We start from the raw sequence: 55192 nt of genomic DNA, 5'->3' as shown, positions 1-55192 counted from the left end.
GGCAACCGCTGGGCCAACCGCCACACCGGTTCGGTCGAGGTCTACACCAAGGGCCGCAAGTTCGTGCATGTCGACATCGAGCCGACCCAGATCGGCCGCGTCTTCATGCCCGACCTCGGCATCGTCTCGGATGCCGGCGCCGCGCTCGACCTGTTCATCGAGGTGGCGAAGGAGTGGAAGGCGGAAGGGCGCTTCAAGGATCTCGGCGGCTGGGTCAAGGACTGCCAGGGCCGCAAGCGGTCGATGCACCGCCGCAGCGACTTCGACCAGGTGCCGATGAAGCCGCAGCGCGTCTATCAGGAGATGAACAGCGCCTTCGGCCAGGACACCACCTACGTCACCACCATCGGCCTGTCGCAGATCGCCGGCGCGCAGTTCCTGCACGTCTACAAGCCGCGCCACTGGATCAACTGCGGTCAAGCCGGCCCGTTGGGCTGGACCCTGCCGGCGGCGCTCGGCGTCCGGGTGGCCGATCCGAAGCGGCGCATCGTCGCGCTGTCCGGCGACTACGACTTCCAGTTCATGATCGAGGAGCTGGCGGTCGGCGCCCAGCACAAGCTGCCCTACATCCATGTGCTGGTGAACAACGCCTATCTCGGCCTGATCCGGCAGGCGCAGCGCGCCTTCCAGATGGACTTCCAGGTGCAGCTGTCCTTCGAGAACATCAACGCCCCCGAGATCGGCGTCTATGGCGTCGACCATGTCGCGGTGGCCGAGGGGCTGGGCTGCAAGGCGATCCGCGTCACCGAGCCGGACCGCATCCAGGAGGCGTTCACCCAGGCCCAGGCCTGGATGGACCAGTATCAGGTGCCGGTCGTCGTCGAGCTGGTGCTGGAGCGGGTGACCAACATCTCCATGGGCGCCGACATCGACAGCGTCACCGAGTTCGAGGAGACGCTGGACCTGCCGGTGGAGGAGAGCGAGACCGTTCTGGTCTGACGGCCCCATCCCGTCCGGCCGCAGTCCGATCCAGCCTGAAGCCGCCGGGGCGCCAATGCGCCCCGGCGGCTTTCGTTTGGGCGGGCTTGTTGCATCGCGGAATTCCCCTCCCCTCGACACCCGTGCTAGCGTCCGTCTCCACCCGTAACCAACCGGTCCGGCAGGGAGTCCGCGCAAGCATGGCGTTGCTTGAGAACATGCGCATCTTCGTCCGTGTCGTCGAGCTGGGCAGCCTGTCGGCCGCCGGACGGAACCTGCGCATGTCGCCGGCCATGGTCAGCCACCGCATCCAGCAGTTGGAAGCCCATCTCGGCGTCCGGCTGCTGAACCGCACGACCCGGCAGCTCCAGGCCACTGAAACCGGCATGGATTTCTACCAGAGCTGCCTGGAGGTGCTGGAGGCGGTGGAGCGTGCCCACAGCAGCATCGCCGCCGGATCCGGCGTGCCGTCGGGCAGCGTGCGGGTGACGGCGCCGCTGGGCTTCGGCCGCCGCATCCTGTCGCCGCTGGTGCCGGACTTCTGCGCCGCCCACCCGCTGGTGGAGGTGCGGCTGCGGCTGTCCGACCATCTGCTGGATCTGCTGCGCGAGGCGGTGGACGTGGCGGTGCGGATGGCGACGCTGAAGGATTCCAGTTTCGTCGTCCGCAAGATTGCCGATGTCCGCCGCGTTCTGGTCGCCGCCCCCTCCTACCTGTCGGAGCGCGGGCAGCCCGGGAAGCCGGCCGACCTGTCGGGCCACAACTGTCTGCTTCTGCGTTTTCCCGGCACCCAGCAATATCAATGGAGCGTGCTGGAGAACGGTGAGCCGGTGAAGCTGCCGGTGTCGGGCCGCTTCGACGCCGACGACGGCGACGTGCTGACCGGCTGGGCGCTCGACGGCCGCGGCATCGCCATGAAGCCGCTGTGGGAGGTGGCGGAGCATCTGGCCAGCGGCGCGCTGCTCCCGGTCTTGCCGGACTGTCCGCCGGAGCCGGTGACGCTGGCCGTGCTCTATCCCCACCGTGCGCTGGTCCCGGCCAAGGTGCGGGCTTTCGCCGACCATATGGTGCCGAAGATCAAGTCGGCGCTGACGGCGATCTCGCCGGATACGATCCTGTAAGGAGAGAGAAAGGAGCCCATGCGCAGGATGGGAGGAGAGGGCGCATGATTGCCCGCCTTTACAATCCCCGTGAGCGCACCAGCAGCACCCGGGCCTCTTGCGCGGCACGCTGCAACTGCGGAAGGAACTGCTGCTCCATCTCCGGACAGGTGACGCGCGCTGCCTGGGCGCTGACATTCATCGCCGCGATCACGCCGCCGGCCGCGGTGCTGATCGGCACGGCGATGGAGCGCAATCCCAGTTCCAGCTCCTGGTCGACCAGCGAGAAGCCACGGTCGCGCACCCGTTCCAGTTCGCGTTTCAGGGCGTCGGTCGCGGTGATGGTCCGTTCGGTGAAGGGCTTCAACGGTACCCGCGCCAGATAGCTGTCCAGCTCCGCCTCCGGCAAGGCCGCCAGCAGGACGCGGCCCATCGAGGTGCAGTAGGCCGGCAGCCGGCTGCCGACATTCAGCCCGACCGACATGATCCGCTTGGTCGCCGCACGCGCGATATAGACGACGTCGTCCTCGTCCAGAACCGCGGCGGAGCAGGATTCCTGCACCGCCCCGCTGACCTGCTCGATCAGCGGGTCGAGGATCGTCGCCAGCGGAGCCGATGATAGGAAGGAATAGCCCAGCGCCAGGATCTTCGGCCTCAGATGGAAGGTCCGTCCGTCCGATCCGGCATAGCCGAGCTGCATCAGCGTCAAGAGGCAGCGCCGCGCCGCCGCCCGCGGCAGTCCGGTGATCTTGGCGATGTCGGCGATCGTCAGGTTCGGCTCGCGCTCCGTGAAGGCGCGGATCACCGACAGGCCGCGGGCCAGCGAGGTCATGAAGTTCGGATCGGATGCCTCTTCGGCAGCGTCGGACGGTTTCATGTCTGCGGCCTTAGGCGAATGGTGGGTGTCGGCCATGTGCGGACCTTCTCTCCGGGGAACGCGCGATCGACAGCCAAGTTAGGGCGATTATCGCGCACGTTCCAGGAAAATCGAACAAAACCGGCCGCAACTCCGTCTGCGGCAGAAATAGTTCGAGGTGCCCGCAATTGGTCTTGCGGGTGTCTGGCATCTGGTATACCGTATCGATAATTCAAAACGACGCGCCACTCAGGACGAAGGGCACGGGGCGATCATTCGAACGCTCGCACAGGAACGCTCACGACAACAAGCGGCGCCGAAGGCGTCGGCGCGCAAAGGGTCGGAAACGTGATGAACCGAGAAAGATTCAGTGTCGAACCCCTCGAACAGGGGATGAGCTTCAAGGCGAAGGCCTACCAAGCGCTGCGACAGGCCATCACGCAGATGAACATCTACGGCCAGAGCAGCGAGATCAGGTTGGACGAACGCCGGCTGTGCGAGGCGTTGGGTGTCAGCCGCACCCCGGTGCGCGAGGCGATGGCGCTGCTGGAACAGGAGGGGTTCATCCGCTCCCAGCCGCGGCGCGGGATCTTCGTGGTGCGCAAGACGAAGGCCGAACTGGTGGAGATGATCACGGTATGTGCCGCCCTGGAAGGCATGGCGGCACGCCTGTTCGTCGAGAACGCCACCACGGACAAGCTGGAGCTCCTGCACGCCGCGTTCGACAAATACACGAAGGCCGAACTGGCGGAACATGTCGCCGAGTATTCGGACGCCAACATCGTCTTCCATCAAAGCATCGTCCAGGCCTCGGGCTCCACGTTGATCTCGGACCTGACCGATCGCTTCTTCATCCATATGCGTGCGATCCGCCGCGCGACGATGGGCCTCGGCGACCGTGCCGACCAGTCCATCCACGAGCATCGGGACATCATCGAGGCGCTGGCCGCCCGCGATGCCGATCTCGCGGAACGTCGCGTCCGCGAACACACGCTCGGTCTCGCACAGTACGTGGAACGGCATTGCGCCTTCCTCGACTAGCCGATCTTGAACCTTTTTTTGGAGCTCGGGGAGGAGTTACCCTTATGTCTACTGCGGCTGCAACGATCACTAAGAACCAGGCCACGGAAGCATCTGTTGTCGAGGACGCGCCGGCGCTGACCGACGGCTTCCAGCTCGTCATCGACGCGCTCAAGCTCAACGACATCACCAACCTGTATGTCGTCCCCGGTATTCCGATCTCCGACCTGCTGCGCATGGCGCAGGCCGAGGGCATGCGCGTCGTCTCGTTCCGCCATGAACAGAATGCCGGCAACGCCGCCGCCATCGCTGGCTTCATGACGAAGAAGCCGGGCGTCTGCATGACGGTGTCGGCTCCGGGCTTCCTGAACGGCCTGACCGCGCTGGCGAACGCCACCACCAACTGCTTCCCGATGATCCTCATCAGCGGCTCGTCCGAGCGTGAGGTCGTCGACCTGCAGCAGGGCGATTACGAGGAGATGGACCAGCTCGCCATCGCCAAGCCGCTGTGCAAGGCCGCCTTCCGCATCCTGCACGCCCAGGACATCGGCATCGGCGTGGCGCGTGCCATCCGCGCCGCCGTGTCGGGCCGTCCGGGCGGCGTCTATCTCGACCTGCCGGCCAAGCTGTTCTCGCAGGTGATGGACGCCGCGGAAGGCGCCAAGTCGCTGGTCAAGGTCGTCGATCCGACCCCGGCGCAGTACCCGTCGACCGAGGCGGTCAACCGCGCGCTCGACCTGCTGAAGGGCGCCAAGCGTCCGCTGGTCATCTTCGGCAAGGGTGCGGCTTACGCCCAGGCCGACGACACCATCCGCGCCTTCGTCGAGAAGAGCGGCATCCCCTTCCTGCAGATGAGCATGGCCAAGGGCCTGCTGCCCGACACCCACCCGCAGTCGGCCGGTGCCGCCCGCTCGCTGGTGCTGCAGGACGCCGATGTCGTCATGCTGGTCGGCGCCCGGCTGAACTGGCTGCTGTCGCACGGCAAGGGCAAGACCTGGGGCAAGCCCGGCTCCAAGAAGTTCATCCAGGTCGACATCGAGCCGCGGGAGATGGACAGCAACGTTGAAATCCATGCTCCGCTGGTCGGCGACATCGCGTCCGTCATGGAAGTGCTGCTGAAGGGCATCGACGGCGGGCTGACCCCGCCGACCGACTGGATGGCCACCGTCGCGGCCAAGCGTGAGCAGAACGTCGCCAAGATGGCGCCGAAGCTGATGAGCAACGCCTCGCCGATGAACTTCCACGGTGCGCTGGGCGCTCTGCGCCGGGTCATCAAGGAGCGTCCCGACGCCATGCTGGTCAACGAGGGCGCCAACACCCTCGACCTCGCCCGCGGCATCATCGACATGTACGAGCCGCGCAAGCGCCTCGACGTCGGCACCTGGGGCGTGATGGGCGTCGGCATGGGCTACGCCGTCGCCGCGGCGGTGGAGAGCGGCAAGCCGGTGCTGGCCGTCGAGGGCGACAGCGCCTTCGGCTTCTCCGGCATGGAGGTGGAGACGATCTGCCGCTACAACCTGCCGGTCTGCATCGTCATCTTCAACAACAACGGCATCTATCGCGGGACCGACGTCAACCCGACCGGCGGCAACGACCCGTCGCCGATGGTCTTCGTCCCCGGCTCGCGTTACGACAAGATGATGGAAGCCTTCGGCGGCGTCGGCGTCCATGTCACCAACCCGGACGAGCTGTACCGTGCGGTCAACGAGGCGATGGACAGCGGCCGTCCGACCCTGGTCAACGCCGTCATCGATCCGGCGGCGGGCACCGAAAGCGGCAACATCGGCAGCCTGAACCCGACCAGCTCGGTCCGCAAGATGCCGTCCTAAAAGAAACGCCGACCACACGACTCTAAGAAGCAGGGGGAGAAATACATGGGCAAGGCACTTCAGGGCGTTCGGGTCCTCGACTTCACGCACGTTCAGTCGGGACCGACCTGCACCCAGTTGCTCGCCTGGTTCGGCGCCGACGTCATCAAGGTGGAGCGGCCGGGCGAGGGTGACATCACCCGCAGCCAGCTGCGCGACCTGCCGGACGCCGACAGCCTGTATTTCACCATGCTGAACCACAACAAGCGGTCCATCACCCTCGACACCAAGACGCCCAAGGGCAAGGAGGTGCTGGAGGCGCTGATCAAGTCCTGCGACGTGATGGTCGAAAACTTTGCCCCCGGCGTGCTCGATCGCATGGGGTTCACCTGGGAACGCATCCAGGAACTGAACCCCGCGATGATCGTCGCGTCGGTCAAGGGCTTCGGGCCCGGGCCGTTCGAGAATTGCAAGGTGTACGAGAACGTCGCCCAATGCGCGGGCGGCGCCGCCTCGACGACCGGCTTCGACGACGGCCCGCCCATGGTCACCGGCGCCCAGATCGGCGACAGCGGCACCGGCCTGCATCTGGCGCTCGGCATCGTCACCGCGCTCTACCAGCGCAAGACCACCGGCAAGGGCCAGAAGGTGCTGGCCGCCATGCAGGACGCCGTGCTGAACCTGTGCCGCGTCAAGCTGCGCGACCAGCAGCGCCTGGCCAACGGGCCGATGAAGGAATACCCGCAATACCCGAACGGTGAGTTCGGCGACACCGTGCCGCGCGCCGGCAACGCGTCGGGCGGCGGCCAACCCGGCTGGATCCTGAAGTGCAAGGGCTGGGAGACCGATCCCAACGCCTACATCTACTTCATCGCCCAGGCTCCGGTCTGGAAGTCGATCTGCAAGGTCATCGGCAAGGAGGAGTGGATCACCGATCCCGACTACGCCACCCCGGTGGCCCGCCTGCCGCGCCTGATGCAGATCTTCGGCACCGTCGAGGAGTGGACCAAGACCCTGACCAAGTTCGAGGTCATGGATCTTCTCAACAAGTACGACATTCCCTGCGGCCCGATCCTGTCGATGAAGGAGATCGCCGAGGACAAGTCGCTCTACGAGACCGGCACGCTGGTCGAGGTCGAGCACCCGACCCGCGGCAGCTACCTGACGGTGGGCAATCCGATCAAGCTGTCCGACAGCCCGACGGAGGTCACCCGCTCCCCCCTGCTGGGCGAGCACACCGACGAAATCCTGCGCGAGGTGCTGGGCTTCAGCGAGCGCGATATCGTCGACATCCGCGACAGCGGCGCCATCGGCGTCGTGGAGCGTCTGGCGGCGGAGTAAGGTTCAAGCTTTGATACCCCCACCCCAACCCTCCCCCGCTGGGCGGGGGAGGGGGCAAGTCCTGAAGCGGGAGAGTGGCGGCAGTCCCTCCCCCGCCCAGCGGGGGAGGTTAGGTGGGGGCCTAACGCCCCAAAATTTGAACGCCTACCATATTCATATCGCCGTGCCTCCCTCTCCCCGGCCGTCCCCTTCCCGGCCGCCCGAGAGCCGAAGCCGGCAGTTTTTAAAATCCGCCGCCCGTCAGCCGATGAATTTCCGGCTCCCCGCGGTCTCCAAAAGACAATTCCCGAACAGGGTCAGAGACGCAAACCATGAACATTCACGAATATCAGGCCAAGGATCTGCTGCGGGGGTACGGCGTCGCCGTTCCGCGCGGCGGCGTGGCCTTCACCCCGGAAGAGGCTGCATCGGTCGCCCGCGAGTTGGGCGGTCCGGTCTGGGTGGTGAAGTCGCAGATCCATGCCGGCGGCCGCGGTGCCGGCCGCTTCCAGGACAATCCGGGCGGCAAGGGCGGCGTCCGCGTCGTCAAGTCGGTCGAGGAGGTTTCCTCCAACGCCGCCGAGATGCTGAACCACGTGCTGGTGACCAAGCAGACCGGCCCGTCAGGCAAGGAGGTGAAGCGCCTCTATGTCGAGGAAGGCGCCGACATCAAGCGCGAGCTGTATCTCGGCCTGCTGATCGACCGCGCCACCGGCCGCGTCACCATCATCGCCTCGACCGAAGGCGGCATGGAGATCGAGGAGGTCGCCCACAACACGCCGGAGAAGATCGTCAAGGTCGCCGTCGACCCGGCCACCGGCATCCAGGGCTACCACACCCGCAAGGTCGCCTTCGCGCTCGGCCTGGAAGGCAAGCAGGTCGGTGCCGCCGCCAAGTTCATCCAGGCCGCCTACAAGGCCTTCGTCGAGCTGGACTGCGCCATCGTCGAGATCAACCCGCTGATCGTCACCGGCTCGGGCGACATCCTGGCGCTCGACGCCAAGATGAGCTTCGACGACAACGCCCTGTTCCGCCACAAGGATGTCGCCGCCTTGCGCGACGAGGCGGAGGAGGACCCGGCGGAGATCGAAGCGGCCAAGCACGAGCTGAACTACGTCAAGCTCGACGGCAACATCGGCTGCATGGTCAACGGCGCCGGCCTGGCGATGGCCACCATGGACATCATCAAGCTGTACGGTGCCGAGCCGGCCAACTTCCTCGACGTCGGTGGCGGCGCCACCAAGGAGCGCGTCACCGCGGCCTTCAAGCTGATCCTCTCCGACAGCGCGGTCGAAGGCATCCTGGTCAACATCTTCGGCGGCATCATGCGCTGCGACGTGATCGCCGAGGGCGTGGTCGCCGCGGCCCGCGACGTGAAGCTGCATGTCCCGCTGGTGGTGCGCCTGGAAGGCACCAACGTCGCATTGGGCAAGAAGATCCTGGCCGAATCCGGCCTGCCGATCCTGTCCGCCGACAATCTGGACGACGCAGCCAAGAAGATCGTCGCCGCCGTGAAGAAGGAGGCCGCGTGAAATGGCTGTTCTCGTCGACAAGAACACGAAGGTGATCTGCCAGGGCTTCACCGGAGCCCAGGGCACCTTCCACTCCGAGCAGGCCATCGCCTACGGCACCAAGATGGTCGGCGGCGTGACGCCCGGCAAGGGCGGGGCCAAGCACCTCGACCTGCCGATCTTCGACACCGTCGCCGAGGCGGTCGAGAAGACCGGCGCCAACGCCTCCGTGATCTACGTGCCGCCGCCGTTCGCGGCCGACGCGATCCTGGAAGCGATCGACGCCCAGATCCCGCTGGTGGTCTGCATCACCGAAGGCATCCCGGTGCTGGACATGGTCCGCGTCAAGCGCGCGCTCAATGGTTCGGCCACCCGCCTGATCGGCCCGAACTGCCCCGGCATCATCACGCCGGACGAGTGCAAGATCGGCATCATGCCGGGCCACATCCACAAGCGCGGCAAGATCGGCATCGTCTCGCGGTCCGGCACGCTGACCTATGAGGCGGTGGCGCAGACCACGGCGGCCGGGCTGGGCCAGACCACCTGCATCGGCATCGGCGGCGACCCGGTCAACGGCACCAACTTCGTCGACAGCCTGGAGCTGTTCGTGAAGGACCCGGAGACCGAGGGCATCATCATGATCGGCGAGATCGGCGGCGACGCCGAAGTCCGCGGCGCCGAGTTCATCAAGGCGTCGGGCACCAAGAAGCCGGTCGTCGGCTTCATCGCCGGCCGCACCGCCCCTCCGGGCCGCCGCATGGGCCATGCCGGCGCGGTGATCTCCGGCGGCAACGACACCGCCGACTTCAAGATCGACTTCATGAAGTCGGTCGGCATCGCCGTCGCCGACAGCCCCGCCAGCCTGGGCTCCACCATGCAGTCGATCTTCAAAAATTGACCGTTCCCCCGCGGGACCGCCGTCCGCGACGGTCCCGCGATTCCAGCGAAGCTTCTGTCACTCACGCCATCAGCCGCAACAGACAGGCGCAACCAACGCGCCGGACCCCGAGGGAGATGGGACATGAAAGCGCAAGCCCAAAACAGCATCCTGGCCCGCCGGATCATCCACGACGACCCCAGCGAGGGCGCCGCGGCGATCATCAAGACCGCCATCATCGAAACGCCGCGGGTCAAGAACGACAACGGCAAGGATGCCAAGGCCGAGCGTGGCCAAGTGGTGCAGTCCCTGTGCCGGGCGTTGAACATTTTGACGATCCTCGGTGGCAATGACGGTCCGATGACGCTGACCGAATTGTCGGAAGCCGCGAACCTGTCGCCCTCCACCACCCATCGCCTGCTGACGACCCTGCAGTACGAGCGCTACGTCCGCTTCGACCAGAGCGCGCGCGGCTGGGTGGTCGGCGTCCAGGCCTACATGACCGGCGCCAATTTCCTGAAGACCCGCAATCTGGTCGACGTCGCCCGTCCGCGCATGCGCCGCCTGATGGAGGAAAGCAGCGAGATCGTGAACCTCGCGGTCGAGGAGAATGGCGAAGCGCTCTATCTGGCCCGTGTCGGCGGTCCGCGTGCCGCCCAGGTCGCCGTGCCGCAGGCCGACCGCACGCTGCTGCACTGTTCCGCCGTCGGCAAGGCGCTGCTGGCCGGCATGCCGGAAACCAAGGTGCAGACCATCGTCACCCAGCGCGGCATGCGCCAGTTCACCCGCAGCACCCTGTCGTCACTGCCGGCACTGTACCGCGACCTGACGCTGGTCCGCACCCGCGGCTATGCCCTGGACCAGGAGGAGCGGGTGTCCGGCCTGCGCTGTGTCGCCGCCCCGATCTTCGACGAGAATTCCCGTGTGATGGGCGCCCTGTCGCTGTCCGGCTCGAGCCGGCGCATCGAGGACGCGCGGCTGCGCGCGCTCGGCGAGATGGTCAAGCGCGCCGCCGCCGCGGTGACGCAGGAACTGGGCGGCCGCGTGCCGGTTCCGAACTGATCCATCCCTGACACGGATAAAAGAACGCCCAAGGCAAAAGAACGCCAAGAGCTGACGGCAGGTGGTGCACGTTGGCATTCCTCCCTGGCGCACTCAGGGCCGCATTCCTCACGGGATGCGGCCCTTTTTCTTGAGAAATCGACCGTTTCCACGGAATGGAAAAGCGGCGTTTTTCTCGGGAAATCCCCCGTCGGCCGTGCGATTGTCTGTCTCGGGAAAGGCGTTCCTTTCTCATCGGGCGGATGTGTTGTTTTGCATGTTCGCGCTTCTCTCGGAGACTGGCCGTGCTGTGTGCAGCACGGCCATTTTTTTGCCTTTTCCGCAGAGCGAAATCGGATCCATCGCCGCGTGGACTGGCCGTCCGTCGCGACGACACAGTGCCCCCCATACCGATCACGAAAACAGGGCAGGGGAGTGTTGCGAATGGCGGAATCCAGAAGCATGACGGCGATCGCGGTGAGCCAGCCCGGCAAGCCGGAGGTGCTGGTCCCGGCGCGCCGCCCGGTTCCCGATCCCGCACCCGGCGAGATCCGCATCGCCATCCAGGCCGCCGGCGTCAACCGGCCCGATGTGCTGCAGCGGCTCGGCAAATACAATCCGCCGCCGGGCGTCACCGACATCCCCGGGCTGGAGGTTGCCGGCACAATCGACGCGCTGGGCGAGGGGGTGGAGGGCTGGCAGGTCGGTGACCCGGTCTGTGCCCTGCTGGCCGGCGGCGGCTATGCCGAGTTCTGCGTGGTGCCGGCGGCGCAATGCCTGCCGATCCCGGCCGGCCTGTCGATGGCAGAGGCGGCGGCCCTGCCGGAGACATTCTTCACCGTCTGGTCCAACGTGTTCGAGCGCGGCGCGCTCCAGCCCGGCGAGGCGCTGCTGGTCCATGGCGGCACGTCCGGCATCGGTACAACGGCCATCCAGCTCGCGGCTGCCTTCGGCGCGCGCGTCTTCGCCACCGCCCGCGGTTCGGAGAAATGCGGCGCCTGTGTCCGGCTGGGCGCCGAGCGCGCCATCGACTATGCCGAGGAGGATTTCGTCGCGGTGGTCAAGGAGGCAACCGGCGGCGCCGGCGTCAATGTGGTGCTGGACATCGTCGGCGGCGATTACGTCGCCCGCAGCATCGACGCGCTGGCGGTCGAGGGCCGCTATGTCTGCATCGGCTTCGTCCGCGGCGCGACGGCCAACGTGAACTTCTTCCCGGTGATGACCAAGCGGCTGGTGCTGACCGGCTCCACCCTGCGGGCGCGCCCCGTCGCCTACAAGCAGGCGCTGGCCGAACAGCTGAAGGCGCGCGTCTGGCCGCTGATCGCGCAAGGCAAGGTCCGGCCGGTCGTCCACGAGGTCTTCCCGCTCGATAAGGCCGCCGACGCCCACCGGCTGATGGAGAGCAACCAGCATGTCGGCAAGCTGGTGCTGGCGGTGGGGTGAACTGAAGCCCTCTCAGATCCAGTAATCCCCTCTCCCCCCTGGGGAGAGGGTTAGGGTGAGGGGGGCGCGTGACGAGGATTTTCAAGCATCACGTAGTCCCCGTTCCCCGCCAAATCTACCCTGTGCATCCCCCTCACCCCGACCCTCTCCCCGGGGGGGGAGAGGGGGAACCCCAAGGGATCTCACCCCCCTCAGTCCAGCATCGGCAGGCCGCTCTCGATCCGGACCAATGCAGCCAGCAGCGGGGCGCCGATGTCGCGGCGGACGAAGTTGCTGGCCTTTTCCGCCGCGTTGATCGCCAGCTGGAAGGTCCGGCGCCAGCGGTCGTCGTTGTAGAAGGCCTTTTCCGCCTTGGCCCGCTGCGCCAGCAGGCCCGGCCGGCGGCCGGCGGCGTCATCCGCCAGCTTGTTCAGGCGGTTCATCAGGTCGTTGGCGACGGCCGGCTCGCCACGCTTCATCACCGCTTCGACCAGTTCGGCATAGGCTTCGCCACGGGTGTCGATGTCCGCCACCTGCTCGGCATAGGCGACGGCCTGGCCGGCCTCGCCACGCTTCGCCAAGCGGCCCAGCACCGCCGGGATCGTCCAGGGATTCTCGTCCTGCACCGTGCTGAGCAGGCCCAGCGCCAGCTTCGGCTCGCCGATGTCGGCCGCCGCCACCGCCAGCTCCGGCGGGCAGCAGTCGCCACGGGATTCCTTGAACTTCGAGAACTGGGTCTCGACCGTGTTCAGAAACAGCGTGCGGGCCTGCGCCTCCTTGCCGGCGCGCAGCAGGGTCTGGGCGACCAGCCCGAGTTCCCAGGCGCAACCGTGGCTGGAGGCATAGCTCTTGGCCTCGTCGGCCAGCGCGTTGGTCAGGCCGCTGTCGCCGCGCCACGCCGCCGCCTTGGCGATGTCGGCGAGGTTGTAGATGCGGGTCGAGCAGTCGTTGATCTGCCGGGTGATGTCGAGCGCCAGGGGAGTCTGCCCCATCAGCGACAGGGCGCGGGCGACGAACAGATCCTGGCCGGAGCTGTCGGCGACGCCGCCGCGGCGGACCACGCTGACGAAGGGCGCCATGATCTCCTTGGCGCGGCCGGTATCGCCCAGCTGCTGGTAGGCGACGGCCAGCGACAGCCAGTCCCAGCGCGCCGCGGTGATGGGCGTTTCCACCGGCGGCAGCATCTCGCCGATGCGGTGGAGGAAGCAGAGGCTGTTCAGGGCGTCGTTGCAGACCAGCGCACGGATGCGCGAGCGGAATTCGTAGAAATCGAAGTCGCCGACGAACTGGTTGGTGACGAGCTGCACCGCCAGCGGGCTGTCGGGATACTTGGTCACGATGTCGTTGAACAGCTTGTCCGCCTCCTTCAGAAGGCGGCCCTCCTCGGCGACGTCATAGGTGTTGTCGGCCTGCCGGATCAGCTGCAGCGCCTGGACGAACAGGCGGTTGGCCGGACCCGGCGTGCCGGCGGCCGGGTTGTCCGCCCCGCCGCCATCCTGGTCCTGCGCAGCCATGGTCGGTGCCGCCCCCTCCTGCGCCACCGCATCCTGCGCCGGAACGGGACCGGCCGCGACCGCCGCCGGCAGGAACAGGGCGGCGACGGCGGCGGTGCGGAGAACGGCGAGGACGCGGGATAGGGCGGAGGCCATGGCGGTCGGGTTTCAACCCTGGAGGTTTGAGAGCAGGCGGACGTAGCTGACGACGCGTTGAACGTTGGCGACCGAACGGGCATCCTGGAGCACGCGGTCCAACTCTTCCTGTGAACTGGCGACACCCATCAGATAGACAACGCCGTCGACGGTATCGATGCTGTAGTTCTGGCTATGAATATCCGCATCGAAGGTGATCTTGCTGCGGATCTGGGTCGAAATCCAGGTGTCGCGCGCGGTGTCGACGATGCTGGACCCGTTGTCGATCTGGATTTCGTTGATGACTTCCTTGACGCCCTGCGCCTGCCAGACCAGGCGCACCGCGTCGAGGCGCATCTGCGCATCGGCGGCGCGGCCGGTCAGCAGCACGCGGCCCTGGTCGACGGTCAGGCCGATCCGGTTGGTCAGGTCGATCGAATGCTGCAGCCAGAGCGAATTGATGCGGGCGCGAATCTCGGTGTCGCTGACGAAGCCGCCGAAGCCACGCTCCTGCGTCGCCACGACAGCGGTCCCACCGGCGGCGCCCAGCACCAGCGGCCCGCAGCCGGCCAGCGAAATCCCGGCGGTGCAGGCGAGTGCGATCGATCTCCAAAGGCGGCTCAAACCCGTCACAGCGTGCCTCCCTTCGCCCGCGTGGCCAGCGCCGGGCAAACACGGCGCGCGGCCGGAAAAAGTCACGGCGGAACGGCCTTTGCAATGGGGAAATTCGGAGTTTTCACCAGTCATCGTCACTTTGTCCCGAGGTGATGCGCGGATGTTGCAGTCGCTGCGGCTGCGAAGGAAGTCTCGCCGCAGCGCCTCCGGCAGTCTTGGGGCAAAATCAGGCGAAAGCTGGGCTGGAGAGGACTTTGGCGATTTCGCGCGCCAGCACGCGGGAGACCACCCGACGCGCGGTGGCGTCGCGCAGGATCTCCTCGTCCCTCGGGTTGGACAGGAAGCCGGTCTCCACCAGCACCGACGGCACGTCCGTCGCCTTCAGCACCGCGAAATTGGCCGCGCGCATCGGGTTGTCGAGCAGGTGCAATTCCTTCCCCGCACCCTCCACCAAAAGCTGGCGGGCGGCCAGAGAGGCATGGCGGGTATGGCGCGCCGTCAGGTCGAGCAGGATGTCCTTGACGATGCGGCCGCCGCCGACCGATCCCGCCTTGCCGAAGCGGTCGGCCTGGTTCTCCTGCTGGGCGAGGCGGGAGGCGAAGGAGTCCGAGGCCTTTTCCGACAGGATATAGGCGGACAGGCCGCGGGCGTCGGCATTGGGGGCGCTGTCGGCGTGGATCGATACGAACAGGTCGGCGCCTGCCTCGCGGGTCAGCGCCACCCGTTCGTCCAGCGCCAGGAAACGGTCGTCGCCGCGCGTCAGCTTGACGCCGATGCGGTGGCGGTCGGCCAGGATGCGCGCGACGTCGCGGGCGATGTCCAGCGTTACCTCCTTCTCGAAGGTGCCGCGAGTGCCGATGGCGCCGGGATCGTTGCCGCCATGGCCGGGATCGAGCATCACCAGCCGGGATCGCGTCGGAGTGCCCGCGGTGGGTTTGCGGTCCGGCCGCCGTTCCATCGCCGAGGCGCAGGCTTGGCCCGGCGACTGCGCCAGCGCCGCCCCTGCCGCGCCGACGGCGGTTAACCAAAGTTTGCTCAGCCCGAGCCCAAGCAGCTGCCGTCGATCCATCACCAAAAATACCGTGCTGCAAAGGAGGGAAGGGGCTCGGCACCCGACTGCGCCGCCCGTTGATCTATCCCGAATCATTAACCAATGCGGCTACGAAAAAGTATTGTCAAGGCCGTGCAGGTTACCATTCCTGAATATTTGTGACCATCCGGTCATCCCGGCAGACTTGACATGCCGATGATTCGACAAAGGTGAATGGTTGCTTGATGGAAGTCTGGAAAAGCGCTAAAATTTTAGCGATCAGCTCGGGAGGTGTCGATGTTGAGGAAAGCACTGTTCAACATCATCCGGCAAGAGCAGCGCGAAATCGAGGATAAGCTCGAACGCGAGGAGCAGCAGCAGAGTCCCGACGTCCGCCGGATCGTCGGCCTGCGGCAGGAGGCCACCAGCCTGCGTCGTGAGTTGGAACATTTCCACGACGTGTGACCCCGGCCGCCGCATCGGCCGCCGGGTGTCGTCATGAAAGGTCGCCACTGAATTCGACGTGACCGGATCGGTCGCACCCCTTCTCCGCAAGAGCGCGGGGGAGGGGGTTTTTGTTTCCGGGATGACTGTTCGGCCCTCGCTGCCGATTGCCGCACCTCACCCCAGCTTTGCGTATCCTCGCTCGATCACCCGTTCGGCGGCCTCATAGACGGATTGCATCTCCTCGTAGGCGGCCCGCAGGCGGGCGAGGTCGGCGACCGCCGATTGGTTCGGGCGCCGGGATTCGGACAGCGTCAGACCGGCGCGGATATAGTCGGCGCGCAGTTCCGCCACCCGTACCGCCATGCGCAGGAAAGTCTCCCGGTTCAGGTTGGGCAGCTCGCGCCCGATGACCTCGCAATTGGCCTCCAGGATGGCGGCGTCCATGTTTTCGAGGAAATGGCGGATGCGCTGGCTGCGGCTGCTGTCGGCGGCGTCCGCCGTCATCAGCTTGTCGACTTTGCCCTTGGCGTATTCGCCGATGACCTTGCCGCCGGATGCCATGGAGCCCCCGCCCTGCTTTGCCGGCCAGTCCGGCCCTTTTCGATTGTCGCACCAGGGGCTTGGCAATGCCAGAGCGGCGTGGGCCGCAGCGGCTGCGATCGGCGCTAGTCCCTGTCCGCAATGCAGCCGTCGGTACAGCCATGTGCCGAAGCGCTCATGAAGCGGGTGCAACATCGCGGCGTTCGTGCTAGGGAAGCCTCCCCCTTTTCTTGCTGTACGTCATGGTGGACGCGCGATGTCTGAGACCGGCTCCGACTATATCCTTACCGTTTCCTGCCCCGACACCGTCGGCATCGTCTTCGCCGTGTCAGGCTTCCTGGCGGAGCGGAGCTGCAACATCATCGACAGCGCGCAGTTCGGCGACCGCATTTCGGGCCTGTTCTTCATGCGCGTCAGCTTCAACGGCAATTCCGGCGGCAATCCCGGCGGGGCGACGAAGGAACAGCTGGAGGCGGAATTCGCCGCCCAGGTGGCCGAGCGTTTCGCCATGACCTGGAAGATCCACGATGCCCGCCGCCGTCCGCGCGTGCTGATCATGGTGTCGAAGTTCGGCCACTGCCTGAACGACCTGCTGTACCGCTACCGCACCGGCTATCTGCCGATCGAAATTCCGGCCATCGTCTCCAACCACCGGGATTTCTACCAGCTGGCGGCTTGGCACAACATCCCGTTCCACCATCTGCCGGTCGGCTCCGACAACAAGGCGCAGCAGGAATCCCGCCTGCTGGAGATCGTCGAGGAGGAGAAGGTCGACCTGGTGGTGCTCGCCCGCTACATGCAGGTGCTGTCGGGCACGCTGTGCGAGCGGATGGCGGGCCGGGTCATCAACATCCACCACAGCTTCCTGCCAAGCTTCAAGGGCGCCAAGCCCTACCATCAGGCCCATGCCCGCGGCGTGAAGCTGATCGGCGCCACCGCGCACTACGTCACGTCCAATCTCGACGAGGGCCCGATCATCGAGCAGGAGGCCGAACGGGTCGACCACACGATGACGCCCGACGACCTGGTGGCCATCGGGCGTGACATCGAGAACATCGTGCTGGCCCGTGCCGTCCGCTACCATGTGGAGCATCGCGTTCTGCTCAACGGCAACAAGACGGTGGTCTTCCGCTAAGCCCGCCCTCCGGCCGGTCGAGCCGGCCCGACGCCGCTGCGGCGCCGCCCCTCACTCAATGGGGCTGCGCCGTCTCGCGGGCGTCTTCCGGCTGCGGCATGAACACCGCGCGGGTGATCGCCTGTTCGATCTGGTCGCGCGTGAAGGGCTTCGGGATCACCGGACCCAGATGCTCCAGCCCGTGCTTCGCCAGATCGTCCGGGAAGGCGGTGACGAAGATCACCGGCAGGAACCGGCGCGCCCGCAACTCGCGCGCCACCTCCAGCCCGTTGTCGCCGTCGGCCAGCCGGATGTCCATCAGGGCCAGCGTCGGACGGTGCTCGGCCGCCAGTGCCAGCGCCTCGTCCATCGTCGCCGCGTTGCCGCAGACGATGTGACCCATGCCACGCACCGTTTCCGCCAGATCGTAGGCGATGATGGCATCATCCTCGACGATCAGGATCGTGGCGGTCAGGCGGGCGCGGACACGCTCGCGCGCATGGGTCAGGCGCTCCACCGCATCTTCCGGTGCGAGGCCCAGGACGGCCGCGGCATCGCCGACCGGCAAATCCTCCAGGTTGACCAGAAGGTAGAGACGGCGGTCGATTTCCTCCAGCGTCATCAGCGCCGATTCGACCGGATGATACGGCGCCGCCGCCGGGGGTGAGCCTTCCTCGTCCTGCAACTGGTTCAGGTGGCGATAGAAGATGCCGCGGGACAGCTCGCCGCCCCGGCCGGTCTCAGCCTCGTCCGCCTCCAGATACCATTCAAGGGTGCGGGTCACCAAGGCGTCCCCCCGCCCGTTCGTCCCGGTCAATGCGCGGGCATAGCGGCGCAGGTAGGGCAAATGCTGCATGAAGTGACCGGTGTACTGCTCCATCTCTCTCCCCGTGCCTTTCTGCGGCGCGTGTTCCTGGCATCCACCCATCGGCCGTCCCGGGAAGCCGGGTACCGCCGGTGCAATTCGATCTCTTCCCGGGCCGCCTCTTCCCGGTCCGCCTGCCCAGCGGCGAAACCCGGCGGCGAATCCGGGCGGCTGACTGGGCGGGCGGTCCCGCCGAAGACCGCGACGCCATCGACGCTGCTTCGACCAGCAGACTGACGCATCCCGACCCGCAACGGTTAAATTCATATGGCGCAGTTCACGGCCTAACGGGAGTGAACTCGAAAGATTTATTCGAGATACCAGGAAAGGATTACTCACTATGCATGGTATGAAGCATGGCATGGTCCGGTTCTGCGTCTCCAACCGGCGGCCTATGACGCCCGTTGCATAGGGGGTGCCGGAGGGAGAGGCTTAACCGTTCTGAAAGACTTACAAGCATACTCTGACTTTGCCCTCCGGCCATGGCCGTGAGAGGGCGAGGCGAGTGTTCCCGATCCTCGAACGCGCCGGCCATCCCCCAGGCCGGCGCGTTTTTCTTTTTCCCGCCGGGAGTCCCGGATCTCCCGGTCCGGCGGCTGGAAAGACCGAGCGGAGCGGTCCGGGAACCAACCAGCGGGGGAGGTGTTTGAAGAGGCATGGTGTGATTCCTCCCTGAACCGCCAATCCTCTCGCCGTCAGGCGCGGCCGCGACGTCACGCGGACCGGCGCCGGCGGCGAATCTTTGTCTGGACAGATAATGGCCCCGTCATCGCTTCCATTCTGTCAATCGGGGACTTTCACAAGCCCGCGCTTGCAACGCGAGTAATCCAACGTTAAGGACATCGGCGCACGGTTGGATTACGGCGTCTGGAGGCGCATCGTCCGTGTGACGGGCCGGCCATATCGCGCCGGCCGCGGTGTATCGCGTGGGCTGCCGCATCGGGTCCGGGTTTGTGCATGGAAGACCAAGAGTTGGATCGGTCCCTGATGGATGGCATTCCGCCGGATGAGCTGGCCGACTTCGCTCGGTGGCGGGAGTGCGTGCGCGGAACGAACATTTCCGAGAAGACGCTGCTGGCGACCGATTATCTCAATCACTTCAACGAAATCGTGATGCTGATCGAGATGATCCCCGACATGCCGGACATGCTGGAGGAATGCCGCATCTGGCAGCCCAAGAGCTATGCCGAGCATTTCCGCGACAGCGGCTTCTCCGACAAGGATCTGGCGATCGAGGCCTACGGCCATGTGCCGTCGAAGTTCCTCCGTCCTTTCGAGGACACCATCGCCCAGGCCCATCAGGTGATCGCCCATACGCTGGAGCGGATCGGAACCGATATCGACAGCGGCGACCCCGACAAGCTGCGGATGGACTGCCAGACCTCCGTCGCGATGATCCACCGCATCATCCAGGTCGCCAATGGCATCATCCATGGCACCGCCCATGTGATGGAGCAGGGCGAGATCGACCTCTATCTGCAGAACGGCTGAAGATCGGTACGCCGACCCGTACTTTCGTTCCAAATCATGCGTCTCACCAACGAAAAATAGGCGTTTTCAGTCACTTGCCCCGGCAGGAATGGTGATTGATGGTGCATCCACCATTCGTTCGTTGCATGGCTCAGTTGCGCCTCCCGGCACTATAGTCGGATCATAAAAGACAAGACGGAGGCGTGTTCATGCGTCCTCTGCGGGGGGAGATGGAGCATTGCCCATGAAGGGATGCGCATTCGCGCCGGCCGACGGCATGGCCGTGTCTGAACCGCGCGTGTGGCGGCCGGGTCCGCCCACCGATCACGCCGGCCCCGTCCTCCCCGTCCTTCAGCGGGGGGAGGCAACGCCGCGCATGACGTCATCCGGGCATCTGGACAGTTTCACCCGCGACCGGCTGCCGGCACCGGCCCAGCGCCCCGACCTGATCCTCGAACGTCCCGAACTGCAATATCCCCGGCGGCTCAACGCCGTCTCCGCGCTGATCGACGGCTGGCGCGAGCGCGGCTGGGACGAGCGTCCCTGCCTGATCGGCGGCGACGGCGAGGTGTGGAGCTATGGCCGGTTGCGCGACACCGTCGACCGCATCGCCCGCGTCCTGACCGAGGATTACGGGCTGGTCACCGGCAACCGCGTCCTGCTGCGCGGCCCCAACACGCCGATGCTGGCCGCCTGCTGGCTGGCGGTCATCAAGGCCGGCGGCGTCCTGGTGCCGACCATGCCGCTGCTGCGCGCGCCCGAACTGGCCGACGTGCTGAAGCGCGCCGCCATCGACATGGCGCTGTGCGACACCCATTTCCTCGACGATCTGGAAGAGGCGGCGCTGCCGTCGCTGCGCATCGTCGGCTTCCGCGACGGCGAGCTGGAACACCGCATCGCCACCAAGCCCGCCGGGTTCCGGGCCGCCGACACGGCGCAGGACGATGTCGCGCTGATCGCCTTCACCTCCGGCACCACCGGCACGCCGAAGGCCGCGGCCCATCTGCACCGTCATCTGCTGGCGATTTCCGACCTGTCGCCGCGCTCGGTGCTGGGGACGACGGCCAGCGACGTGTTCTGCGGCTCGCCGACGCTGGCCTTCGCCTATGGGCTGGGCGGGCTTCTGCTGTTCCCGCTGCGCATCGGCGCCTCGGTCATCCTGCTGGAGCGCGGCACCGCCGACCGGCTGCTGGAGGCCGCCACCCGCCACAAGGCGACGGTGATGTTCACCGTGCCCACCGTCTACCGCGGCATGATCGGCCGGATGGCCGAGAACCCGGCTCTGGTGAAGGGGCTGGCGTCCCTGCGGCTCTGCGTCTCGGCCGGCGAGCCGCTGCCGCAGCAGACCTTCGAAGGCTGGCGCGACGCCACCGGGCTCGAGATCCTCGATAGCCTGGGCACCACCGAGTTGCTGAACGCCGTGCTGCATGCCGTGCCCGGCGACGTGCGGCCGGGCTCCACCGGCAAGCCGGTGCCGGGCTATGAGGCGATGGTGGTCGACGACCAGTTCCGCCGGCTTCCCCCCGGCCAGGTCGGGCGGTTGGCGGTGCGCGGGGCGACCGGCTGCCTCTATCTCGACGATCCCAGGCAGGAAAGCTACGTCCAGCAGGGCTGGAACCTGACCGGCGATGCCTTCCACGTCGATGAGGACGGCTTCTTCTGGTATCATGCCCGCACCGACGACCTGATCGTCTCGGCCGGCTACAAGATCTCCGGCCTGGAGGTCGAGAACATCCTGCTGAGCCATGAGGCGGTGCAGGAATGCGCGGTGATCGCCGCTCCCGACCCGGTGCGCGGCACCATCCCCAAGGCTTTCGTCGTGCTGCGCGACGATGTCCGTCCCGACGAGCATCTGGCGGAAGAGTTGCAGAGCTTCGTCAAGGATCACATCGCCCCCTACAAGTACCCGCGGGCGGTCGAGTTCCTCGACGCCCTGCCGCGGACGGAGACCGGCAAGGTCCAGCGCTTCAAGCTGCGCCGGCGCGCGTGGCAGCCGGACGATGCCGAATAAGGAGCCGGATAAGGGTCCTTGAGTGCGAGCCGCCGTTGCCCTCGCGAGTGGGGGCAACGGCGTCCGCACAGGCCGTCAGCCGGCGCTGGACGAGCGGATGCTGGCGAAGAAGGTTTCGACCTCCCTGCGGAGCTCGGTGGCTTGCCGTGCCAGCGCGCCCGACGCGCCGGTCACCTGCGCGCCCGCGGCGCTGGACCGTGCCACGGTCTGGGTCATGTCGGCGATGTTGTGGCTGACCAGGGTCGTGCTGTGCGCGGCCTGCTGCACGTTGCGGGTGATCTCCCCGGTCGTGGCCGTCTGCTCCTCGACCGCCGCGGCGATGGTCGCCGTCGTCTCGTTGATGCTGGTGATGGTCTTGCCGATCCCCTCGATCGCCGTGCTGGTCGCCTGCGTCGCCGCCTGGACGGCCGCGATCTGCGCCGCGATGTCCTCGGTGGCCTTCCCGGTCTGATTGGCCAAGGCCTTCACTTCCGAGGCCACGACGGCAAAGCCCTTGCCGGCCTCGCCGGCCCGCGCCGCCTCGATGGTGGCGTTGAGCGCGAGGAGGTTGGTCTGGCCGGCGATGTCCTGGATGAGTTTGACCACTTCGCCGATCCGGGCCGCCGCATCGGTCAGGTGCAGCACGGACCGGGTGGTCTCCTGCGCCTGTGACAGGGCGGTCGAGGCGATCTCGTTGGACCCGCTCACCTGACGGCTGATCTCCTGGATCGAGCAGGCCATCTCCTCCGCCGCCGATGCGATGGCCTGCACGGTCACCGCGGTGTCCTGAGCCGTCGACACCGTTGCCGCCGCCTGCCGGCCGGCCTCGTCGGCGACGGCGGTCATGGTGTTCGCCGTCCCATCGAGATCCACCGCCGCGGCGTCCATGGTGGAGAGAATGGTGACGACCGATCTGTCGAAGTCGGTGATCGCCGCCTCCACCACACGCGTCCGCTCCTGACGCCGGGCCTGTTCGCCGGCCTGTTCGGCGGCGAGCCGGTCGGCTTCCTTCGCCGTGACGCGGAGGGCTTCCACCGCGGCGGCGATTTCGCCGATCTCGTCGGTGCGGCCGCGTGCCGGCACCGTCACGTCGCGCTCGCCCCGGGCCAGTTGGCTCAGCACGGCGGTCATGCCGACCAGCGGGTCGACGATGCGCCGGCCGATGAGGATGGCGATGCCGACCACGGTGAGGATCACCATGACAAGAGCGCCGACGGCGAGCAGCAAACGCAGGAACGCCGCGCCGCGTGCGGTTTCCGCCTGCGCCATCGCCTGCCGGATGGCGGCGTCCCGCACCGCCAACGCCGTCTGGACGCCGCCGACGAGGCGGGACCATGCGTCCTGGAAGGAGATGCCGTAATCGCTGCCGCTGCGCCCCTTGGCGGTGAGATCCGCAATCAGGGAGTCGGTATCGCCGAAGAAGGTGGTCTCGGTGCCTTTCATCGCCTTATCAAGGTCCGAAGCCTCACCGATCTCGGCCGCGGTGGCTTGAAGCCGAGCCCAGGCGTGGCGCGTTTCCCCCGCCAACCCGGCCGCCAATTCGATCTCGGCGGTGCTCAACGGGCGCTGGGCGCCGATCACCGTGGTGAAGATGGCGACGCGTCGTCCGCCGGCCTCGCGCATGTCCCAGGACAGGCGGGCGACGCCGGCGAACCGCGCGATGGTCGGATCCGCGGCGGCGATGGCGCCTTCGAGCCCATTGGAGACCCCACCGAGAGTCTTCACCAGGGACACGATGCGGTCGCCGAAGCCCTTGACGAAGATCTGATCGCGGCCTGCTTTCGGACGGACGATCTGGGCATCCACCTCGGCGTAGAGTGCCGTCAGGGCCGTGTCCATGGCCCGCAGCGTATCGCCGGCGGCTCGCCGGTCGGGATACTCCGCCTTGTCCACCGTCCGTTGCGCGTCCGCCAGTGCTTCGGCGATCGCGCTCCGGACTCCGGCGATCTTGGTCCGGCCTTCATCGTTCGCGGGCGCCTCGGCGAGAAGGATACCGTTCTGGACGCCCCGGCTCAGCACGAGCTTTTCCGTGAGGCGCAGCACCGCACCCATGGCTTCGGACAGCGCACCGGCATCGACGGCCCGCCGGTAGCTGCCCCATTCGCCGGCCACGAAGGTTGCCGAAACCGTGCCGGCCACCGTCGCCATGGCCAGGACACACGAAAGAAAAACGCCCCTGATCCTCATGAACCCCCTCCTGGCGCGGCTCGTTCAGGATGTCGGCTCCCGGTTGGTCAAGGCATGCCGTTCGGCAGAGCCGACGGGGCGCAGTGATCCTGGAGATTTATCCGGAGAATGCAGCGCATGAAAAAACTGGGCCAAGCCTTTGCAAACCAAGCCATCAATTACTTACATATGATGAAATATATTAACAACTCGTTGACAAAACATTTATTAATCTCTAAGCTCGATGCCTGTTTACTGCGATATTTTGTCGGAGTTATTTGGTTAAATACGCCGTTTTTACCAGATTTTTGCCATGAACCGGAAGAGTGCCTCTGAATGACGCTCCAGAGCCCGGAGGTTCATTGAACTGTCTTGCCCAGTCCCAATGGCTCAGAAGGTCCCGCCGTGAAGAGGGAGCGGTCGTCAGCTAATCCCGCAAATGCCCGGCAGAGCAAATAATCTGTTCTGATAGCGGAAATCAGCGCCCGTGATGGCGCCGGGTGCGCAGCCGTCGAAGGACGCGGAGAAGCGTCCCCTCACGACCGTGGAAAGCCGGCGAAGCGGGTCAGCCGGATGTTGCGCGCTTCCAACAGGGCGGCGAAGGCCGGCCCGCCCAGATAGTCGTATTCGGCGCGTCGCGGTTCGACCAGACTGTCGACGCGCCGCAACTCCTCGTCCGGCAGGCCGGGATGGACCATCACCAGGGTCCGGCCGCCGATCCCGTCCAGGAAGCGCGGCATCAGCTCGGCGAAGGGGCGGTTGCCGGCGAAGTCGTAGACTCCGGCGAAGCGGTCATTGGCCGGAACGCCGCGGGTCCGCGCCATGCGTGCCAGCCCGCCACCAAGTCCGCCGATCAGCAAGGTCTTCGGCATCGCCACGCCCCGGCGCAGAACCGCCGCCACCGGCTCCCCGCACAGCCGGACATAGGCGCCGGGCAATGCTGCCAGCACCTCCACCACGGCGTCACGCACGCCGGGCAACTGATGGATATGCTGATGGCCGTCGATATAGTCGGGCGGTCCGCCCCAGGCGTCGGTGAAGGCGGCGATCTGGCGCGCCAGCTCGTCGCGGATCTCGGACCTTGCGGCCGGGCCGTTCAGTTTCCCACGATAGGCCCAGCCCATCAGCCGTCCCAGCGGCGGCAGCCGCCCATCCGGTGCCAGTGTCGGCATGGGCCCCAGCGGCGGTTGGTCGGTCAGGGTGAAATGCAGCCCGACATCGGCCTTGTCCTTCAGCTCGTGTAGCGCATCCGCTCCGCTCCGCCAATGCGGGCAGAGGCTCATGACCGAGGTGGCGGTCAGTCGCCCGCGGGCGATCAGATCGCGGATGGCGGCATTGACGCCGGGCGCCAACCCGTAATCGTCGGCACAGAGCAGCAGCGGAGTGAGGGCGGTTTGGAGCATGGCCGGACGGGAGCGGGATACGGGTGTCCGGCCAAGATGGGCGGGCGGGCCCTGTCGATCAAGCGGCGTCGATCAAGCGGCTTCGGTCGCCGGTTCGGCCGCCGGCTTCCGGGCAGGCAGGGTGGCCAGCATCACGCCGGGCAGAACCAGCAGCACGCCCATCAGGTGAAAGCCTTGCAGCGGTTCGGCCAGGAGAAGCCAGGAGGCCAGCGCCGCCCACAACGGCGACACGTAGAGCGCGGTGGAGGCGCGCGCAGCCCCCATCATCACGATGGTCTTCTGGTAGGCGAGCAGCGCCAGGACCGAGGCGAACAGCGCCACCCCGATGATCGACAGCACGGTGGAGACCGAGACCGGGACCGGTCGCACGGCTACCGTCTCCCAGGCATAGAAAGGCGCCAGCACCAGCACGCCGGCGAAGGCATTCGCGGCGAAGGCGGTGACCACCGGCAGGGGTGTGCCCGATTGCCGCAGCAGGATGGTGTAGACCGCCCAGGACACGGCACCGGCCAGCACCAGCAGGTCGCCGCCATTGAAGGACAGGTGCAGCAGGGCCTGCGGGTCGCCGCGGACGAGGATCACCAGCACGCCGGCCATCGCCAGCAGGATGCCCAGCACCTGCCGCACGCTGATTGCGTCGCCCAGCCAGACGGCAGCCAGCGCCAGGATCATCGCGGGACTGGTGGCATAGATCAGGCTGGCGTTGGTGGCGCTGGTCCGTTCCAGCCCGTAATAGACGATGGCGCCGGAAATCCCCTGGCCCAGCACGCCCAGCAACAGGTAGCGCCGCCATTGCGCCTTCAATTGGCCGCGGTGGGCCAGCAACCCCGGCAGGGCGAAGGGCAGCACGATCAGAAAGGCGATCAGCCAACGCCAGAAAGCCAGCCCGATCGGCGGGACCACATGCGCCGCCGCCCGCCCGACCACCGGGTTGGAAGCCAGCAGCGCCGAGCCGACGATGTAGAGGCCGTAGGCGGCCAGCGGACCGGTTCGCAGGGCGGGCGGCAGGATCGAAGAGGGCATCGAAAAAGGGTTCCATGACAGGTGCAACCCAGCCTAGCATAGCGTTCGATGCCGGCCTTCACGGCGGGTGTGCATGGCAGCCGTCCTTCCGCCCGCTCCCGATCGGCTGCGCGCATTGCCGGAATTGTCCACCCGGATAGCCTGAGTCGCAGGGGCAGGGAGCTGTCGATTCGGTCAACCTGATGGTTGGCTTTGCAACTGTTTCGTTTTCGGGGCCGAAAATGTATCCATATCGACGTATCGGCGCTACGAATTGTGCCCTGCGCCACGGTATAGCCACGTATGCATGTTGGCGTTGACAGGTGCCTACGGCACGCGCCAAATGTCGGCGCTATTTCCAAAGGCGTTCTGGCAAATTTCCGTACGCTCCAACCGGAATTGGGAGGCAAGACGAATGAAGCGCATCCTGCTGGGTGCCGGGCTTGGTATGGCCGCGGCGCTGGCGCTGTCGGCGCCGGCCCAGGCGGCGAAGACCCTTGTTTATTGTTCCGAGGGTAGCCCTGAAAACTTCAACCCGATGTTGAACACGACCGGCACCAGCTTCGACGTTGCCCTCCCGGTCTACAACAACCTCGTCCAGTTCGAGCATGGCGGCACCAAGGTCGTTCCCGGCCTGGCCGAGTCCTGGACCATCTCCGACGATGGCCTGGTCTACACCTTCAAGCTGCGTGCCGGTGCCAAGTGGCACAGCGTCGGCGATTTCAAGCCGACCCGCGACGCCAACGCCGACGACGTGATCTTCTCGTTCGAACGCCAGTGGAAGCCGGACCATCCCTTCCACAAGGTGTCGGGCGGCGCCTACGACTACTTCAACGACATGGCGATGCCCAAGCTGTTGAAGTCGATCGAGAAGGTCGACGACCTGACGGTCAAGTTCACGCTGAACGCGGTCGAGGCGCCGTTCCTGGCCAACCTCGCCATGCCGTTCGCGCCGATCATGTCGGCCGAATACGGCGCGATGCTGCTGAAGAAGGGAACGCCGGAGAAGCTGGACCAGGTTCCGGTCGGAACCGGCCCGTTCCAGTTCGTCGCCTACCAGAAGGACGCCGTCGTCCGCTACAAGGCGTTCGAGCAGTATTGGGGCGGCAAGCAGCCGCTCGACAACCTCGTCTTCGCGATCACGCCCGATGCGGCGGTTCGTCTGGCCAAGCTGAAGGCCAACGAATGCCAGGTGATGCCGTATCCGAACCCGGCCGACATCGACGGCATGAAGAAGGATACGTCCATCGTCGTCCAGGAGCAGGAAGGCCTGAACGTCGGCTACGTGTCCTTCAACGTGACGAAGAAGCCGTTCGACGACGTCCGCGTCCGCCGCGCCGTCAGCATGGCGATGGACAAGAAGTCGATGGTCTCCGCGGTCTATCAGGCCGCCGGCGTCCCGGCCAAGAACCCGATCCCGCCGACCATGTGGTCGTACAACGACGCGATCGAGGATTATCCCTACGACGTCGAGCGCGCCAAGAAGCTGCTCGCCGATGCCGGCTACCCCAACGGCTTCGAGACCGATTTGTGGGCGATGCCGGTGCAGCGTCCCTACAACCCCAACGCCAAGCGCATCGCCGAGATGATGCAGGCCGATCTGGCCAAGGTCGGCATCAAGGCGAAGATCGTCCAGTACGAGTGGGGTGAATACCGCAAGCGGATGCAGCAGGGCGAGCACCAGATGGGCATGCTCGGCTGGACCGGCGACAACGGCGACCCCGACAACTTCCTCTACACCCTGTTGGGCTGCGAGGCGGCGCGTCCGGGCGGCAACAACCTGTCGAAGTGGTGCAACAAGGAGTTCGACGATCTCGTCGTCCAGGCCAAGCGCACCACCGACATCGCCGCGCGCACCAAGCTGTACGAACAGTCGCAGGTCATCTTCAAGGAAGAGGCTCCCTGGTACACCATCGCCCACTCGGTGGTTTACATGGGGCTCGCCAAGAACGTCGTCGGCTACAAGATGGATCCGTTCGGCATCCATCGCTTCGAAGGCGTCGACCTGAAGTGATGCGGAACGCGCCTGCGCTGAAAGCGCGGGCGCGGTGTGGTGTAGCGGCAAGGCGGGGGTATGGGTTGCCTGCTCCCGCCTGTTCGAAGCGAATGACATGCCCGTCTCCGCGCAAGCGGGGACGGGCCGGAATTGGGGCAGGTGCCCCTGACGGAACGGGGCGTCGCCAGGTCGGCGCTCCGTTCCAGTTTTAATCGCAGTTTTAAAAAACGAGTACCCGTCGATGCTTCGCTTCATCCTGACGCGGGTGAGCTTGGTGATTCCGACCTTTCTCGGCATCACCTTTCTGACCTTCATCCTGATCCGGCTGGTTCCCGGCGACCCCATCGAGGTGCGCGTCGGCGAACGGGGTATCGCGCCCGATCGGCTGGCCGCGCTCCGCCACGAGCTGGGTCTCGACCAATCGCTCTGGCAACAGTTCCTCGATTATGTCGGCAACGTGCTGTCGGGTGATTTCGGCCTCTCGCTGGTCACCCACAATTCGGTGCTGAGCGAATTCATCACCCTGTTTCCGGCGACGCTGGAACTGGCGCTGTGCGCCATGCTGTTCGCGACGCTGGTGGGGCTGCCGGCCGGCATCCTGGCGGCGGTGAAGCGCGGATCGCTGTTCGACCATGGCGTGATGGGCGCCAGCCTGACCGGCTATTCGATGCCGATCTTCTGGTGGGGCCTGCTGCTGATCCTGTTCTTCTCGGTCGCGCTGGGCTGGACCCCGGTGTCCGGCCGCCTGGATCTTGTCTATTATGTGGAGCCGGTGACCGGCTTCATGCTGATCGACACGCTGATGGCCGGCGATTACGACGCTTTCCGCTCCGCGCTGTCGCACCTGATCCTGCCGACCATCGTGCTGGGCACCGTGCCGCTCGCCGTGGTGGCGCGCATGACCCGCTCGGCCATGCTGGAGGTGCTGGGCGAGGACTACATTCGCACCGCCCGCGCCAAGGGGCTGGCCAGCGGCCGGGTCATCGGCATGCATGCGCTGCGCAACGCGCTGATCCCGGTGGTGACCGTCATCGGCCTGCAGGTCGGCACGCTGCTGGGCGGCGCCATCCTGACCGAGACCATCTTCTCCTGGCCGGGCGTCGGCAAATGGCTGATCGAATCGATCAACCGCCGCGACTATCCGGCTTTGCAGGGCGGCGTCCTGCTGATCGCCACCTCGGTGATCCTGGTCAATCTGCTGGTGGACGTGCTGTACGGCGTCCTCAACCCCCGCATCCGTCACGCGCGGTGAGGCCGAACATGTCCGCTGAAACCTCGACCAACACAGAACCCGCCGCCCCAGAGCCCGTCATCGCCGTGTCGCGCCCGCCGCATCCGCTGGCCGAGTTCTGGTATCACTTCAAGCAGAACAAGGGCGCGCTGGGCGGTCTGGTGGTGATCGCGCTGATCGCGCTGATCGCCATCTTCGCCGGCGTCATCGCCCCGCACGATCCCGACATCCAATACCGCGACGCCATCCTGACCCCGCCGGTCTGGCAGGAGGGCGGGACCTGGAGCTACATCCTGGGCACCGACGACATCGGCCGCGACATGCTGTCCCGCCTGATGTTCGGCGCCCGGCTGTCGATGATGATCGGCCTGATCGTCGTGACCCTGTCGCTGGCCGTCGGGCTGGGGCTGGGGCTGCTCGCCGGCTTCTTCGGCGGCATGGCCGACGTGCTGATCATGCGCGCCATGGACATCCTGCTGGCGCTGCCGTCGCTGCTGCTGGCGGTGGTGGTGGCCGCCATCCTCGGGCCGGGGCTGGTGAACGCCATGCTGGCGGTGTCGGTGGTGGTGATCCCGCACTATGCCCGTCTGACCCGCGCCGCCGTGCTGGCGGAGGTGAACAAGGACTATGTCGTCGCCTCGCGCGTCGCCGGGGCCGGGCCACTGCGCCTGATGCTGATCGTGGTTCTGCCGAACTGCGTCGCCCCGCTGATCGTGCAGGCGACGCTGGGCTTCTCCACCGCCATCCTCGACGCCGCCGCGCTGGGCTTCCTCGGCCTCGGGGCGCAGCCGCCGACGCCGGAATGGGGCACCATGCTGGCCTCCTCGCTGCAGTTCCTCCAGCGCGCCCCCTGGGTCGTGACTTGGCCCGGCATCGCCATCCTGGTGACCGTGCTGGCCTTCAATCTGTTGGGCGACGGTCTTCGCGACGCGCTCGACCCCAAGCTGAAGCGTTGACCCCATGCCTCTTCTCGACATCAAGAACCTGTCGGTCGAGTTCACCACCCGCGCCGGCACCTTCCGCGCGGTGGACGGCATCGACCTGACCGTGGACGAGGGCGAGGTCGTCGGCATCGTCGGCGAATCCGGCTCCGGCAAGTCCGTCACCTCGCTGGCCGTGATGGGGCTGCTCGGCTCCAACGGCCGGGTCGTCGCCGACCGGATGATGTTCGCCGGCAAGGACCTGCTGACCATGCCCGCCGCCCAGCGCCGGAAGATCACCGGCAAGGACGTCGCCATGGTCTTCCAGGAGCCGATGACCAGCCTGAACCCCTGCTTCACTGTCGGTTTCCAGATCATGGAGACGCTGCGGGTGCATGAGGGGCTGTCCGGCAAGGCGCTGCGCAACCGCGCCATCGCGCTGCTGGAGCAGGTCGGCATCCCGGCCCCGGAAACCCGGCTGTCCGCCTTCCCGCACCAGCTGTCGGGCGGCATGAGCCAGCGCGTGATGATCGCCATCGCCATCGCCTGCAACCCGCGGCTGCTGGTCGCGGACGAGCCGACGACGGCGCTGGACGTCACCATCCAGAAACAGATCCTCGACCTGCTGGTCCAACTGCAGCGCGAGCGCGGCATGGCGCTGATCCTGATCACCCACGACATGGGCGTGGTGGCGGAGACGGCCCAGCGCGTCGTCGTCATGTATGCCGGCCAGGTGGCGGAGACGCGGCCGGTCCACTCCCTGTTCGAGCGGCCGCGCCATCCCTACACCGGCGCTCTGCTCGACGCCCTGCCGGAACGGGCGCTGGGCAAGCGCCGGCTGCCGACGATTCCCGGCATGGTGCCGGGCATCGCCGACCGGCCGGCCGGCTGCCTGTTCAGCCCGCGCTGCCGCTTCGCCGACGCCCGCTGCCGCGCCGAGCGCCCGGCCCTGTTCGACGTGGACGACGGGCGCGCCCGCTGTTTCTACCCGCTGCCGGACGGCTATTCCGCCGCCGGGGAGGCGCTGTGATGAGCATCGAGACCGAACCCCACATCTTCGAGGCGGCGGCCGGCAATTCGGTCGTGCTGGAAGCGCGCGACCTCCGCAAGTACTATGCGGTCAAGCGCGGCGCCTTCAAGCCGATGGCGACGGTGAAGGCTCTGGACGGCGTGTCCTTCCGCCTCCAGGCCGGCAAGACGCTGGCGGTGGTCGGCGAGTCGGGCTGCGGCAAGTCGACGCTCGCCCGCTCCGCCACCATGATCGAGCCGCCGACCTCCGGCGAACTGCTCTATGACGGCCGCGACGTGGTCGGGCGCAGCGCGGCCGAGATGAAGGAGCTGCGCCGCACGGTGCAGATGGTCTTCCAGAACCCCTACGGCTCGCTGAATCCGCGCAAGACCGTGGGATCGATCCTGACCGAGCCGCTGGTCATCAACACCGCCATGGACAAGCATGAGCGGCGCGACCGCGCAGTGGCGATGATGGGCAAGGTCGGCCTGCGTCCCGATCAGATAGACCGCTATCCGCACATGTTCTCCGGCGGCCAGCGCCAGCGCATCGCCATCGCCCGGGCCCTGATGCTGAACCCGCGCGTCGTCGTCGCCGACGAGCCGGTGTCGGCGCTCGACGTGTCGATCCAGGCGCAGGTGCTGAACCTGATGATGGATTTGCAGGAGGAGCTGAACCTCGCCTATCTGTTCATCTCCCACGATCTCAGCGTCGTGCGGCACATCGCCGATTCGCTGATGGTGATGTATCTGGGCAAGCCGGTGGAGCATGGTGCCAAGGACGTGGTGTTCACCCGGCCGCGCCATCCCTACACCCGCATTCTGCTGGCGGCGACGCCGCGGGTGAACGCGGATCTGCGGGTCGACCGGGTGGTGCCGAAGGGCGAATTGCCGTCGCCGCTGAACCCGCCGCCGGGCTGCGCGTTCCACAAGCGCTGCCCCTTCGCCACCGACCGCTGTGCCGTGGAGGTTCCGCCGCTGCGCACCGTCGACGAAAGGCTGGTGGCCTGCCATTACGCCGAAGAGATGAACTGAGCGGAGCGGCGACCGTCTGAAGGTTGGCCGTTCGGAAGGCGGCTGTTGAGTGCGGCGGCCGTCTTCTTTACGGTGGGCCCGATTCGTTCCTCAGCCGTCCTATCAGGGAGAGTGCCGCCATGCCGTCGTTCGACATCGTGTCCGAGACGGACGTCCACGAGATCGACAACGCCCTCGCCGGCGTCCGCCGCGAGATCGAAACCCGGTTCGACTTCAAGGGCTCGAAATGCAGCGTCGAGCGGACCGAGAATGAGATCGTCCTGCTGGCCGACGACCCGCCGAAGCTGGCGCAGATGCAGGAACTGCTGCGAGTCTACGTGACCCGGCGCAAGCTCGATGCCGCGGCGCTGGACTTCACCGCCCAGCCGCAGCGCGCCGCGGGCGATGCGCTGCGCCACACCGTGACGATCAAGCAGGGCATCGCCCAGGATCTGGCGAAGACCATCGTCAAGGGGATCAAGGACAGCAAGATGAAGGTCCAGGTCTCGATCCAGGGCGACGAATTGCGGGTGACGGGCAAGAAGCGCGACGACCTGCAGGACGCCATCGCCCTGGTCAAGCGTCTGGGCATCGAGCAGCCGTTGCAGTACCAGAACTTCCGCGACTGACAGGCTTTCGGTTCGGCAAGGCTTGCCGGCCGCTGGGTAACTTCTGCCGGGTGGCTGGGTAATTTTTGCCGGCCAAATCGTCGCAGGCTTGGTCGGAAGGCTTGCGTTCCGCCGGTTGCGTCGGTGGCGTGATTTTTGCGGGTGTCCCTGCGGTTCGCCACAAACCGCGGGGATCGTCCCATGTCGATGATGGCCAACAGCGAGGCCACGCAAGCCATGCGCATCCGGGCGGAAGACGTCCTGGAGCGCAAAGGGACTCCTGCGTCCCGGCAGGCCGGTGCGCTGGCCGGCCAGTTCGCGGCAATGCTGGAAACCCTGAACGGGGTGGGGGAGGCGGGCGCCTCCGGCACCGACGGCACGGGCGTGGTGGCGAATGCCCAGCCGTCCGTGCGGCTCGGCGTCGGTGCCGTTACCCTTTTCGCGCAGGAGGATGGGCAGGGTGAGATGCCTGCCGATCCCGCGTCCCCGGTGCCCGATCCGCAGGATCCGGCGACCGCGATGCAGGTGGTCGAAAGCGCCATCCAGAATGGCGACGGCTCCAACTTCCGCTGGCTGACCACCCTGCTGACCCAGAACTCGGCGGCCTGACACCGGCCGCGTTTAAAAAAAAGCGCTAGGAACCCCCTCAGAACCCCCGGCCGAACTCGGCCCAGGACAGCGCGACGTCCGGCGACTCCGGCTTGCGCTTGCCGCCGCCATGGCGGGCGCGGAAACCGGCGAACAGATCCGGCAGGGCGATGTGCGGGAATGCCACGGGAAACTCGGCTCCCGCAGGGGCGAAGCCGGTGGTGGCCAGAGTGGCGGAACCGGCGAACAGGCGGGTCAGGATGCTGGACATCATGCGATTTCCCCTGGCTGCGGCGCGGCTTGTCAGCGCCGTTGAACATGGCCGGATCATGCGCCTGTCCCCGCACCGTAACAAGATATTCTGTATACCAGATACCGTATTTCAAATATGTGTGCGCCGCATGGCTCTGCCTTGACAGTTCTGTTCGCAAGACAAGCAATAGGTGCATGCCTGCCAGCGTGAAAAAGCGAGACTTTTCAAGGCATTCCACGATGTGGAAAAGAATAACGCATTCGGTATCCGGTATTTGGAATACGGATTGTTGAAGCGCACAGTCATCTCCGAACGGCGCTCGACGCGGTGCGATGCGGGTGGCCCGCAACAGCGGACAGCCACAGCCTGCGGATCCTGCGCCCCCACGCTCAACGGGACTTTGGGGCATGACCACAGAGACGACCGAAGACCGCGGTCTTCTGCACAACAAATGGTTCCAGCTCAGCGTCGGCCTGCTGTGCATGGCGATGATCGCGAACCTGCAATATGGCTGGACGCTGTTCGTCGATCCCATCGATGCCAAGCATGGCTGGGGACGTGCGGCCATCCAGATCGCTTTTTCCATCTTCGTCTTCACCGAAACCTGGCTGGTCCCGGTCGAAGGCTGGTTCGTCGACCGCTACGGCCCCCAGGTGGTGGTGCTGGTCGGCAGCCTGCTGGTCGGCGGGTCCTGGGTGATCGACAGCCAGGCGACGTCGCTGCCGATGCTCTACACCGCGGCGGTGATCTCCGGCATCGGCGCCGGCTGCGTCTACGGCACCTGCGTCGGCAACGCGCTGAAATGGTTCCCGCAACAGCGCGGCCTGGCGGCCGGCGTCACCGCCGCCGGCTTCGGTGCCGGTGCCGGCGCCACGGTCATTCCGATCGCCAACATGATCGCCGCCCAAGGCTACGAGCAGGCCTTCCTGGTCTTCGGCATCGGGCAGGGCGTGGTGATCTTCGTGCTGTCCTTCTTCCTGCGCAAGGCGCCGAAGTCGAGCGGCCCGGTGCGCCGGAGCGGTCTCGCCCAGACCAAAATCGACCATCCGCCGTCCCGCGTCATCCGCACGCCGGTGTTCTGGTTGCTCTACGTCATGTTCGTGATGGTGGCGTCCGGCGGCCTGATGGCGGCGGCCCAGATCGCGCCGATCGCCCATGACTTCCACGTCGCCGATTCGCCGATCAACATGTTCGGGCTCGTCCTGCCGGCGCTGACGCTGGCGATCTCCATCGACCGCATCCTGGACGGTGCCGGCCGGCCCTTCTTCGGCTGGGTGTCCGACCGCATTGGCCGCGAGAACACCATGTTCATCGCCTTCGGCATCGCCGCGCTCGCCATCATCCTGGTGACGCAGCTCGGCCGCAACCCGGTGATGTTCGTCATCTTCACCGCGATGTTCTTCTGCGTCTTCGGCGAGATCTACAGCCTGTTCCCGGCCACCGCCGGCGACACTTTCGGCTCGAAGTTCGCGGCGACCAACGCCGGCATGCTCTACACCGCCAAGGGCACGGCGGCGCTGCTGGTGCCGCTCAGCAGCATCATCGCCAGCCATTTCGGGTGGCACGCCGTGTTCTACATCGCTGCCAGCTTCAATCTGGTGGCTGCGGTGCTGGCACTGTTCGTGCTCAAGCCCTTGCGCGCCGCCTTCATCCAGGCCGACGATTACGGCCTGCAGGCAGCTCCGATGACCGCGGAGCGCTGACGGGAGCCCTCAAAGCCCCAGCCTTGCCCGGGCCGCCCAATCGTCCAGCGACGTGCGGGCGGCCGCCACCAGGGCCTCGGCGAAGGCCTCAGGCGCCCCGGCTTCCAAGGCCGGGGCGTCGCCGTATCCGGTCTCCAGCCCAGTCCGCAGCCCCAGCCGCCGCAGCATGCCGCGCTCCTGCTGCACCACGCGCAACCGCAGCTTCTCGCCGAAGCGCCCGCGCAGGACGGAGCGGATGTCGCCCAGCCCGTCGATCAGCCCAAGGGCCAGCGCCCGGCGCCCGGCCCAGAAGGCGCCGGAGAACAGTTCCTCCTCCGGCCCGACCAGACGGCTGCCGCGCCGGCTGCGCACCATCGCCTTGAACGCCTCGTGCACGTCGGCCTGCAAGGCCTTCAGATGGGCGACGCCGTCCTCGCGCTCGGGCGAGAAGGGATCGAGCAGCACCTTCTTGTCGCCGGCGGTGTAGAGGCGCCGTTCGATGCCGTGGCGCTCGATCAGCCCATGCAGCCCGAATCCCGAGGACACCACGCCGATGGAGCCGAGGATGGAGCTTTCGTCGGCCCAGATCTCGTCCGCCGCACAGGCCAGCCAATAGCCGCCCGACGCCGCCGCATCCTCGCAGAAGGCGAAGACCGGCAGCTTCTTCTCCTCGGCCAGATCGCGGATGCGCTTGGCGATCAGCGCCGACTGCACCGGCGACCCGCCGGGCGAGTTGACGATCAGCGCCACCGCCTTCTGGTCCTTGGGCGCGAAGGCGCGCTCCAGCAGCGGGGCGACGCCGGCCAGCGTCAGGCCGGACCGCAGCGGGCCACCCTGGCCGATGACACCGGTCAGGCGGACGACGGACACCAGCGGCCCGGCCTTGCGCCAGGGGCCGAAGGGAAGTTTGGCGAGGAGGGATTGCAGGCTCATGCCGGCAGAGATGGGAGTGTAGTCTCCCGATTGAAAGGCACAGGTCCCGTTAATTTGGCCCCGCTAAATCGTGAGCGCCTCGGCGTCGCGAAGGATCCGTTCCGCCGCCGGGCTGTAGCCGCCTTCGGCCTTGTGCACGGTCACGCCGGCGGTCAGACGGGCCGGAGCTCTGCCGCCCTTGCGGGCGACCAGCAGAAGCCGCTTGGATTCCACTCCCGGCTTGGGCCAGAGCGGGACCAGGACGAGGCCGCCGAACCGGCCGTGCAGCGCGTGCAGGATGTCGTCGATCCGGTCGGCGCGGTGGACCATCGTCAGGGTGCCGCGCGGTTTCAGCATGCGGTCGGCGAACCGCACCCAGTCGGCCAATCCTGCCGCACCCTCGACATTGGCGGCGGCCTTCCAGCCGTCGGGGGGAACGCTGGCGGCACCGGCCTTCAGATAGGGCGGATTCATCATCACCCGGTCGAATCCGGCGGTGCCGAGCGCGTCGGGCGGGGCCAGCAGGTCGCCCTCCACCACGGTCACCCGCTCCGCGACGCCGCTGAGCGCGGCATTGCGGCGGGCGAAGGCGCAGGCATCGGCACGCTGTTCCAGCCCGACCACCACGGCGCCGGGCACCCGGACGGCGAGGCACAGTGCCGCAGCCCCGGTGCCGGTTCCCACATCCAGCACGCGTTCGCCGTCGCCGGCGGCGGTGATGGCGGCGAGGAAGACCGGATCGATGGCGGCACGATAGCCCCCCTCCGGCTGGAGCAGCCTCACCCGGCCGTTCAGCAGGAAATCCACATGCGTTTCATTGTCTGGTTCCGGAACCGGAACGATAAGGTCGCTCACGCTTCGCCAGCCTCGCGCAGGATGCGGACGGCCTGTGCGGCGTCTTCCGTATCGACCATCAGCCGCCGGGGAATGGCGCCGATGGACCCCTCGAGAATGCTGGTGTAGCTGTCCAGCACGATGGCCTCGATTCCGGCATCGGCCAGCAGGGCGACCAGCCAGGACAGCCGGACGGGATCGGTAGTGCGCAGCAGTTCGGTCATGGTGTCTCGAAAGAACGGTCCCCTGCGGACTTGACCGAAGAGGCTAGGCCGTTATGCTCCCTAGCGCAAATTCTGGCGTCAATCATCCGTGGAGTCGACCTTGGCGGTCGTGACCAACTTCGAGCCGAAACGGCGCAAGTCTAACCCGCTCGACGACCTGACCGCTTTGGTGGCCGAGGACCTCAGCGCCGTCAACCAGATCATCCTCGACCGCATGCAGTCGCAGGTCGAGATGATCCCCCAGTTGGCCGGCTATCTGATCGCCGCCGGCGGCAAGCGCCTGCGCCCGGTGCTGACTCTGGCCGCCGCCAACCTGTGCGGTTATCAGGGCGAGCATCACCGGCTGCTGGCCGCGGTGGTGGAGTTCATCCACAGCGCCACCCTGCTGCACGACGACGTGGTCGACGAAAGCGACTTGCGCCGCGGCATGGCCTCGGCCAACGCGGTGTTCGGCAACAAGGCCAGCGTGCTGGTCGGCGACTTCCTGTTCTCCCGCGCCTTCGAGATGATGGTGGAGGTGCAGTCGCTCGACGTGCTGCGCATCCTGTCCGGCGCGTCCGCCATCATCGCCGAGGGCGAGGTGCTGCAGCTCCGCACCACCAACGACACCGAGACCAGCGAGCAGGCCTATCTCGAAGTCATCAAGGGCAAGACCGCCGAGCTGTTCGCCGCCGCCTGCCGCGTCGGCGCCGTCGTCGCGAACCGCCCCCAGGCGGAGGAGATGGCGCTCAACGACTACGGCATGAATCTCGGCATCGCCTTCCAGCTGGTCGACGACGTGCTGGATTACTCGGCCCTGCAGGCGAAGCTGGGCAAGACGGTCGGCGACGATTTCCGCGAGGGCAAGATCACGCTTCCGGTCGTGCTCGCCTTCCGCCGCGGCAACGACGAGGAACGCGCCTTCTGGCGCCGGGTGATGGAGGAGCTGGACCAGAAGGACGGCGACCTGGAGCGCGCCCAGTCGCTGATGGCCCGCCACAACGCCCTGAAGGACACGGTGGAGCGGGCGCGCCATTACGGCTCGATCGCCCGCGACAGCCTGGGCTTGTTCGCCGAAGGGCCGGTCAAGCAGGCCTTGCTGGAAGTCATTGATTTCGTGATCGATCGCGATTTCTGACGAAGCGGCAGGGGGTGGGGCGGCCGGCTGGGTCTTTTTGGCGACGACATGTTTTTTGCGTTGCGCGCCCGGGCCGGACCGTTTATACACCCCCTCCACCGGCGGACGACACCGCCCGCCGGTGACAGGACCGGAGAGTAGCTCAGCCTGGTAGAGCACTGCTTTCGGGAGGCAGGGGCCGGAGGTTCGAATCCTCTCTCTCCGACCAAATGACAAGGGCTTCCGGAGAAATCCGGGAGCCCTTCGTCGTTTCGGGCAGAGTCCTGCCGGTGATTCCATGCTCCACCGGCATGGCAAAAATGCATCCGCCAGGCTGTGACTTTGCATTGCGCAGGCCGCCGGAACCGTTTATACACCCGCTCCACCGACGGACGGCGCACTCCAAAGTGAAAGGCCGCCGGTGACAGGACCGGAGAGTAGCTCAGCCTGGTAGAGCACTGCTTTCGGGAGGCAGGGGCCGGAGGTTCGAATCCTCTCTCTCCGACCAAATGACAAGGGCTTCCGGAGCGATCCGGAAGCCCTTCGTCTTTCCGGCCTGCCGTGGTGCCGGAACCGGCCGGCCTGTCAGGCGGCGCGCTGCTGTTGCGACATCCGGCCCCGCACATGGTCACAGGCCTGGTCGACCTCCCGTGTGAAGGCGTCGTAGTCCACTTGCAGTCCATTCAGATAGGCACTCCAGCCTGCGCTGGATTTGGCATAATGAACCGCGGCTTCGATCTCTTCCTTTGTCGCTCCGAAGAGCTTGGCGAGCGCCGTGTGATAGAAAGCGCAGTAGCGGCATTTGGTGACGGCGGCGATCCCGAGACCGATCAGTTCACGGTATTTCTGAGGGATCGGTCCGTCATCGACCTGCACGGCTTTGAACAGGCGCCATTCGGTTTCTATGGTGGAATCAGGCAACTCCTTGAAGAAGGATGGAACCAGCCCGAAGACCTCCATGATTTCCTGATAGACTGATTGGCGATCCATGTGCCCCTCCCTGAGGTGAGGCGTGGGCGTGCGGCGAAATGCAAAGGCACGCTCGCGTCGAAGGCGGACATTATACGCCGTGAAACGGCGGCTGAACGCCCCCATCGGGACAGATGTGCTTTTTAGCTCTTGCCATGGAGCCGAATTTTCCGGCTGCGACCGGGCGCCTCTTTCACACCGTGCACAGGAACCGCCGCTCCGTCCCCTCCAGCACCAGGGCGGTCAGGCGGTTGGTGGCGTAGGCGCCGGTGTCGATGCCGATGCGGTTGGACAGCAGTTCCGGTTCCGGCGCGATGGTGTGGCCGTGGACGACAACCTTGCCATGGTCGGCGCGCGACGCGAGGAAGGCCTCGCGGATCCACAGGCGGTCATTGTCCTCCTGCCGGTCGAGCGGCACGCCGGGGCGGATTCCGGCATGGACGAAATGATAGTCGCCGATGGTCAGATGGCAGCGCAAGGCCTTCAGGAAAGCCCGGTGATGGGCCGGCAGCACGCTGTTCAGCATCGTCTGCGCCTGATGCAGATGCTCGGGCGGCGCATCGGGATCGGGGGCCGGGACGCCGTAGCTTTCCAGGGTGGCGTCGCCGCCATAGGTCAGCCAGCCGGGGGCGACGCGCAGGTCGGCCATGAAGCCCAGCATCGTGTCCTCATGGTTGCCGCGCAGGAACACCGCGCCGAAGGCCGGCGGCAATCCGCAGGCGAGCCGTTCGATCACCAGCCGCGAATCCGGGCCGCGATCGACATAGTCGCCGAGGAAGACGAGGTATTTCAGCAGGTTCGGCGCCTGTTCGGCGTCACGGGCGATCTGGCCCAGCATCTGGTCGAGCAGGTCGAGCCGGCCGTGGATGTCGCCGACCGCATAGACGCGCATGCCGCGCGGCACCGACGCCGGTCCCGTCCGGCCGGCCGAGGAGGCGCCCGAGGTCGCCTCCGTCCACAATTTGCGTGCCAAGCTCAACACGGGGATCGTTCTCGACTTTGTCACATCACGCCCACACAGCTGTGTCCGTGCCGCTTTCCCTTCAAGGGCTTCTTAAGGGGGCTTCCTTTGTTGCACCGCATTTGCGCCGCCTTCACCCCGCCGGAAGATCGCGTGACGACAGCAGCGGCCGGCTGAGCCGCCCCGCGGCGATGTCGGCGCGCAGCGTTCCGCCGTCCGCAGCGCGGACGCGCTCCAGCTCCGCCCGGTTGGCCTTGAAGAAGGGGTTCTGCTCCGACGAGTTTTCCGGCCGGGCATGTTCCAGGTGATAGAGCGGGCCGGGCACCCGTTCGACGCCGAGCCCCAGGCGGCGGAACCGTTCGGCGATCTCGTCGTCCTCATAGCCCCAGGACAGGAAGGCCTCGTTGTAGCCGCCGTTGGCGAGCAGCCGCCCGCGGTCGAAGAAGGCGCCGCCGCCGGGAGAGTTGCGATGCATCAGCGGGAAGCGCGGGCAGACGGCGTTGAGCGGCGCCGCCGACAGGGTGTGGCCGAAGCGCAGGACTTCCCGCCCCATGATCCAGAAGAACAGTCCGTTGTAGGGGAAGACCAGCCCGCCGCCCCGCCGCACCGCGTCGCGGGCCAGCACATACTGGACCGGATCCACCACGATGTCGGTGTCGTGCAGGGCGACGATCGGCGTCTCCGCCGCCTCCGCCATGCGGTTGACCAAGTGGGCCTTGTGGGTGAAGGGCGTGTCGTTGCCGCGCAGATGCAGGTGGCGGCAGCGGGCGGCGAGATCGGGGCCGAGCGCGCCGGGCACGTCGCTCGGCCCGTCCCTGTCCTCGCCGATCAGCAGGGTGGCGTCGACATGCTTCAGCAGGAAGGCGACGATCCAGCGCAGGTTGCGCCTGCGGTCGTCGCTGTCGGCCCGGAAGGGGATCAGGATGGTGGTGTCGCGCAGGTCGTGCCGGCCGTCGGGCAGCCGCGCCGCCATCGCCGCGCTGCGGGTGCGGAAGGCGGCCTCCTGCCCGGCCAGCCTCGCCTGCGACAGCTCGTCGGCGGGGTTGAGCGCCAGCGCCATCTCGTAGAAATGCACCGCGGCGCCGGGCCGGCCCAGATCGGCCTCGATGTCGCCGTGCTGGCGCCAGCCGGCGGGGTAATGGGGATGGCGGCCCAGCAGGCCGTCCAGCGCCGCCAGCGCCTCGTCCAGCCGGCCGGCGCCCTGCAGCGCCTCGCTCAAATGGTATTCGCAGTCGGGAAAATCGGGGCGGAGCGCCAGGGCGCGGCGATAAGCGACGATCGCTTCCTCCGTCCGCAGCGCCCGATGGTGCAGGGTGCCGAGATTGAACAGCGCGTCGGCATCGGGCGCCTGCTCCACCGAGCGGGTCAGAAGCTCCAGCGCGCGGTCCAGGTCGCCGTTGCGGGCGGCGATGAAGCCCATCCGCTGCATCGCTTCGGGATTGCCGGGATCGGCGTCGAGGATGCGGGCATACAGCGCCTCCCCTTCCGCCAACCGGCCGGACTTGAGGTGGTCGAGCGCGATGGCGAGCGCCTCGTCGAGGGTGACGGTCCGGCCGCTGCTGGGCATGACGGTTTGATTCCATTGCGAATCGAAGGACTTCGACGATTCCACTTTGACACAGAGGGCGCGCGCGGTGAAATCTTCGGTCGACAGGATCCGCATTGCGTTCAGCCAAAAGGCACCCGTTGCATCATGACCAACGATCATAAGAACCGTTCCGCCGGAGGACTCGCCCTTTCCCGCCGCACGCTGGGCCAGGCGGCGATCGCCGGCGGCGTGCTGGCCGGCTTCGGCCGCGCCCCGGTCTTCGCCCAGGACACCACCCTGAAGGTCGGCGTGCTGCTGCCGCGCTCCGGCCTGCTGGCCCAGGCGGGGCAGGCCTGCCAGCGTGGCGCCGACATCGCCCCGGCGGTGCTGTCCGAACTCGGCTACAAGGTGGAGGTGATGTCGGCCGACACCGAATCGAACGCCGACGTCGCCCGCTCGCGCACCGAGAAGCTGATCAACGACGGCGCCCATGTCATCGTCGGCGCCTTCGACAGCGGCCAGACCGCCGCCGCCGCCCAGGTCTGCGAGCAGCGCGGCGTGCCGCTGGTGATGAACATCGCCGCCGCCGACAAGCTGACGGAGCAGGGCTACAAGACCGTCTTCCGCAACTTCCCGACCTCCACCATGCTGGTGTCGAACGGGATGTCGCTGATGAAGGACCTGTTCGCCGCCACCGGCACCACGCCCAAGACCGCCGTCTTCCTGCACGCCAACGACACCTTCGGCATGGCGAACAAGGCCGCCGTCGACGCGCTGTTCCCCAAGCTCGACATGCCGTTCCAGATCGTGGAGTCGATCTCCTACGATCCGCGGGCGCAGGATCTGGCGGTCGAGGTGGCGAAGGCCAAGGGCACCGGCGCCGAACTCGCCATCGTCACCACCCGCGCCAACGATGCCATCATGATGGTGCGCGAGATGGTGAAGCAGCGCTGGGAGCCCAAGGGCATCGTCTCCCCCGGCTCGCCCGGCCTGTATGACGAGCAGTTCTACAAGGTGCTGGGCAAATACGCCGACTACGCCATCACCAACCTGCCCTGGTACGATCCCAAGGCGGCGATGACCAAGCGGGTCGAGGCGGCCTTCAAGAAGCAGTTCCCGAACGACCGGTTCGAGGGCTACGCCTTCAACGTCGCCTTCACCTTCGAGGCGATCCTGATCGCCGCCGACGCCTTCAAGCGCGCCGGCACCGCGGACGCGTCGGCCATGCTGGCGGCGCTGCGCCAGACCAACCTGTCGGACAAGCTGATGGTCGGCCCGGCGATCACCTTCGACGAGAAGGGCCAGAACACCAACCTGATCTCGGCCTGCATCCAGAACCACAAGCTGCGCCCGACCGTGGTGCTGCCGAAAGCCTCGGCCGAAGCCGACCCGGTCTTCCCGATGCCGGGCTGGGGCAAGCGGGCTTGATGTAAGCGTCTCTGACGCTCCCTCTCTCGTCCCGGGAGAGGGAAGGGGCCCATGCGGAGCATGGGAAGGGTGAGGGGTGTTCCAAGGATCGGGTCCATGTTCGGATCATCCCTCACCCTCCCCACGCCGGACGGCGCGGGTCCCCTCCCTCTCCCGGGGCGGGAGAGGGCGTCCCCTCAACTCCCCGGTGCCCTGGGCGCGCTCCAATTGCGCAGCACGCTGACCACGCGCAGCGTGAACACGGCCAGCGCGCCGACCACCGCGACCGGCACCGGCGGCAGATCCAGCCGCTGGCCGGCGATCACCACCGCGGCCCCGAGCAGCGAGGCCATGGCATAGATCTCCTCGCGCAGCACCCGCGGCACCTCGGCCACCAGCAGGTCGCGCATCGCCCCGCCGCCGCAGGCGGTCATCACGCCCAGCAGGGCGGCCGGCAGCGGGCTCAGCCCGAAGGCCAGTGCCTTGCCGCAGCCGGCGACGGTGAACAGTCCCAGCCCGGCGGCATCCAGCACCATCACCGGCTTGCCCAGCCGGTTGATCGGGCCGTGGAACAGGAAGGCGGCCAGCCCGGCGGCAAGTGCGACCATCAGATAGCGGTCGTCGCGCAGGCTGGCCGGCGGCAGCGCGCCGATCAGCAGGTCGCGCATCACGCCGCCCGCCAGCGCGGCGGCCAGCGACAGCACCATCACCCCGAACAGGTCCAGCCGCTTGCGCACCGCCAGCGTGCCGCCGCTGAGGCCGAAGACGAACACGCCGATGAAATCCATCACCGTCAGCAGGGTGGAGAGGTCGGTCGGCATCGGGATGGGAAGCGGCGGCATGGGCGGACTCTGGGGCGGACTCTGCGGAGGATCGTGTGCCCACCGATTGAGCACGGCCGCCCCCGCCACGCCAAGCGAAACCTCCGCTACACCGTGTCGGGGGCCGACAGCCGGATGCCCATCCGCCGCGCCTCCAGCATGAAGGCGCGGGTCATCTGCAACAGGTCGGTGCGCCAGTAGAGCTGGGTCAGCGGTTCGTCCAGGAAATCCTCCGGCAGCATGGCGTAGCAATAGGTCTCCACCACCCGCAGATCCGGATTCCACGGATCGACGCCGTCACGCCAGCCGATGGTCCAGCCGGCATGGCCGGCGCCGATGGCCCAGCGCTCGAAATGCGGGGCGATGGTGTTGCTGTCGATCGGGTCCGTCACCGGCACCTGGTAGAGGGCGACGAAGCGCCAGACATTCAGCTGGAGCCGCATCAGCAGCGAATCGCCGAAGGCGCCGATGCGATAGAGGCAGTCGGGGGAGCCGGGGGCATGGCTGAAGCTGACCTCGGCCCGCCGCAACTCGCTCAGCGGGGTGGCGGAGGGGGCGTCGGCCAGGGGCGGCGTCTCGTATTCCACGGCGCGCAGATCCTCGACCAGGTCATGGGTCAGCATGTGGGAAACGCGGCTCTGCGCCTCGGCGATGGTCAGGCGGATCAAGGGGCTGGTCCCTTCTGCTGATGGCTGGCGGTCAGGACACGAACGCCCGCTCCGGTCTTTTGTTCAGGGAGTTGCGGATCTGCGTCGATCCGCCCCTTGACCTTCCAACGGCTGGAAGCCCCATATCCCGTCATGCCGAGAGGAATCGAAGGAGAACCGGCATGACCACGACCCAGCAAGACAGCGGCAAGGCGACGGCCGCGGCTTCCCCGACCGACCTGGATCTGGCCGTGTCGGGTATGACCTGCGCCTCCTGCGTCCGCCGCGTGGAGAAGGCGTTGGGCCGGGTGCCGGGCGTCACCGCCGTCTCGGTCAATCTGGCGACGGAGCGGGCGCGGCTGAGCTTCGCCGGTTCGCCCGACGCCAAGGCCGCGGCGGACGCGGTCGAGGCCGCCGGCTTCCACGCCGAACGGCGGGAGTTCGACCTGTCGGTCACCGGCATGACCTGTGCCTCCTGCTCCGGCCGGGTGGAGAAAGCGCTCAACCGCTTGGCCGGTGTCGAATCGGCGGCGGTCAATCTGGCGACCGAGCGCGCCCATGTCGTCGCCTTCGCCGGCAGCGTCGATAGTGCGGAGCTGATCGCCGCCGTGGAGAAGGCCGGCTACGGCGCCGCCCTCCTCACCCAGGGCGGCGAACAGGCGGAGGAGGAAGCGCGGGCCGACCGCAGCCGGCGCGAGCTGCACCATGTGCTGATCGCCGCTGCGCTGTCGCTGCCTTTGCTGGCCGGAATGGCCGGCGACCTGTTCGGGGCGGATTGGATGCTGCCGGGCTGGATCCAACTGGTGCTGGCCAGCATCGTGCAGTTCTGGCTTGGCGCGCGCTTCTACCGCGCCGGCTGGAACGCGTTGCGGGCAGGGGCCGGCAACATGGATCTGCTGGTGGCGCTCGGCACTTCGGCGGCCTGGGGCCTCAGCCTCTACCTGATGCTGACGGCGCATTCCGGTCACCAGCCTCACCTGTATTTCGAAGCCTCCTCGGTGCTGATCACCTTCGTGCTGCTCGGCAAATGGCTGGAGGCGCGGGCCAAGGGCCAGACCGCGGCGGCGATCCGCGCGCTGATGGACCTGCGCCCGGCCACCGCTCGGCTGCGCCGCGACGGCGTGGAGACCGAGGTGCCGGTTGAGCGCGTCCGCGTCGGCGATCCCGTGGTGGTCCGCCCCGGCGAGCGGGTGCCGGTCGACGGCCGGGTGGTGGAGGGGAGTGGCGGCGTCGACGAATCGATGCTGACCGGCGAGAGCCTGCCGGTCGACAAGGAGCCGGGCGACCGCGTCACCGGCGGTTCGATCAACGGCGACGGCCTGCTGGTGGTGGAGACCACGGCGGTCGGCACCGAGACCATGCTCGCGCAGATCGTCCGCATGGTGGAGGGCGCCCAGGCGTCGAAGGCGCCGATCCAGCGGCTGGTCGACCGGGTCAGCGCGGTGTTCGTCCCGGCGGTTCTGGCGGTGGCGGCGCTGACGCTGGCCGGCTGGTGGATCGTCGGCGGCGATCTGGAAATGGCCATCGTCACCGCCGTTTCGGTCCTCGTCATCGCCTGCCCCTGCGCGCTGGGTCTGGCGACGCCGACCGCGATCATGGTCGGCACCGGCGCCGCCGCCCGCCACGGCATCCTCATCAAGGACGCCGAGGCGCTGGAGCGCGCCCATGCCCTGACCGCCGTCGCCTTCGACAAGACCGGCACGCTGACGGAAGGCAAGCCGCGCGTCACCGACCTGCTCGCGGCCGACGGCGTCGATGGCGTGACCCTGCTGCGCCTTGCCGCCGCCCTCCAGACCGGCAGCGAGCATCCGCTGGCCCATGCGCTGCGCGACCGGGCGGTTGCGGCGGGCATGGCGGCGGAACCGGTGACGGACTTCCGCGCGCTGGCCGGCCGCGGCGTCGCCGGCACGGTGGCGGGACGGCGCCTGCAACTCGGCAATGCCCGCGCGGTGGCGGAGGCCGGCTTGCAGCCGGGCGCGCTGGCCGAACCGGCGGAGGCGCTCGCGGCGACCGGACGCACCCTGTCCTGGCTGATCGAGATCGGCGAGACGCCGCGCCTGCTTGGCCTCGTCGCCTTCGGCGATACCGTGAAGGACAGCGCCGTCACCGCCATCGCCGCGCTGAAGGCGCAGGGGGTGGAGCCGGTGATGGTGACCGGCGACGGCTGGGGTGCCGCCCGCTCCGTCGCCGCGGCGCTCGGTATCGAGCGGGTGTTCGCCGAGGTGCTGCCGGGCGACAAGGCCGCCGTGGTCGCGACGCTGAAGGGGGAGGGCAAGACGGTGGGGATGGTCGGCGACGGTATCAACGACGCCCCGGCGCTGGCTGCCGCCGATGTCGGCATCGCCATGGCGACCGGCACCGACGTGGCGATGCACAGCGCCGGCGTCACCCTGATGCGCGGCGATCCCCGGCTGGTCGCCGGCTCCATCGACGTGTCGCGGCGGACCTATGCGAAGATCCGGCAGGGGCTGTTCTGGGCCTTCGCCTACAACGTCGTCGGCATCCCGCTGGCGGCATCGGGCAACCTCAGCCCGGTGCTGGCGGGGGCGGCGATGGCGCTCAGTTCGGTCAGCGTGGTGGTGAACGCCCTGACCTTGCGCGGCTGGACGCCGCCGAAGAGTGAGGATGTGCGATGAAGGACGGCATGACCATCGGCGACGCCGCCAAGGCGTCGGGCGTGAACGCCAAGCTGATCCGCTATTACGAATCCATCGGCCTGATTCCGGAGGCCGGGCGGACGGCGTCGGGCTATCGTGTCTACGACGACCGCGAGGTGAATGTGCTGCGCTTCGTCAAGCGGGCGCGGACGCTGGGCTTCGGGATCGAGCGGATCCAGAAGCTGGTCGGCCTTTGGCAGGACCGCTCGCGCTGCAGTTCGGAGGTGAAGCGGATCGCGCTCCAGCACATCGACGAGCTGGAGGCGAAGATCGCCGAGCTGCAGGCGATGCGCGACACGCTCCATGAGCTCGCCGACGCCTGCCACGGGGACGAGCGGCCGGACTGCCCGATCCTGAAGGACTTGGCGTCGTGATGATGCCGGAGCGCCCTCACCCCGCAGGGCAATCGCATATGGGAGTTATGATCCTATAGAAGGAAACCCGTCATTCCCGCGGAGGAGTCTGTGAAGAATTCGGTGACTCGCTGAGAGAAGCCCCAAGTTCGAACCACGTCGCGTTGGGTCGCATCGTGCGCGTCCCTCGACCGTCATTCCCGCGAAGGCGGGAATCCAGACTTTGCAAGTGCTTGCGCTGGGAACTCTGGATCCCCGCCTTCGCGCTACGGGATGCACAGATCTCGCGCTTGCGGCAGGAAAAGCATCTTACCGTTGCGCGTAGCCCCTCTCCCCTCGCGGGGCGGGATCGGCCAAACGCCAACGGCGTTTTGCCGACCCGCGGGTTGGGGTGAGGGGACGCAAGTTTGATTTCCACCGACCTACGGTCGGCCGCCCCCTCATCCCAACCCTTCTCCCGCGAGGGGAGAAGGGCCATTCGCTAGAGAAAGTCGCATCTCGTTCGCAGAAGCGAGATCTGTGCATGCCGTAGCGCCTTCGCGGGGATGACCCATCGGAGACGCGCGCACCTACTCGATCAGCTCTTGGATGGGTGCGTTCGATTTCTTCACAGGCTCAGAGGCGGGAATCCAGCCATCTCAGCTGCTATACACGAGAGTTTCCTGGATCCCCGCCTCCGCGGGGATCCAGGAAGTCTCTTCATCGGACTCTAGATTTCAAATGCGATCACCCTGCCTCACCCCGCCGGGGCCGGCGGCCTGAAGATCGCCGGCAGGTCCGGCCGTCCGCCGCTCGGCATCTTGAGGCGCAGGCGGGTCTCGATGTGGCGGAAATGATCGCCGGACAGGGCGATGGCGCGCGCGGTGTCGCGGGCGCGCAGGGCCTCGACGATGGCCGCATGTTCGTTGGCGCCGCAGATCGAGTCCGTCGCCGCCTCGAACACCGACACCATCACCGAGGAGCGCGACAGCAGGTCGCGCAAGGCCGCCGACAGCTCGGCATTGCCGAGCGAGTCGGCGATCAGGAGATGGAACTGGCCGGACAGCCGGACCGAGGCGGCACGGTCGCCGTCCGCCGCCGCCTGACGCTCGCAGGCGATGTGGTCCGCCAGCCTGCCCAATAATGCGTCATCCAGCCGGCTCGCCAGCTCCACCAGGATCCCGGCCTCCAACACGCGATGGGCCTGATAGATCGCCCGCACGTCGTCCGGGGTCGGGCAGGGAACCCGGACGCCGCGGTTGGTCACCGCCTCCAGCCGCCGTTCCGCCACCAGCCGGTGCAGCACCTTGCGGATCCGTTCGCGCGACACGCCGAAAAGCTCGGCCAGCGGCGTTTCCGCCAGCTTTGTCCCGGCGACCAGACGCCCGGCCAGGATGGCGTCGAGGATCGCCGTATAGACGGTCTCGTCGGCTTCGGTGTCGCCCTTGGGCGGGCGTTTGCTGGCGCGCGTCGTCATTCCCGAACCTGTGCTGAAAAAATGTGCGCATTCATTCAAAATAATGTGCACATTATTGCGGGCGCAGTTTGAAGCGTCGCCCATGAATCTGTTTTAAGCCTTTGATTCCAGCGCGCAAGGCAAAATGTGCACATTTGGCACGACCTTTGCGAAAGGCATCCTGTCTTTCCCCCGCTCGGAGCCTTTCCCATGCGCCCTGACGATTTGTCCCGCCGCACCCTGCTGACGGCCGGCGGAGCCCTCGCCGCCTCGCTCGCCATGCCGTCCATCCTGCGCGCCCAGACCAAGGAGATCGTCGTCGGCGGCCCGGCCGGCGCAGCCAAATATTTCAACGAGGCGGTGTTTCCGGCGATAAACAAGTCACTCGGCGTCACGATCCTGTATGAAGGCTCCAACTCGCTGACCAACCTGCAGAAGATGCAGGCCGACCGCGGGGCGCCGAAATTCTCCGTCGTCATCATGGACGACCCGGTGATGATCAAGGCGGCGGACGAAGGGCTGATCGTTCCGATCACCGCCAAGGGCAGCCCCAACCTCGACCGGCTGGTCGCCGGCGCGGTCCATCGCGACGGGATGTGGGCGAACTACCAGCGCCCCTGGGCCGGCATCGCCTTCAATTCCAAGACCCCCGCCCCGGCCTCCTGGGCCGATTTGTGGGTGCCGGCCAACAAGGGGCGGGTCATCGTCCCGTCCATCCAGAACACCGAGGGGTTCTGGAACCTGCTGGTCGCCGCGCATCTGGAGACCGGCAAGCCCTTCGCCGAGGCGCAGTACGACATCGACGCCGGTTTCAAGAAGCTGAAGAGCCTGGTTCCCAGCCTGCTCAACGTCTACACCAACGCCCCCCAGGCGATGAACCTGCTGGAGCAGGGCGAGGCGTCGATGATCGGCGGCCAGTTCTCCGCCTACACCCTGACCCGCAAGGCCGAAGGGGCGCCGGTCGACCTCGCCGTTCCGAAGGAGGGCGGCTTCGCCATGCCGTCCGGCATCGCCAAGGTCAAGGGCGGGCCGGCCCCGGATCTGGCCGACGCGGTGATCGACGCCTTCCTCGGTCCGGCAGTGCAGGAGATCCTGGTGGAGAAGGCGGTGGTGGCGCCGACCAACACGGCGACCCCGCGCCCCGCCGGCTTCCCCGACCCGGCCACGCTGTTCGCCCCAGACTGGGCCTTCGTCGCCAGGGAGCGCGGCAAGTGGGCCGAGCGCTGGACGACGGAGCTGCTGTGATGGAAGGCGGCGGCATGGCGGCCCATCTGTCGGTGCGGGGGGTGTCCAAGCGCTTCGGCGCCACGCCGGTGCTGACGGACATCGACCTGCGGATGGCGCGCGGCGAACTGGTCACGCTGCTCGGCCCCTCGGGCTGCGGCAAGACCACCCTGCTGCGGGTGATCGCCGGCCTGACCCAGCCGGACAGCGGCGTGCTGGAACTGGCCGGCCGGGACATCACCCGGCTGCCGCCCTACCGCCGCAACGTCGGCGTCGTCTTCCAGAACTATGCGCTGTTCCCCCATCTCGACGTCGCCGGCAACGTCGCCTTCGGGCTGAAGCTGCGCAAGCGGCCGAAGGCGGAGATCGACGCCTCGGTCAAACGAGCGCTGGAGCTGGTCCATCTCGGTGCCCTGGCGGACCGGCCGGTCCGCGCCCTGTCGGGCGGCCAGCAGCAGCGGGTGGCGCTGGCCCGCGCCATCGCGGTCGAACCCAGCGTCATCCTGTTCGACGAGGCACTGTCGGCGCTCGACCGCAAGCTGCGTGAGACCATGCAGGGCGAACTGCGCCGCCTGCTCCGGCAGATCGGCGCCACCGCGGTCTTCGTCACCCACGACCAGGAGGAGGCGCTGACCATGTCCGACCGCGTGGCGGTGATGCATCGCGGGCGGATCGACCAGCTCGCCGACCCCCGCACGCTCTACGACCGGCCGGCCACCGCCTTCGCCCTGTCCTTCGTCGGCCAGTCGCTGAGGCTGCCCGGCACCGTGGTCGACGCCGACGGCGACGGCTCGATGGTGGAGACGGCGGTGGGGCAGGTGCGGGCGCCGCGCCGCTTCCTGCCCGGCTCGCCGGTGATCGTCGCCACCCGGCCGGAGCATGTCCGGCTGGCCGAGGGCGAGAACACCCTGCACGGCACCGTCACCGGCGTCACCTTCCAGGGATCGCGCAGCGTGGTGGAGATCGATGCCGGCGGCGCCGTCCTGATGGCGGAACTGCCGGGCCGGCAGGCACTGCCCGACCCCGGCACGCCGGTCTCCTTCGGCTGGCCGGTCGCCGAAACCCTGCTGTTCCCGGCGGAGGAGGCGGCATGATCGCGCTGCTCCCCCCGATCGACCGGGACCGCCGCGTCGCCCTGCTGCTGTCGGGGCCGGCCGGGCTGATCCTGCTGGCGCTGTTCGCCCTGCCGCTCGGCCTGCTGTTCGCCGTCAGCCTGCAGGCGCCGCCGGGGACGCCGCCGGGGCCGAGCCTCGCCGCCTACGAGCGGCTGCTGACCACGCCGCACCATCTCGGCGCGGTGTGGAACTCGGTGAAGCTGTCGCTGGCCGTCACCGTCCTCACCCTGCTGGTCGGCTATCCCGCCAGCTTCGCCATCGCGCGGGCGAAAGGGCGATGGCGCAGCCTGATGCTGGGCTGCCTGTTCCTGCCGCTGTCGGCCAGCGTCATCGTCAAGGCCTTCGCCTGGACCATCCTCCTGCGCTCCAGCGGGATCGTCAACACGGTGCTGCTGGGGCTGGGCATCGTCGATGCGCCGGTGCGGATGATCTTCACCGAGACCGCCCTGATCGTCGGCGCGGTCAACGTCTTCCTGCCCTTCATGATCCTGCCGGTCTACGCCGTGGTGGCCCAGCTCGACCCCCGCTTGTCGGAGGCGGCGGCGACGCTCGGCGCCAATCCGGCGGCCGGCTTCCTGAAGGTGACGCTGCCGGTGACCATGCCGGGGATCGTCGCCGGGGTGGCGCTGGTCTCCGCCCTGTCGGTCTCGGCCTATGTCGTGCCGACCCTGCTGATCGGCGAGCGCTACCCGACGCTCGCCTCCACCATCGCCAAGGCCTATCTGCTGACCCGGGAGCCCGCCTTCGGGGCGGCGGCCGGCGTGGTGCTGCTGGTCATCGCCGTCGCCATCGTCGTGCTGTCGAGCCGGCTCGCCAGGGAGGGCCGGGCATGAGAACCGCCGCACTGGCCTTCTCCTGGGCGATGGCGATCCTCGCCTGCCTGTTCCTGCTGGCGCCGTTGCTGGTCATCGCCGCCGCTAGCCTGTCGCCCACCCCGGTCTTCGACCTGCCGGTCGGCGGCGCCTCGTGGAGATGGTACGGGCGCATCGCCTCGCTGGAGGGGTTCTGGCCGGCCCTGTGGCTGTCGGTGCAGATCGCGCTGCTCTCCACCGCCCTGTCGCTGGTGGCGGGAACCATGGCCGCCGCCGCCATCGTGCGCGGCCGGCTGCCGGGAGCGGAGGCCTTCGCCGCCGCGCTGGTCTCGCCGCTGATGATGCCCGGCCTCGTGCTCGGCATCGCGATGCTGCAGTATTTCCGCGGCATCGGCTTCACCGCCAGTTGGCCGGCGCTGCTGCTGGCCCATCTGGTCATCACGCTGCCCTACGTGGCGCGGACGATGATCGCCGGGATGTCGCGCTTCGACTTCACCCTGATCGAGGCGGCGCTGACGCTGGGCTGCACCTGGCCGCAGAGCGTGCTCCGGGTGATGATCCCGGCGCTGGCGCCGTCCTTCCTGGTCGCCGGGCTGTTCAGCTTCCTGGCGTCCTTCGACAACTATCCGGTGTCGATCTTCCTGACCGACGTCCGCACCAAGACCCTGCCGATCAAGATGCTGCAATATATCGAAGAGGCGCCGGACCCGACCCTGGCGGCGCTGTCCACCCTGATCCTGCTCGGCACGCTCGTCCTGCTGGTGATCGCCGACCGCGCCGTCGGGCTGTCCCGCATGGCTGGAACCGGGGAGTGACCGGCATGACCCACAGACCTTCCGGAGACGGCTCCTTGCGCGACTTTCGCGGCTATGCCGGCCGGCCGGCCGATCCGCGCTGGCCGGGCGACGCGCGGCTCGCCCTGTCCTTCGTGCTGAATTTCGAGGAGGGGGCGGAATTCTCCGTCCGCGACGGCGACCCGGTCAACGAGGCGGTCTACGAGGTGACCGACCGCCGCGCCGGCCCCGATCCCTGCATCGACAGCCATTTCGAATACGGCACCCGGGCGGCGTGGTGGCGGATCATGGATCTGTTCGACCGCTATGGCGTCCCGCTGACGGTCAGCGCCTGCGGCCAAGCGGTGCAGCGCTCCCCCGATCTGGCCCGCGACGCGGTGGCGCGCGGGCACGAGGTCTCCGCCCATGGCTGGCGCTGGGAAAGCCACGCCGACATGGCGGAGGCGGAGGAACGGCAGGCCATCGCCCGCGCCGTGGCGGCGATCCGCGCGGCGACCGGCGAGCGCCCGGTGGGCTGGCACACCCGCTCCGCCGCATCGCCCAACACCCGCCGGCTGCTGGTGGAGGAGGGCGGGTTCCTCTACGACAGCGACGCCTACAACGACGACCTTCCCTACGACCTGGACATCGGCGGACGGCGCCATGTCGTGCTGCCCTATGCCTTCGACACCAACGACATGCATTACTTCCACACCCAGCGCTTCGCCGGAGCCGATTTCGCCGGCTATGTCACCGATGCGATGGATTGGCTGCATGGGGAAGGCAGGCGGATGCTGTCGGTCGGGCTTCACCTGCGGATGATCGGCCGGCCGGGGCGCATGGGGGCGCTGGAGCGCATCCTGCGGCATGCGGCCGAAAAGCCGGGCGTGTGGGCGGCCCGCCGCGCCGACATCGCCCGCCACTGGCTGACCGTCTTTCCGGAGCCGCCCCAGCCATGAGGATCCTGATCGCCAATCCCAACACCTCGGCCGGCATCACCGCCCGCATGGTCGAGGCGGCGTGGGCCCTGGTGGACGGCGGCGTGACCATCGTCGGGGCGACCGCCCCGTTCGGTGCGCCGGCGCTGGAGACGCCGGCCGATCTGGCCACCGCCGAACTGGCGGTGGCCGCCATGCTCGGCGCCCATCCCGATTGCGAGGGTGCCATCGTCGGCGCCTTCGGCGATCCCGGACTGGCGCGGGCACGGGCTGCCTTTGGCCGGAGGCCGGTACAAGGGCTGGGCGAGGCCGGCCTGCGCGCCGCCGGGTCCGGGGGGCGCCGTTTCGCCGTCGTCACGCTGGGCCCGGCGATGCGTCCGGCGATCGAGGCCAGGGTGAGCGAACTCGGCTTGGCCGACCAGATGGCCGGCATCGCCTTCCTCAGCGGCGGCGTCCTCGATCTGGCGTTCGAGCCATGGCGCTACCATGGCGAGATCCTGGAGGCGGTCGCCGCCGCCCGCGACCGCGGGGCGGAGGCGGTCCTGCTGGGTGGCGCCCCGTTCTCCGGCTGGTCGGGCCGGCTGCAGGCCAAGGCGGCGCTTCCCCTGCTCGACGGGCTGACCGCGGCACTGAACGATCTGGTAGCAGGCGGAGCCGCCGTCGGCGGTTGAGACCCGCAAGGGCGGCGCCTCGGTTACGGCCGGCTCTGCCGATGTCCGTCAGGGCGGGCGGCGCCATGCCGCCCGCGCCGAACGTCGCGGCGTCACGCGTATCTATCGCTTGGTCTTCGGGTCGTGCGTGTGGTGGAGGTCGCGTTCGCCGCCGCCGCTGGAACTGCCGGACTGGCGGCCGTTGGTGGGTTCACCCGGATGCGGGTGCTTTTCCGCCGCCGGTTCCGGCTTGTCGGCGTTCTGCCGGCTGCTGCCGGGGCCGCCATGGTGGCGGTCGGTCGCCTCGTTGTGCTTGGTCATGCCTCACCGATCCTGCTGGTAGCCCTGGTGGGTGGTGTTCTGCCGGGTGTTGCCGGTCTGGCCCTGTTCCTT

Annotated in this window: 53 protein-coding genes and 2 tRNA genes (2 of these 55 only partly in view); 34 read left to right on the top strand and 21 right to left on the bottom strand. The window is 67.5% G+C overall.

The genetic code is table 11. The features are described from left to right. Together gcl and JHL17_RS22105 are read left to right on the top strand one after the other, a co-directional pair. Nucleotides 1-939: the 3' portion of a glyoxylate carboligase gene (gene gcl / locus JHL17_RS22110; RefSeq protein WP_200196452.1), read on the top strand. The gene continues 831 nt to the left of window position 1, outside the view; 939 of the gene's 1770 nt are visible here — the last part of the coding sequence; its start codon lies off the left edge, out of view; it ends in the stop codon at nucleotides 937-939. 179 nt (nucleotides 940-1118) lie between these two features. After that, nucleotides 1119-2039, top strand: a complete 921-nt coding sequence (locus tag JHL17_RS22105) for a LysR family transcriptional regulator (RefSeq protein ID WP_200196450.1) — start codon at nucleotides 1119-1121, stop codon at nucleotides 2037-2039. 58 nt (nucleotides 2040-2097) lie between these two features. On the opposite strand, the gene JHL17_RS22100 is transcribed toward JHL17_RS22105, so the two are convergent. Then, complete coding sequence (locus JHL17_RS22100; RefSeq protein ID WP_200196448.1) at nucleotides 2098-2895, bottom strand: IclR family transcriptional regulator; 798 nt, start codon at nucleotides 2893-2895, stop codon at nucleotides 2098-2100. A 372-nt stretch (nucleotides 2896-3267) separates the two neighbouring features. Between JHL17_RS22100 and JHL17_RS22095 the strand changes: the two genes are divergently transcribed. The 7 genes from JHL17_RS22095 to JHL17_RS22065 all read left to right on the top strand — a co-directional run bounded on the left by JHL17_RS22095 (nucleotide 3268) and on the right by JHL17_RS22065 (nucleotide 11894). Continuing rightward, nucleotides 3268-3915, top strand: a complete 648-nt coding sequence (locus JHL17_RS22095) for a GntR family transcriptional regulator (RefSeq protein ID WP_199229011.1) — start codon at nucleotides 3268-3270, stop codon at nucleotides 3913-3915. A gap of 44 nt (nucleotides 3916-3959) precedes the next feature. Beyond that, a complete protein-coding gene (gene oxc, locus JHL17_RS22090) occupies nucleotides 3960-5723 on the top strand; it encodes an oxalyl-CoA decarboxylase (RefSeq protein WP_200196447.1) in 1764 nt (587 codons plus the stop codon). 45 nt (nucleotides 5724-5768) lie between these two features. Continuing rightward, complete coding sequence (gene frc, locus JHL17_RS22085) at nucleotides 5769-7043, top strand: formyl-CoA transferase (protein ID WP_200196445.1); 1275 nt, start codon at nucleotides 5769-5771, stop codon at nucleotides 7041-7043. Nucleotides 7044-7354: 311 nt separating this feature from the next. Beyond that, on the top strand, nucleotides 7355-8554 hold the full coding sequence (gene sucC / locus JHL17_RS22080; protein WP_200196444.1) for an ADP-forming succinate--CoA ligase subunit beta: 1200 nt from the start codon (nucleotides 7355-7357) through the stop codon (nucleotides 8552-8554). A 1-nt stretch (nucleotide 8555) separates the two neighbouring features. Beyond that, complete coding sequence (gene sucD / locus JHL17_RS22075; protein WP_200196442.1) at nucleotides 8556-9431, top strand: succinate--CoA ligase subunit alpha; 876 nt, start codon at nucleotides 8556-8558, stop codon at nucleotides 9429-9431. A 123-nt stretch (nucleotides 9432-9554) separates the two neighbouring features. Then, nucleotides 9555-10472, top strand: a complete 918-nt coding sequence (locus tag JHL17_RS22070; RefSeq protein ID WP_200196440.1) for an IclR family transcriptional regulator — start codon at nucleotides 9555-9557, stop codon at nucleotides 10470-10472. Between the two features lie 423 nt (nucleotides 10473-10895). After that, complete coding sequence (locus JHL17_RS22065; protein WP_200196439.1) at nucleotides 10896-11894, top strand: NAD(P)H-quinone oxidoreductase; 999 nt, start codon at nucleotides 10896-10898, stop codon at nucleotides 11892-11894. Nucleotides 11895-12085: 191 nt separating this feature from the next. Here JHL17_RS22065 and JHL17_RS22060 read toward each other — a convergent pair whose 3' ends face one another. The 3 genes from JHL17_RS22060 to JHL17_RS22050 all read right to left on the bottom strand — a co-directional run bounded on the left by JHL17_RS22060 (nucleotide 12086) and on the right by JHL17_RS22050 (nucleotide 15185). Beyond that, nucleotides 12086-13522, bottom strand: coding sequence for a hypothetical protein (locus JHL17_RS22060; protein ID WP_200196438.1), 1437 nt, complete (start codon nucleotides 13520-13522; stop codon nucleotides 12086-12088). A 12-nt stretch (nucleotides 13523-13534) separates the two neighbouring features. Next, nucleotides 13535-14248 carry a BON domain-containing protein gene (locus tag JHL17_RS22055; RefSeq protein WP_211113515.1) on the bottom strand — a complete coding sequence of 238 codons (714 nt, stop codon included), beginning with the start codon at nucleotides 14246-14248 and terminating at the stop codon, nucleotides 13535-13537. Between the two features lie 94 nt (nucleotides 14249-14342). Then, a complete protein-coding gene (locus JHL17_RS22050; RefSeq protein WP_200196437.1) occupies nucleotides 14343-15185 on the bottom strand; it encodes an N-acetylmuramoyl-L-alanine amidase family protein in 843 nt (280 codons plus the stop codon). A gap of 258 nt (nucleotides 15186-15443) precedes the next feature. On the opposite strand from JHL17_RS22050, the gene JHL17_RS22045 reads away from it, so the two are divergent. Next, a complete protein-coding gene (locus tag JHL17_RS22045) occupies nucleotides 15444-15611 on the top strand; it encodes a hypothetical protein (protein WP_170307100.1) in 168 nt (55 codons plus the stop codon). Nucleotides 15612-15767: 156 nt separating this feature from the next. On the opposite strand, the gene JHL17_RS22040 is transcribed toward JHL17_RS22045, so the two are convergent. Beyond that, nucleotides 15768-16328, bottom strand: a complete 561-nt coding sequence (locus tag JHL17_RS22040; protein ID WP_247893729.1) for a hypothetical protein — start codon at nucleotides 16326-16328, stop codon at nucleotides 15768-15770. 61 nt (nucleotides 16329-16389) lie between these two features. Here JHL17_RS22040 and purU point away from each other — a divergent pair, with 61 nt between their 5' ends. After that, the gene (purU, locus tag JHL17_RS22035; protein ID WP_200196436.1) at nucleotides 16390-17268 is read left to right on the top strand and encodes a formyltetrahydrofolate deformylase; all 879 of its coding nucleotides are present in this window, start codon (nucleotides 16390-16392) and stop codon (nucleotides 17266-17268) included. A 55-nt stretch (nucleotides 17269-17323) separates the two neighbouring features. Here the strand turns inward: purU and JHL17_RS22030 are convergent, their stop codons facing one another. After that, nucleotides 17324-18127, bottom strand: a complete 804-nt coding sequence (locus JHL17_RS22030) for a response regulator (RefSeq protein ID WP_200196435.1) — start codon at nucleotides 18125-18127, stop codon at nucleotides 17324-17326. A 972-nt stretch (nucleotides 18128-19099) separates the two neighbouring features. Between JHL17_RS22030 and JHL17_RS22025 the strand changes: the two genes are divergently transcribed. Further along, entirely contained in the window at nucleotides 19100-19603 is a 504-nt protein-coding gene (locus JHL17_RS22025; protein ID WP_200196434.1) for a hypothetical protein, read from the top strand. 355 nt (nucleotides 19604-19958) lie between these two features. Beyond that, on the top strand, nucleotides 19959-21593 hold the full coding sequence (locus JHL17_RS22020) for an AMP-binding protein (protein WP_200196432.1): 1635 nt from the start codon (nucleotides 19959-19961) through the stop codon (nucleotides 21591-21593). Between the two features lie 75 nt (nucleotides 21594-21668). Here the strand turns inward: JHL17_RS22020 and JHL17_RS22015 are convergent, their stop codons facing one another. Beyond that, nucleotides 21669-23720 carry a methyl-accepting chemotaxis protein gene (locus JHL17_RS22015; RefSeq protein ID WP_247893728.1) on the bottom strand — a complete coding sequence of 684 codons (2052 nt, stop codon included), beginning with the start codon at nucleotides 23718-23720 and terminating at the stop codon, nucleotides 21669-21671. Nucleotides 23721-23876: 156 nt separating this feature from the next. Here JHL17_RS22015 and JHL17_RS22010 point away from each other — a divergent pair, with 156 nt between their 5' ends. Continuing rightward, nucleotides 23877-24074 carry a hypothetical protein gene (locus tag JHL17_RS22010; RefSeq protein WP_200196430.1) on the top strand — a complete coding sequence of 66 codons (198 nt, stop codon included), beginning with the start codon at nucleotides 23877-23879 and terminating at the stop codon, nucleotides 24072-24074. A 200-nt stretch (nucleotides 24075-24274) separates the two neighbouring features. Here the strand turns inward: JHL17_RS22010 and JHL17_RS22005 are convergent, their stop codons facing one another. Together JHL17_RS22005 and JHL17_RS22000 are read right to left on the bottom strand one after the other, a co-directional pair. Beyond that, nucleotides 24275-25141 carry a ChbG/HpnK family deacetylase gene (locus tag JHL17_RS22005; RefSeq protein ID WP_200196428.1) on the bottom strand — a complete coding sequence of 289 codons (867 nt, stop codon included), beginning with the start codon at nucleotides 25139-25141 and terminating at the stop codon, nucleotides 24275-24277. Nucleotides 25142-25213: 72 nt separating this feature from the next. Next, nucleotides 25214-26164, bottom strand: coding sequence for a DMT family transporter (locus JHL17_RS22000; protein WP_200196427.1), 951 nt, complete (start codon nucleotides 26162-26164; stop codon nucleotides 25214-25216). Nucleotides 26165-26558: 394 nt separating this feature from the next. On the opposite strand from JHL17_RS22000, the gene JHL17_RS21995 reads away from it, so the two are divergent. The 7 genes from JHL17_RS21995 to JHL17_RS21965 all read left to right on the top strand — a co-directional run bounded on the left by JHL17_RS21995 (nucleotide 26559) and on the right by JHL17_RS21965 (nucleotide 33529). Then, nucleotides 26559-28157, top strand: a complete 1599-nt coding sequence (locus tag JHL17_RS21995; RefSeq protein WP_200196426.1) for an ABC transporter substrate-binding protein — start codon at nucleotides 26559-26561, stop codon at nucleotides 28155-28157. 223 nt (nucleotides 28158-28380) lie between these two features. Continuing rightward, nucleotides 28381-29391 carry an ABC transporter permease subunit gene (locus tag JHL17_RS21990; protein ID WP_200196424.1) on the top strand — a complete coding sequence of 337 codons (1011 nt, stop codon included), beginning with the start codon at nucleotides 28381-28383 and terminating at the stop codon, nucleotides 29389-29391. Between the two features lie 8 nt (nucleotides 29392-29399). Next, nucleotides 29400-30326: an ABC transporter permease subunit gene (locus JHL17_RS21985; RefSeq protein ID WP_200196423.1), complete on the top strand. Its 927-nt coding sequence runs from the start codon at nucleotides 29400-29402 to the stop codon at nucleotides 30324-30326. A gap of 4 nt (nucleotides 30327-30330) precedes the next feature. Beyond that, nucleotides 30331-31320, top strand: a complete 990-nt coding sequence (locus tag JHL17_RS21980) for an ABC transporter ATP-binding protein (RefSeq protein WP_200196421.1) — start codon at nucleotides 30331-30333, stop codon at nucleotides 31318-31320. Next, the gene (locus JHL17_RS21975) at nucleotides 31320-32333 is read left to right on the top strand and encodes a peptide ABC transporter ATP-binding protein (protein WP_200196420.1); all 1014 of its coding nucleotides are present in this window, start codon (nucleotides 31320-31322) and stop codon (nucleotides 32331-32333) included. The genes JHL17_RS21980 and JHL17_RS21975 overlap by 1 nt, the downstream gene beginning before the upstream one ends. Nucleotides 32334-32452: 119 nt before the next feature. Continuing rightward, a complete protein-coding gene (locus tag JHL17_RS21970) occupies nucleotides 32453-32941 on the top strand; it encodes a YajQ family cyclic di-GMP-binding protein (RefSeq protein WP_200196418.1) in 489 nt (162 codons plus the stop codon). Between the two features lie 180 nt (nucleotides 32942-33121). Further along, the gene (locus JHL17_RS21965; RefSeq protein WP_200196416.1) at nucleotides 33122-33529 is read left to right on the top strand and encodes a hypothetical protein; all 408 of its coding nucleotides are present in this window, start codon (nucleotides 33122-33124) and stop codon (nucleotides 33527-33529) included. A 37-nt stretch (nucleotides 33530-33566) separates the two neighbouring features. Here JHL17_RS21965 and JHL17_RS21960 read toward each other — a convergent pair whose 3' ends face one another. Beyond that, a complete protein-coding gene (locus tag JHL17_RS21960; protein WP_200196414.1) occupies nucleotides 33567-33782 on the bottom strand; it encodes a hypothetical protein in 216 nt (71 codons plus the stop codon). A 386-nt stretch (nucleotides 33783-34168) separates the two neighbouring features. On the opposite strand from JHL17_RS21960, the gene oxlT reads away from it, so the two are divergent. Next, nucleotides 34169-35464 (top strand): oxalate/formate MFS antiporter, encoded by a 1296-nt coding sequence (oxlT, locus tag JHL17_RS21955; protein ID WP_200196412.1) that lies wholly within the window; start codon nucleotides 34169-34171, stop codon nucleotides 35462-35464. Nucleotides 35465-35473: 9 nt separating this feature from the next. On the opposite strand, the gene JHL17_RS21950 is transcribed toward oxlT, so the two are convergent. The 3 genes from JHL17_RS21950 to JHL17_RS21940 all read right to left on the bottom strand — a co-directional run bounded on the left by JHL17_RS21950 (nucleotide 35474) and on the right by JHL17_RS21940 (nucleotide 37413). Next, nucleotides 35474-36376 (bottom strand): S49 family peptidase, encoded by a 903-nt coding sequence (locus JHL17_RS21950; protein ID WP_200196410.1) that lies wholly within the window; start codon nucleotides 36374-36376, stop codon nucleotides 35474-35476. Nucleotides 36377-36439: 63 nt separating this feature from the next. Continuing rightward, on the bottom strand, nucleotides 36440-37210 hold the full coding sequence (locus tag JHL17_RS21945) for a methyltransferase (RefSeq protein ID WP_200196408.1): 771 nt from the start codon (nucleotides 37208-37210) through the stop codon (nucleotides 36440-36442). Then, on the bottom strand, nucleotides 37207-37413 hold the full coding sequence (locus JHL17_RS21940; protein WP_200196406.1) for a putative signal transducing protein: 207 nt from the start codon (nucleotides 37411-37413) through the stop codon (nucleotides 37207-37209). The genes JHL17_RS21945 and JHL17_RS21940 overlap by 4 nt, the downstream gene beginning before the upstream one ends. A gap of 100 nt (nucleotides 37414-37513) precedes the next feature. Between JHL17_RS21940 and JHL17_RS21935 the strand changes: the two genes are divergently transcribed. The 3 genes from JHL17_RS21935 to JHL17_RS21925 all read left to right on the top strand — a co-directional run bounded on the left by JHL17_RS21935 (nucleotide 37514) and on the right by JHL17_RS21925 (nucleotide 39017). Then, a complete protein-coding gene (locus JHL17_RS21935) occupies nucleotides 37514-38530 on the top strand; it encodes a polyprenyl synthetase family protein (RefSeq protein ID WP_200196405.1) in 1017 nt (338 codons plus the stop codon). 131 nt (nucleotides 38531-38661) lie between these two features. After that, nucleotides 38662-38738, top strand: a tRNA-Pro gene (locus JHL17_RS21930). Nucleotides 38739-38940: 202 nt separating this feature from the next. Continuing rightward, nucleotides 38941-39017 (top strand) — tRNA-Pro (locus JHL17_RS21925). A gap of 77 nt (nucleotides 39018-39094) precedes the next feature. On the opposite strand, the gene JHL17_RS21920 is transcribed toward JHL17_RS21925, so the two are convergent. From JHL17_RS21920 to JHL17_RS21910, 3 genes are all read right to left on the bottom strand, one after another. Then, complete coding sequence (locus tag JHL17_RS21920) at nucleotides 39095-39499, bottom strand: carboxymuconolactone decarboxylase family protein (protein ID WP_200196403.1); 405 nt, start codon at nucleotides 39497-39499, stop codon at nucleotides 39095-39097. A gap of 172 nt (nucleotides 39500-39671) precedes the next feature. After that, on the bottom strand, nucleotides 39672-40460 hold the full coding sequence (locus tag JHL17_RS21915) for a metallophosphoesterase (RefSeq protein ID WP_200196402.1): 789 nt from the start codon (nucleotides 40458-40460) through the stop codon (nucleotides 39672-39674). Nucleotides 40461-40572: 112 nt separating this feature from the next. Then, nucleotides 40573-42006, bottom strand: coding sequence for a tetratricopeptide repeat protein (locus JHL17_RS21910; RefSeq protein ID WP_200196401.1), 1434 nt, complete (start codon nucleotides 42004-42006; stop codon nucleotides 40573-40575). A 126-nt stretch (nucleotides 42007-42132) separates the two neighbouring features. Here JHL17_RS21910 and JHL17_RS21905 point away from each other — a divergent pair, with 126 nt between their 5' ends. After that, entirely contained in the window at nucleotides 42133-43395 is a 1263-nt protein-coding gene (locus tag JHL17_RS21905) for an ABC transporter substrate-binding protein (RefSeq protein ID WP_200196400.1), read from the top strand. Between the two features lie 176 nt (nucleotides 43396-43571). Here JHL17_RS21905 and JHL17_RS21900 read toward each other — a convergent pair whose 3' ends face one another. Then, nucleotides 43572-44216, bottom strand: a complete 645-nt coding sequence (locus tag JHL17_RS21900) for a trimeric intracellular cation channel family protein (RefSeq protein WP_200196399.1) — start codon at nucleotides 44214-44216, stop codon at nucleotides 43572-43574. A gap of 86 nt (nucleotides 44217-44302) precedes the next feature. Next, a complete protein-coding gene (locus JHL17_RS21895; protein ID WP_200196398.1) occupies nucleotides 44303-44863 on the bottom strand; it encodes a hypothetical protein in 561 nt (186 codons plus the stop codon). Nucleotides 44864-45024: 161 nt separating this feature from the next. Between JHL17_RS21895 and JHL17_RS21890 the strand changes: the two genes are divergently transcribed. Both JHL17_RS21890 and cueR read left to right on the top strand, forming a co-directional pair. Then, nucleotides 45025-47478, top strand: a complete 2454-nt coding sequence (locus JHL17_RS21890; protein ID WP_200196397.1) for a heavy metal translocating P-type ATPase — start codon at nucleotides 45025-45027, stop codon at nucleotides 47476-47478. After that, nucleotides 47475-47873, top strand: coding sequence for a Cu(I)-responsive transcriptional regulator (cueR, locus tag JHL17_RS21885; protein ID WP_425599642.1), 399 nt, complete (start codon nucleotides 47475-47477; stop codon nucleotides 47871-47873). Before JHL17_RS21890 ends, cueR begins: the two co-directional genes overlap by 4 nt. A 715-nt stretch (nucleotides 47874-48588) precedes the next feature. Here cueR and JHL17_RS21880 read toward each other — a convergent pair. Continuing rightward, the gene (locus JHL17_RS21880) at nucleotides 48589-49308 is read right to left on the bottom strand and encodes a GntR family transcriptional regulator (protein WP_200196395.1); all 720 of its coding nucleotides are present in this window, start codon (nucleotides 49306-49308) and stop codon (nucleotides 48589-48591) included. A 189-nt stretch (nucleotides 49309-49497) separates the two neighbouring features. Between JHL17_RS21880 and JHL17_RS21875 the strand changes: the two genes are divergently transcribed. From JHL17_RS21875 to JHL17_RS21850, 6 genes are read left to right on the top strand one after another with little or no spacing between them, the layout of a single operon-like run. Next, nucleotides 49498-50532: an extracellular solute-binding protein gene (locus JHL17_RS21875; protein WP_200196393.1), complete on the top strand. Its 1035-nt coding sequence runs from the start codon at nucleotides 49498-49500 to the stop codon at nucleotides 50530-50532. Next, nucleotides 50499-51605, top strand: coding sequence for an ABC transporter ATP-binding protein (locus JHL17_RS21870; protein WP_345773857.1), 1107 nt, complete (start codon nucleotides 50499-50501; stop codon nucleotides 51603-51605). The genes JHL17_RS21875 and JHL17_RS21870 overlap by 34 nt, the downstream gene beginning before the upstream one ends. Next, on the top strand, nucleotides 51602-52459 hold the full coding sequence (locus JHL17_RS21865; RefSeq protein WP_200196391.1) for an ABC transporter permease: 858 nt from the start codon (nucleotides 51602-51604) through the stop codon (nucleotides 52457-52459). The genes JHL17_RS21870 and JHL17_RS21865 overlap by 4 nt, the downstream gene beginning before the upstream one ends. Further along, nucleotides 52456-53253: an ABC transporter permease gene (locus tag JHL17_RS21860; protein ID WP_200196389.1), complete on the top strand. Its 798-nt coding sequence runs from the start codon at nucleotides 52456-52458 to the stop codon at nucleotides 53251-53253. Before JHL17_RS21865 ends, JHL17_RS21860 begins: the two co-directional genes overlap by 4 nt. Nucleotides 53254-53258: 5 nt before the next feature. Continuing rightward, a complete protein-coding gene (locus JHL17_RS21855; protein WP_200196388.1) occupies nucleotides 53259-54170 on the top strand; it encodes a polysaccharide deacetylase family protein in 912 nt (303 codons plus the stop codon). Further along, nucleotides 54167-54820, top strand: a complete 654-nt coding sequence (locus JHL17_RS21850) for an aspartate/glutamate racemase family protein (RefSeq protein ID WP_200196386.1) — start codon at nucleotides 54167-54169, stop codon at nucleotides 54818-54820. Before JHL17_RS21855 ends, JHL17_RS21850 begins: the two co-directional genes overlap by 4 nt. Nucleotides 54821-54922: 102 nt before the next feature. Here JHL17_RS21850 and JHL17_RS21845 read toward each other — a convergent pair whose 3' ends face one another. Both JHL17_RS21845 and JHL17_RS21840 read right to left on the bottom strand, forming a co-directional pair. Continuing rightward, nucleotides 54923-55120: a hypothetical protein gene (locus JHL17_RS21845; protein ID WP_200196385.1), complete on the bottom strand. Its 198-nt coding sequence runs from the start codon at nucleotides 55118-55120 to the stop codon at nucleotides 54923-54925. 3 nt (nucleotides 55121-55123) lie between these two features. Further along, on the bottom strand, nucleotides 55124-55192 hold the end of the coding sequence (locus JHL17_RS21840) for a hypothetical protein (RefSeq protein WP_200196383.1). It continues 117 nt past the right edge of the window; 69 of the gene's 186 nt are visible here — the last part of the coding sequence; its start codon lies beyond the right edge, outside the window; its stop codon occupies nucleotides 55124-55126.

Origin of the sequence: Azospirillum endophyticum (assembly GCF_016595245.1) — a bacterium.
GTDB lineage: Bacteria > Pseudomonadota > Alphaproteobacteria > Azospirillales > Azospirillaceae > Azospirillum > Azospirillum endophyticum.
Note: the sequence above shows the minus strand (reverse complement) of the source record. Positions and strands in the feature narration are given on the sequence as shown.

Excerpts from the sequence above, each read along its gene's own strand:
- JHL17_RS22105 (WP_200196450.1), top strand. The coding sequence starts at position 1,119 with ATGGCGTTGCTTGAGAACATGCGCATCTTCGTCCGTGTCGTCGAGCTG.
- JHL17_RS22100 (WP_200196448.1), bottom strand. The coding sequence starts at position 2,895 with ATGAAACCGTCCGACGCTGCCGAAGAGGCATCCGATCCGAACTTCATG.
- JHL17_RS22095 (WP_199229011.1), top strand. The coding sequence starts at position 3,268 with ATGAGCTTCAAGGCGAAGGCCTACCAAGCGCTGCGACAGGCCATCACG.
- oxc (WP_200196447.1), top strand. The coding sequence starts at position 3,960 with ATGTCTACTGCGGCTGCAACGATCACTAAGAACCAGGCCACGGAAGCA.
- frc (WP_200196445.1), top strand. The coding sequence starts at position 5,769 with ATGGGCAAGGCACTTCAGGGCGTTCGGGTCCTCGACTTCACGCACGTT.
- sucC (WP_200196444.1), top strand. The coding sequence starts at position 7,355 with ATGAACATTCACGAATATCAGGCCAAGGATCTGCTGCGGGGGTACGGC.
- sucD (WP_200196442.1), top strand. The coding sequence starts at position 8,556 with ATGGCTGTTCTCGTCGACAAGAACACGAAGGTGATCTGCCAGGGCTTC.
- JHL17_RS22070 (WP_200196440.1), top strand. The coding sequence starts at position 9,555 with ATGAAAGCGCAAGCCCAAAACAGCATCCTGGCCCGCCGGATCATCCAC.
- JHL17_RS22065 (WP_200196439.1), top strand. The coding sequence starts at position 10,896 with ATGGCGGAATCCAGAAGCATGACGGCGATCGCGGTGAGCCAGCCCGGC.
- JHL17_RS22060 (WP_200196438.1), bottom strand. The coding sequence starts at position 13,522 with ATGGCCTCCGCCCTATCCCGCGTCCTCGCCGTTCTCCGCACCGCCGCC.
- JHL17_RS22055 (WP_211113515.1), bottom strand. The coding sequence starts at position 14,248 with ATGACTGGTGAAAACTCCGAATTTCCCCATTGCAAAGGCCGTTCCGCC.
- JHL17_RS22050 (WP_200196437.1), bottom strand. The coding sequence starts at position 15,185 with ATGGATCGACGGCAGCTGCTTGGGCTCGGGCTGAGCAAACTTTGGTTA.
- JHL17_RS22045 (WP_170307100.1), top strand. The coding sequence starts at position 15,444 with ATGTTGAGGAAAGCACTGTTCAACATCATCCGGCAAGAGCAGCGCGAA.
- JHL17_RS22040 (WP_247893729.1), bottom strand. The coding sequence starts at position 16,328 with ATGTTGCACCCGCTTCATGAGCGCTTCGGCACATGGCTGTACCGACGG.
- purU (WP_200196436.1), top strand. The coding sequence starts at position 16,390 with ATGTCTGAGACCGGCTCCGACTATATCCTTACCGTTTCCTGCCCCGAC.
- JHL17_RS22030 (WP_200196435.1), bottom strand. The coding sequence starts at position 18,127 with ATGGAGCAGTACACCGGTCACTTCATGCAGCATTTGCCCTACCTGCGC.
- JHL17_RS22025 (WP_200196434.1), top strand. The coding sequence starts at position 19,100 with ATGGATGGCATTCCGCCGGATGAGCTGGCCGACTTCGCTCGGTGGCGG.
- JHL17_RS22020 (WP_200196432.1), top strand. The coding sequence starts at position 19,959 with ATGACGTCATCCGGGCATCTGGACAGTTTCACCCGCGACCGGCTGCCG.
- JHL17_RS22015 (WP_247893728.1), bottom strand. The coding sequence starts at position 23,720 with ATGGCGACGGTGGCCGGCACGGTTTCGGCAACCTTCGTGGCCGGCGAA.
- JHL17_RS22010 (WP_200196430.1), top strand. The coding sequence starts at position 23,877 with ATGAAAAAACTGGGCCAAGCCTTTGCAAACCAAGCCATCAATTACTTA.
- JHL17_RS22005 (WP_200196428.1), bottom strand. The coding sequence starts at position 25,141 with ATGCTCCAAACCGCCCTCACTCCGCTGCTGCTCTGTGCCGACGATTAC.
- JHL17_RS22000 (WP_200196427.1), bottom strand. The coding sequence starts at position 26,164 with ATGCCCTCTTCGATCCTGCCGCCCGCCCTGCGAACCGGTCCGCTGGCC.
- JHL17_RS21995 (WP_200196426.1), top strand. The coding sequence starts at position 26,559 with ATGAAGCGCATCCTGCTGGGTGCCGGGCTTGGTATGGCCGCGGCGCTG.
- JHL17_RS21990 (WP_200196424.1), top strand. The coding sequence starts at position 28,381 with ATGCTTCGCTTCATCCTGACGCGGGTGAGCTTGGTGATTCCGACCTTT.
- JHL17_RS21985 (WP_200196423.1), top strand. The coding sequence starts at position 29,400 with ATGTCCGCTGAAACCTCGACCAACACAGAACCCGCCGCCCCAGAGCCC.
- JHL17_RS21980 (WP_200196421.1), top strand. The coding sequence starts at position 30,331 with ATGCCTCTTCTCGACATCAAGAACCTGTCGGTCGAGTTCACCACCCGC.
- JHL17_RS21975 (WP_200196420.1), top strand. The coding sequence starts at position 31,320 with ATGAGCATCGAGACCGAACCCCACATCTTCGAGGCGGCGGCCGGCAAT.
- JHL17_RS21970 (WP_200196418.1), top strand. The coding sequence starts at position 32,453 with ATGCCGTCGTTCGACATCGTGTCCGAGACGGACGTCCACGAGATCGAC.
- JHL17_RS21965 (WP_200196416.1), top strand. The coding sequence starts at position 33,122 with ATGTCGATGATGGCCAACAGCGAGGCCACGCAAGCCATGCGCATCCGG.
- JHL17_RS21960 (WP_200196414.1), bottom strand. The coding sequence starts at position 33,782 with ATGATGTCCAGCATCCTGACCCGCCTGTTCGCCGGTTCCGCCACTCTG.
- oxlT (WP_200196412.1), top strand. The coding sequence starts at position 34,169 with ATGACCACAGAGACGACCGAAGACCGCGGTCTTCTGCACAACAAATGG.
- JHL17_RS21950 (WP_200196410.1), bottom strand. The coding sequence starts at position 36,376 with ATGAGCCTGCAATCCCTCCTCGCCAAACTTCCCTTCGGCCCCTGGCGC.
- JHL17_RS21940 (WP_200196406.1), bottom strand. The coding sequence starts at position 37,413 with ATGACCGAACTGCTGCGCACTACCGATCCCGTCCGGCTGTCCTGGCTG.
- JHL17_RS21920 (WP_200196403.1), bottom strand. The coding sequence starts at position 39,499 with ATGGATCGCCAATCAGTCTATCAGGAAATCATGGAGGTCTTCGGGCTG.
- JHL17_RS21910 (WP_200196401.1), bottom strand. The coding sequence starts at position 42,006 with ATGCCCAGCAGCGGCCGGACCGTCACCCTCGACGAGGCGCTCGCCATC.
- JHL17_RS21905 (WP_200196400.1), top strand. The coding sequence starts at position 42,133 with ATGACCAACGATCATAAGAACCGTTCCGCCGGAGGACTCGCCCTTTCC.
- JHL17_RS21900 (WP_200196399.1), bottom strand. The coding sequence starts at position 44,216 with ATGCCGCCGCTTCCCATCCCGATGCCGACCGACCTCTCCACCCTGCTG.
- JHL17_RS21890 (WP_200196397.1), top strand. The coding sequence starts at position 45,025 with ATGACCACGACCCAGCAAGACAGCGGCAAGGCGACGGCCGCGGCTTCC.
- cueR (WP_425599642.1), top strand. The coding sequence starts at position 47,475 with ATGAAGGACGGCATGACCATCGGCGACGCCGCCAAGGCGTCGGGCGTG.
- JHL17_RS21880 (WP_200196395.1), bottom strand. The coding sequence starts at position 49,308 with ATGACGACGCGCGCCAGCAAACGCCCGCCCAAGGGCGACACCGAAGCC.
- JHL17_RS21875 (WP_200196393.1), top strand. The coding sequence starts at position 49,498 with ATGCGCCCTGACGATTTGTCCCGCCGCACCCTGCTGACGGCCGGCGGA.
- JHL17_RS21865 (WP_200196391.1), top strand. The coding sequence starts at position 51,602 with ATGATCGCGCTGCTCCCCCCGATCGACCGGGACCGCCGCGTCGCCCTG.
- JHL17_RS21860 (WP_200196389.1), top strand. The coding sequence starts at position 52,456 with ATGAGAACCGCCGCACTGGCCTTCTCCTGGGCGATGGCGATCCTCGCC.
- JHL17_RS21855 (WP_200196388.1), top strand. The coding sequence starts at position 53,259 with ATGACCCACAGACCTTCCGGAGACGGCTCCTTGCGCGACTTTCGCGGC.
- JHL17_RS21850 (WP_200196386.1), top strand. The coding sequence starts at position 54,167 with ATGAGGATCCTGATCGCCAATCCCAACACCTCGGCCGGCATCACCGCC.
- JHL17_RS21845 (WP_200196385.1), bottom strand. The coding sequence starts at position 55,120 with ATGACCAAGCACAACGAGGCGACCGACCGCCACCATGGCGGCCCCGGC.